Annotated in this window: 50 protein-coding genes and 3 pseudogenes (2 of these 53 only partly in view); 24 read left to right on the top strand and 29 right to left on the bottom strand. The window is 54.0% G+C overall.

Annotation, left to right across the window (positions count from 1 at the left end; translation table 11 throughout):
- Window positions 1-502 carry the 3' portion of a winged helix DNA-binding protein gene (locus QFZ34_RS01270; RefSeq protein ID WP_307275792.1) on the top strand. 86 nt of this gene lie to the left of the window's left edge, so the window shows 502 of its 588 coding nt (coding positions 87-588); its start codon lies off the left edge, out of view; it ends in the stop codon at window positions 500-502.
- On the opposite strand, the gene QFZ34_RS01265 is transcribed toward QFZ34_RS01270, so the two are convergent.
- Entirely contained in the window at window positions 458-766 is a 309-nt protein-coding gene (locus tag QFZ34_RS01265; protein ID WP_307275790.1) for a helix-turn-helix domain-containing protein, read from the bottom strand. The genes QFZ34_RS01270 and QFZ34_RS01265 overlap by 45 nt on opposite strands.
- 379 nt (window positions 767-1,145) lie before the next feature.
- On the opposite strand from QFZ34_RS01265, the gene QFZ34_RS01260 reads away from it, so the two are divergent.
- Window positions 1,146-3,284 (top strand): TonB-dependent siderophore receptor, encoded by a 2,139-nt coding sequence (locus tag QFZ34_RS01260; protein ID WP_370878661.1) that lies wholly within the window; start codon window positions 1,146-1,148, stop codon window positions 3,282-3,284.
- On the top strand, window positions 3,284-4,534 hold the full coding sequence (locus QFZ34_RS01255; protein WP_307275787.1) for an MFS transporter: 1,251 nt from the start codon (window positions 3,284-3,286) through the stop codon (window positions 4,532-4,534). Before QFZ34_RS01260 ends, QFZ34_RS01255 begins: the two co-directional genes overlap by 1 nt.
- On the opposite strand, the gene QFZ34_RS01250 is transcribed toward QFZ34_RS01255, so the two are convergent.
- From QFZ34_RS01250 to QFZ34_RS01225, 6 genes are all read right to left on the bottom strand, one after another.
- Window positions 4,512-5,597, bottom strand: a complete 1,086-nt coding sequence (locus tag QFZ34_RS01250) for an ABC transporter ATP-binding protein (RefSeq protein WP_307275781.1) — start codon at window positions 5,595-5,597, stop codon at window positions 4,512-4,514. The two genes, QFZ34_RS01255 and QFZ34_RS01250, sit on opposite strands and share 23 nt — an antisense overlap.
- Before the next feature lie 11 nt (window positions 5,598-5,608).
- Window positions 5,609-6,421, bottom strand: a complete 813-nt coding sequence (locus QFZ34_RS01245) for a carbohydrate ABC transporter permease (protein ID WP_115053775.1) — start codon at window positions 6,419-6,421, stop codon at window positions 5,609-5,611.
- Between the two features lie 9 nt (window positions 6,422-6,430).
- Window positions 6,431-7,333 (bottom strand): carbohydrate ABC transporter permease, encoded by a 903-nt coding sequence (locus tag QFZ34_RS01240; RefSeq protein ID WP_307275776.1) that lies wholly within the window; start codon window positions 7,331-7,333, stop codon window positions 6,431-6,433.
- A 73-nt stretch (window positions 7,334-7,406) separates the two neighbouring features.
- Window positions 7,407-8,612 (bottom strand): ABC transporter substrate-binding protein, encoded by a 1,206-nt coding sequence (locus QFZ34_RS01235; protein WP_115053777.1) that lies wholly within the window; start codon window positions 8,610-8,612, stop codon window positions 7,407-7,409.
- Between the two features lie 65 nt (window positions 8,613-8,677).
- On the bottom strand, window positions 8,678-9,574 hold the full coding sequence (locus QFZ34_RS01230; protein WP_307275771.1) for a sugar phosphate isomerase/epimerase family protein: 897 nt from the start codon (window positions 9,572-9,574) through the stop codon (window positions 8,678-8,680).
- 13 nt (window positions 9,575-9,587) lie between these two features.
- Window positions 9,588-10,610, bottom strand: coding sequence for a Gfo/Idh/MocA family protein (locus tag QFZ34_RS01225; protein ID WP_307275768.1), 1,023 nt, complete (start codon window positions 10,608-10,610; stop codon window positions 9,588-9,590).
- A 280-nt stretch (window positions 10,611-10,890) separates the two neighbouring features.
- On the opposite strand from QFZ34_RS01225, the gene QFZ34_RS01220 reads away from it, so the two are divergent.
- The gene (locus QFZ34_RS01220) at window positions 10,891-11,922 is read left to right on the top strand and encodes a LacI family DNA-binding transcriptional regulator (RefSeq protein WP_307275766.1); all 1,032 of its coding nucleotides are present in this window, start codon (window positions 10,891-10,893) and stop codon (window positions 11,920-11,922) included.
- Window positions 11,923-11,956: 34 nt separating this feature from the next.
- On the opposite strand, the gene QFZ34_RS01215 is transcribed toward QFZ34_RS01220, so the two are convergent.
- Window positions 11,957-12,394 (bottom strand): helix-turn-helix domain-containing protein, encoded by a 438-nt coding sequence (locus QFZ34_RS01215; RefSeq protein WP_115053780.1) that lies wholly within the window; start codon window positions 12,392-12,394, stop codon window positions 11,957-11,959.
- Between the two features lie 71 nt (window positions 12,395-12,465).
- Here QFZ34_RS01215 and QFZ34_RS01210 point away from each other — a divergent pair, with 71 nt between their 5' ends.
- From QFZ34_RS01210 to QFZ34_RS01165, 10 genes are all read left to right on the top strand, one after another.
- Window positions 12,466-13,674 (top strand): MFS transporter, encoded by a 1,209-nt coding sequence (locus QFZ34_RS01210; RefSeq protein WP_307275761.1) that lies wholly within the window; start codon window positions 12,466-12,468, stop codon window positions 13,672-13,674.
- Between the two features lie 125 nt (window positions 13,675-13,799).
- On the top strand, window positions 13,800-14,387 hold the full coding sequence (locus QFZ34_RS01205; protein ID WP_115053782.1) for an ANTAR domain-containing response regulator: 588 nt from the start codon (window positions 13,800-13,802) through the stop codon (window positions 14,385-14,387).
- Window positions 14,388-14,398: 11 nt separating this feature from the next.
- Window positions 14,399-15,655 carry a CmpA/NrtA family ABC transporter substrate-binding protein gene (locus tag QFZ34_RS01200; RefSeq protein ID WP_307275757.1) on the top strand — a complete coding sequence of 419 codons (1,257 nt, stop codon included), beginning with the start codon at window positions 14,399-14,401 and terminating at the stop codon, window positions 15,653-15,655.
- 345 nt (window positions 15,656-16,000) lie between these two features.
- A complete protein-coding gene (locus tag QFZ34_RS01195; protein WP_307275754.1) occupies window positions 16,001-17,299 on the top strand; it encodes a CmpA/NrtA family ABC transporter substrate-binding protein in 1,299 nt (432 codons plus the stop codon).
- Between the two features lie 39 nt (window positions 17,300-17,338).
- Window positions 17,339-18,202, top strand: coding sequence for a nitrate ABC transporter permease (ntrB, locus tag QFZ34_RS01190; RefSeq protein WP_370878665.1), 864 nt, complete (start codon window positions 17,339-17,341; stop codon window positions 18,200-18,202).
- 10 nt (window positions 18,203-18,212) lie between these two features.
- Window positions 18,213-19,010 (top strand): ABC transporter ATP-binding protein, encoded by a 798-nt coding sequence (locus QFZ34_RS01185; RefSeq protein ID WP_115053785.1) that lies wholly within the window; start codon window positions 18,213-18,215, stop codon window positions 19,008-19,010.
- The gene (gene nirB / locus QFZ34_RS01180; protein ID WP_307275743.1) at window positions 19,010-21,469 is read left to right on the top strand and encodes a nitrite reductase large subunit NirB; all 2,460 of its coding nucleotides are present in this window, start codon (window positions 19,010-19,012) and stop codon (window positions 21,467-21,469) included. The genes QFZ34_RS01185 and nirB overlap by 1 nt, the downstream gene beginning before the upstream one ends.
- A gap of 5 nt (window positions 21,470-21,474) precedes the next feature.
- A complete protein-coding gene (gene nirD, locus QFZ34_RS01175) occupies window positions 21,475-21,807 on the top strand; it encodes a nitrite reductase small subunit NirD (RefSeq protein ID WP_115053787.1) in 333 nt (110 codons plus the stop codon).
- Entirely contained in the window at window positions 21,807-24,467 is a 2,661-nt protein-coding gene (locus tag QFZ34_RS01170) for a nitrate reductase (RefSeq protein ID WP_307275739.1), read from the top strand. Before nirD ends, QFZ34_RS01170 begins: the two co-directional genes overlap by 1 nt.
- A complete protein-coding gene (locus QFZ34_RS01165; RefSeq protein ID WP_307275736.1) occupies window positions 24,388-25,584 on the top strand; it encodes an SAM-dependent methyltransferase in 1,197 nt (398 codons plus the stop codon). The genes QFZ34_RS01170 and QFZ34_RS01165 overlap by 80 nt, the downstream gene beginning before the upstream one ends.
- A 319-nt stretch (window positions 25,585-25,903) precedes the next feature.
- On the opposite strand, the pseudogene QFZ34_RS01160 reads toward QFZ34_RS01165, so the two are convergent.
- Window positions 25,904-26,945, bottom strand: a pseudogene (locus QFZ34_RS01160) (NAD(P)-dependent alcohol dehydrogenase).
- Window positions 26,946-27,121: 176 nt separating this feature from the next.
- On the opposite strand from QFZ34_RS01160, the gene QFZ34_RS01155 reads away from it, so the two are divergent.
- Window positions 27,122-28,039 (top strand): AraC family transcriptional regulator, encoded by a 918-nt coding sequence (locus QFZ34_RS01155; protein WP_307275733.1) that lies wholly within the window; start codon window positions 27,122-27,124, stop codon window positions 28,037-28,039.
- A gap of 27 nt (window positions 28,040-28,066) precedes the next feature.
- Here the strand turns inward: QFZ34_RS01155 and QFZ34_RS01150 are convergent, their stop codons facing one another.
- The 3 genes from QFZ34_RS01150 to QFZ34_RS01140 are packed head-to-tail and all read right to left on the bottom strand — an operon-like array spanning window position 28,067 to window position 29,771.
- Window positions 28,067-28,582 carry a nuclear transport factor 2 family protein gene (locus tag QFZ34_RS01150; protein ID WP_307275729.1) on the bottom strand — a complete coding sequence of 172 codons (516 nt, stop codon included), beginning with the start codon at window positions 28,580-28,582 and terminating at the stop codon, window positions 28,067-28,069.
- 42 nt (window positions 28,583-28,624) lie between these two features.
- On the bottom strand, window positions 28,625-29,359 hold the full coding sequence (locus tag QFZ34_RS01145) for an SDR family oxidoreductase (protein WP_307275726.1): 735 nt from the start codon (window positions 29,357-29,359) through the stop codon (window positions 28,625-28,627).
- A 34-nt stretch (window positions 29,360-29,393) separates the two neighbouring features.
- Entirely contained in the window at window positions 29,394-29,771 is a 378-nt protein-coding gene (locus QFZ34_RS01140; protein ID WP_370878660.1) for an Atu4866 domain-containing protein, read from the bottom strand.
- A 112-nt stretch (window positions 29,772-29,883) separates the two neighbouring features.
- Here QFZ34_RS01140 and QFZ34_RS01135 point away from each other — a divergent pair, with 112 nt between their 5' ends.
- A complete protein-coding gene (locus QFZ34_RS01135) occupies window positions 29,884-30,780 on the top strand; it encodes a LysR family transcriptional regulator (RefSeq protein ID WP_307275723.1) in 897 nt (298 codons plus the stop codon).
- On the opposite strand, the gene QFZ34_RS01130 is transcribed toward QFZ34_RS01135, so the two are convergent.
- The 7 genes from QFZ34_RS01130 to bglB form a co-directional block, all read right to left on the bottom strand.
- Window positions 30,781-31,854 (bottom strand): ABC transporter ATP-binding protein, encoded by a 1,074-nt coding sequence (locus tag QFZ34_RS01130; protein WP_307275721.1) that lies wholly within the window; start codon window positions 31,852-31,854, stop codon window positions 30,781-30,783. It abuts the gene before it with no gap.
- A 10-nt stretch (window positions 31,855-31,864) separates the two neighbouring features.
- On the bottom strand, window positions 31,865-32,917 hold the full coding sequence (locus tag QFZ34_RS01125; RefSeq protein ID WP_115053796.1) for a carbohydrate ABC transporter permease: 1,053 nt from the start codon (window positions 32,915-32,917) through the stop codon (window positions 31,865-31,867).
- The gene (locus tag QFZ34_RS01120; protein WP_115053797.1) at window positions 32,917-33,954 is read right to left on the bottom strand and encodes a carbohydrate ABC transporter permease; all 1,038 of its coding nucleotides are present in this window, start codon (window positions 33,952-33,954) and stop codon (window positions 32,917-32,919) included. Before QFZ34_RS01120 ends, QFZ34_RS01125 begins: the two co-directional genes overlap by 1 nt.
- Before the next feature lie 84 nt (window positions 33,955-34,038).
- The gene (locus tag QFZ34_RS01115; RefSeq protein ID WP_307275718.1) at window positions 34,039-35,304 is read right to left on the bottom strand and encodes an ABC transporter substrate-binding protein; all 1,266 of its coding nucleotides are present in this window, start codon (window positions 35,302-35,304) and stop codon (window positions 34,039-34,041) included.
- A gap of 52 nt (window positions 35,305-35,356) precedes the next feature.
- Complete coding sequence (locus QFZ34_RS01110) at window positions 35,357-37,840, bottom strand: hypothetical protein (RefSeq protein WP_307275716.1); 2,484 nt, start codon at window positions 37,838-37,840, stop codon at window positions 35,357-35,359.
- Window positions 37,837-38,400 (bottom strand): 5-dehydro-4-deoxy-D-glucuronate isomerase, encoded by a 564-nt coding sequence (gene kduI / locus QFZ34_RS01105; protein ID WP_307275709.1) that lies wholly within the window; start codon window positions 38,398-38,400, stop codon window positions 37,837-37,839. Before kduI ends, QFZ34_RS01110 begins: the two co-directional genes overlap by 4 nt.
- A gap of 270 nt (window positions 38,401-38,670) precedes the next feature.
- Window positions 38,671-39,771, bottom strand: a complete 1,101-nt coding sequence (bglB, locus tag QFZ34_RS01100; RefSeq protein ID WP_307275984.1) for a beta-galactosidase BglB — start codon at window positions 39,769-39,771, stop codon at window positions 38,671-38,673.
- 141 nt (window positions 39,772-39,912) lie between these two features.
- Between bglB and QFZ34_RS01095 the strand changes: the two genes are divergently transcribed.
- A complete protein-coding gene (locus QFZ34_RS01095; RefSeq protein WP_115053801.1) occupies window positions 39,913-40,956 on the top strand; it encodes a LacI family DNA-binding transcriptional regulator in 1,044 nt (347 codons plus the stop codon).
- A 54-nt stretch (window positions 40,957-41,010) separates the two neighbouring features.
- On the opposite strand, the gene QFZ34_RS01090 is transcribed toward QFZ34_RS01095, so the two are convergent.
- The 3 genes from QFZ34_RS01090 to QFZ34_RS01080 form a co-directional block, all read right to left on the bottom strand.
- A complete protein-coding gene (locus QFZ34_RS01090; protein ID WP_307275703.1) occupies window positions 41,011-42,111 on the bottom strand; it encodes a porin in 1,101 nt (366 codons plus the stop codon).
- Between the two features lie 565 nt (window positions 42,112-42,676).
- A complete protein-coding gene (locus tag QFZ34_RS01085; RefSeq protein WP_115053803.1) occupies window positions 42,677-43,600 on the bottom strand; it encodes a hypothetical protein in 924 nt (307 codons plus the stop codon).
- A 116-nt stretch (window positions 43,601-43,716) separates the two neighbouring features.
- Window positions 43,717-44,328, bottom strand: a complete 612-nt coding sequence (locus QFZ34_RS01080) for a LysE family translocator (protein ID WP_307275701.1) — start codon at window positions 44,326-44,328, stop codon at window positions 43,717-43,719.
- 110 nt (window positions 44,329-44,438) lie between these two features.
- Between QFZ34_RS01080 and QFZ34_RS01075 the strand changes: the two genes are divergently transcribed.
- Entirely contained in the window at window positions 44,439-44,900 is a 462-nt protein-coding gene (locus tag QFZ34_RS01075; protein WP_115053805.1) for an Lrp/AsnC family transcriptional regulator, read from the top strand.
- Window positions 44,901-45,370: 470 nt separating this feature from the next.
- Here the strand turns inward: QFZ34_RS01075 and QFZ34_RS01070 are convergent.
- Window positions 45,371-46,026: pseudogene (locus QFZ34_RS01070) on the bottom strand (peroxiredoxin).
- Between the two features lie 187 nt (window positions 46,027-46,213).
- Here QFZ34_RS01070 and QFZ34_RS01065 point away from each other — a divergent pair.
- Window positions 46,214-47,095, top strand: a complete 882-nt coding sequence (locus tag QFZ34_RS01065; protein ID WP_115053807.1) for an MBL fold metallo-hydrolase — start codon at window positions 46,214-46,216, stop codon at window positions 47,093-47,095.
- Window positions 47,096-47,123: 28 nt separating this feature from the next.
- Here QFZ34_RS01065 and QFZ34_RS01060 read toward each other — a convergent pair whose 3' ends face one another.
- Window positions 47,124-47,642, bottom strand: a complete 519-nt coding sequence (locus tag QFZ34_RS01060) for a winged helix-turn-helix transcriptional regulator (protein ID WP_307275697.1) — start codon at window positions 47,640-47,642, stop codon at window positions 47,124-47,126.
- Between the two features lie 91 nt (window positions 47,643-47,733).
- Between QFZ34_RS01060 and QFZ34_RS01055 the strand changes: the two are divergent.
- Window positions 47,734-48,380, top strand: a pseudogene (locus tag QFZ34_RS01055) (dihydrofolate reductase family protein).
- Between the two features lie 28 nt (window positions 48,381-48,408).
- The gene (locus QFZ34_RS01050; RefSeq protein ID WP_115053322.1) at window positions 48,409-49,062 is read left to right on the top strand and encodes a glutathione S-transferase family protein; all 654 of its coding nucleotides are present in this window, start codon (window positions 48,409-48,411) and stop codon (window positions 49,060-49,062) included.
- A gap of 28 nt (window positions 49,063-49,090) precedes the next feature.
- Here QFZ34_RS01050 and QFZ34_RS01045 read toward each other — a convergent pair whose 3' ends face one another.
- From QFZ34_RS01045 to QFZ34_RS01025, 5 genes are all read right to left on the bottom strand, one after another.
- Window positions 49,091-50,422, bottom strand: a complete 1,332-nt coding sequence (locus tag QFZ34_RS01045; protein WP_307275693.1) for a sensor histidine kinase — start codon at window positions 50,420-50,422, stop codon at window positions 49,091-49,093.
- Window positions 50,419-51,081 (bottom strand): response regulator, encoded by a 663-nt coding sequence (locus QFZ34_RS01040; RefSeq protein WP_307275691.1) that lies wholly within the window; start codon window positions 51,079-51,081, stop codon window positions 50,419-50,421. Before QFZ34_RS01040 ends, QFZ34_RS01045 begins: the two co-directional genes overlap by 4 nt.
- Window positions 51,082-51,123: 42 nt before the next feature.
- Window positions 51,124-51,510: a diacylglycerol kinase gene (locus QFZ34_RS01035; RefSeq protein WP_307275688.1), complete on the bottom strand. Its 387-nt coding sequence runs from the start codon at window positions 51,508-51,510 to the stop codon at window positions 51,124-51,126.
- Window positions 51,507-53,147, bottom strand: coding sequence for a phosphoethanolamine transferase (locus tag QFZ34_RS01030; RefSeq protein ID WP_307275686.1), 1,641 nt, complete (start codon window positions 53,145-53,147; stop codon window positions 51,507-51,509). The genes QFZ34_RS01035 and QFZ34_RS01030 overlap by 4 nt, the downstream gene beginning before the upstream one ends.
- 332 nt (window positions 53,148-53,479) lie before the next feature.
- Window positions 53,480-55,219, bottom strand: coding sequence for an ABC transporter ATP-binding protein (locus tag QFZ34_RS01025; RefSeq protein WP_307275684.1), 1,740 nt, complete (start codon window positions 55,217-55,219; stop codon window positions 53,480-53,482).
- Between the two features lie 314 nt (window positions 55,220-55,533).
- Here QFZ34_RS01025 and QFZ34_RS01020 point away from each other — a divergent pair, with 314 nt between their 5' ends.
- From QFZ34_RS01020 to QFZ34_RS01010, 3 genes are all read left to right on the top strand, one after another.
- Window positions 55,534-56,676 carry an acyltransferase family protein gene (locus QFZ34_RS01020; protein WP_307275681.1) on the top strand — a complete coding sequence of 381 codons (1,143 nt, stop codon included), beginning with the start codon at window positions 55,534-55,536 and terminating at the stop codon, window positions 56,674-56,676.
- Window positions 56,663-56,995, top strand: a complete 333-nt coding sequence (locus tag QFZ34_RS01015) for a hypothetical protein (RefSeq protein ID WP_307275677.1) — start codon at window positions 56,663-56,665, stop codon at window positions 56,993-56,995. The genes QFZ34_RS01020 and QFZ34_RS01015 overlap by 14 nt, the downstream gene beginning before the upstream one ends.
- A gap of 374 nt (window positions 56,996-57,369) precedes the next feature.
- On the top strand, window positions 57,370-57,671 hold the beginning of the coding sequence (locus QFZ34_RS01010; protein WP_115053330.1) for a BTAD domain-containing putative transcriptional regulator. 1,720 nt of this gene lie beyond the right edge of the window; 302 of the gene's 2,022 nt are visible here — the first part of the coding sequence; its start codon is at window positions 57,370-57,372; the stop codon falls past the right edge of the window.

Raw genomic sequence — 57,671 nt, 5'->3', positions numbered from 1 at the left:
AATCGGCCCCATCGTGTCTTCGGCACATCTTGCCGATGGTGGTTCCCCTGGTCTTTCCGAAGTAGAATATGGTTTGATCCTCGCTTCCCATGCCTTTTCGCGCTGGATGGTTCGATGCATGGCCGCTGCCGGACTGCCGGGGCTTTCAGCAACAGAAATTCTCATACTCCATTCGGTACGCCATCGAGACCGGGAAAAGAAGTTGGCGGACATTTGCCTGGTGCTCGATATTGAAGACACCCATGTCGCCACATACGCCATTCGCAAACTGGAAGCGGCCGGCTTGGTCAGCACCGGTAAAATTGCCAAAGAAAAAACTATCAGGATTACGGAAAAAGGCTCCGACGCCTGCGCGCGTTATGCCCAGATACGGGAACGCTTATTTGTAGCGTCAACGATCAATGCGCGCCCTCCAGAAGAAACCCTTTCGGAGATAGCCGCAGTTCTGCGTTTCCTTTCAGGCGCCTATGATCAGGCATCGCGCGCTGCCACCACGCTGTAAGGCTTCCTGTTTTGCGGCGGGCGAATCTGATCCGGCCGGGTTGATGAAGAAGGTCGTAACCGGTCGCCCGCGTGTTTTGCCCGAATGGATGACCCGGCCCACGACCAACTCCTCATCGATCAATCTGCGAAGAAGCAACCCAATCGATACGGGATGCAATGACAATCGGTCGGCCAGTTGTTGGCGGGTAAGGCCATCGCTGCTTTCCAGAGCCTTCAAGCATTCCAGAAACCGGCCATGATGCAGGGTATTTGCTACTCTCAATAGTCTTCTCGTTACATTGATGAATCACAGGGAAGGGCGGAAAGGAGGCATCAGTGCCTTACCAACGCGTTCCCGCTTTCGGGTCAGGCATCGTTCGGACAAGTTAAACGCTTGTCTGTGAAGTCCATGTGACAGGCCCCCAAATTCGCGGCGCTTCAGACGCGCAAAACACCCTGCCGGACCTTTTAAAAAAGCGGAACCTGTGCCAATCCCCAAAAAGTCTACCGCTACTGTCCACTTATAGTTGCAAACTCAACCGGCTTGTCCTAACGGAAAGATGAGTGGAAGAGTCAAGATTACATTGCGCTTTCAGTGGATGTGGAAAAGGCGAGGCAGTGCCCCGCAAGACGTGAATGATAAAGGGTCCCAGATGACTGATATGAACGATAAGACGGGATGCGGCTGGCTCGCATCAACCGCCCTTGGCAGCGTGCTGCTGCTGGCATCCGGTGGTATGGTGCAGGCACAAACGACGAATGCGGCACCCGGAACGCAACCGGCGGCCAATGGCTCCATCACGCTGGATACGATCGTCATTGATGGCAGCGCCGAAGGCGTCAACGGCATTATCGAATCCGATGGTTATGTGGCTAAGTCTGGCCGAACCGCGACAAAAACCGATACGCCCGTGGCGCAGGCACCGGTTTCACTTTCCACAGTCACCCAGAAGCAGTTGCAGGACATCAAGCCGCAAAATCTCGTCGAAGCGCTGAATTATACGCCCGGTGTACGCGGCGGCCTTTTCGGCGCTGAACCGAGATTCGATGCTTTCAAGATTCGCGGCATGGATCTGACCTATACGGGTGTATTTCGCGATGGTTTGCGCCAGATCAGCAGTCCCAATGGGCTGTTCCGGCTCGAACCCTATGGTTTGGAGGCGATCACGACCTTGAAGGGCCCGGCAGCTTCAATCTATGGAGCGAGCAGTTCGGGCGGGATCGTGGATGTTGTTTCGAAACGACCGACAGAAGAAAGACTCCGCGAGGTCGAGATCCAATATGGTTCCTATGGCCGGGTGCAGGGTGCCTTTGATTTTTCAGGGCCGGTCAATGCGGACAATACGCTTCTCTACCGCCTGACTGGCGTTGCCCGTGACGCGCGAAATGAGATCGATGCGGTCAAGGACGACCGGCTGTTCATAGCGCCTGCTTTGACATGGCAACCGGATGACGGCACGAAACTGACCGTTCTGGGCGAATATATGGATAGCACGACCGGTGGAACGTGGGGCTACATCAATAAATATGGTCCGGGCGGCACTTCCATAGGCGCGACGCCTGAATATGGCGGCGATGCCCGGTTCAATGATTTCAGCCAGAAGCAATGGCGCATAGGCTATGAGCTGGAACAGGCACTCAGCGATTCGGTGACACTTCACCACAAGCTGCGCTACTCGGACCTTTCCATGCGTCAGGAATGGGTCTTCGAGAATTTTCCCGGTCTTGGCTATGAGGACAATAGCGGCCTCGCGACCGACACTTATCTGAAGAGCGATTTCGACACCGGAGCGCTCGAGCATCAACTGGTTACCGGTATTGACTACAGCTATATGAAATATACCGCCCGGCAGGGCAGCGGGCCGGATAACTTCACCGACGATCATACCTATGTTCCGGAAATCACCTATGAGGAGATGCAGCGGCAGCGGTCCGTCGGCATTTATGCCCAGGACCAGATCGCTTATGATGCCTGGCGGCTTACAGCCGGAGTGCGCCATGACTGGGTGGACAGCGAATATACGCCCGGCGGCGACAGCTATGCACGCGACGATAGCGAAACAACCGCACGTATCGCGCTGGCCTATGTCACACCATTCGGGCTGACGCCCTATGTCAGTTATGGCACATCATTCGTGGCCAATCCCGGCGTGATCCAAACCGTCGGAAGCGTTGCACAGCAGGCGCGCCCGACATTGGGCGAGCAGGTGGAAGTCGGCGTAAAATATGCCGTGCCCGACACCAATATCCTGCTGACCGCTGCGGTGTTCAACATCGACCAGAAGAATGCCACGGTTTACGAAACCTCGTCGGGCACCAATCTGCTCAGGCAGCTTGATCTCAAATCCCGCGGCTTCGAGCTTGAGGCGACAGCGTCGATGGATAATGGGCTGAGCTTCATCGCCGCCTATTCCTATAATGATGTCGAGATAACCCGGCTGACGCCGGAGACGGAGGGCAAGACGCTTAATTCCTCCCCCTATCACACAGCCTCGCTTTGGGTGAATTACGACTTCCAGGATGGGCCGCTGGACGGGCTCGGAGTCGGGGCAGGCGTGCGCTATGTCGGTTCGAGTTTCGGCGATAATGTCCATACGCCGGTGCTCGACAACAAGGACCGAACCTTTGTCGATGCCTCCATCCGTTATGATTTCGGCAAGCTGGATTCAGCCCTCGAAAATGTTCGCCTGCAGGTCAATGCGACCAATCTCCTCAATGAGGTCAAGCAAATCTGCACCACCGGTTTCTGCTATTTCGATGAAGGCAGGAAGGTTGTTGCCAGCATGCGGTATCGTTTCTGATGGCGAAATTATCCAATCCTTCTCCGGTACTGGTCTTTGTCGCAGTTGGCGGCCTTTATGTGGCGCAGAGCGTTATTGGCGGGTTGACGATGCTGGGACTCCCGGCGGTGTTGCGGGACCAGGGTCTGCCGCTTGACCAGATAGGACTTTTATATCTGACGGTCCTGCCATGGGCGTTAAAATTCCTCTGGTCACCCTATGTAGAGCGATACAGACTGCCGCCGGTCGGGCGCAACAGATCGCAATTGATCGTGCTCGTCGGAGGACTTCTTTGCGCGGCCGGTCTTGCCGCCATGGGGTTGATCGGACCTTCACCGCTGATGCCGGTATTGTTCTGCCTGACATTCATTGCCTTCATAACCTCAACCGTGGACATAGCCTGCGATGGCTATGCGGTGGAATCGCTGGCAAAGGAACATCATGGCTGGGGAAACGCCGCCCAGGTTGGCGGCGCCTATCTCGGTTCTGCAATCGGAGCAGGGCTGTTTCTCATTCTCGTTGACAGGATGGGCTGGAGCCCAGCGGTATATCTTATGGCGCTTGGGGTGCTTGTTCTCGGCCTGCCTTTCATTTTCGGGCCACCCGCGCGTTCGGTCGTCGAGATTCGCGATCATGCGCCGTCATTGATGGTGGCGCTGCGACGCCCGCAGATCAGAAAGGGCCTTCTGATCGCGGCGATTTACGTTGCCGCACAGAAATGGGGACTATCCATGCTTGGTCCCTTCCTCATCGATTATGGTTTCGATCTTGCGACGATAGGGGTTTTGAATGGCCTTGGGAGCATGCTGGTTGGTTTCGGCGGGGCTCTTCTTGGCGGCGCGCTCGTTCGACTATGGGGAGCAAGCTTTGTGCTGATCCTGACGATCCTCGTGCAGGCCGCTCTCCTTTTCGCCTTCGCTTTCTTCAATTTCGATGGCACCGCATCAAAGCCCGTTATCATTGCGGTTGCCATTGCCAGTTCCTCCGGCGTGATGTCGGTCGGTTTCGTAGCCCTCTATTCGCAGTTCATGGGCTGGTCTGATCCGAAACAGGCTGGCGTCGACTTTACGCTTTTCCAGTGCATGGACGGGATGGTCAGCATGGTAGGAGGCCTCGGTGCCGGTTGGATCGCCGAGCATCTGGGCTATACGGTCTTCTTTTCGATCGCAGCGGGGATTGCCGTCGCTTCTGCTCCGGCCATATTCTGGCTGATGAGCAAAAGCGACGTGGCTATTCCAAGGCTCGCCTTCAAGTCGTCCGGGTCGACGTGATGGCCAATTCTGTCTCGTAGTCAAAGAGGTGGAGATTGTCCGCAGAAATATGCAGGCGGACTTTCTCACCCTTGCCGTTTCCGGGTCTGCCGCTATGGGCCATGATTACCGGCTGGTCAGCAACATCGAGGACGACGAAAGTCATGCTGCCGGTGGATTCGATACCGGTTACAACGGCATCAATTTCCACATCGTTAGAACCGGCCTGAAGCGAGAGATGTTCGGGTCGCATACCGACCCATAACTTCCGGCCCGCCTCGATATGGAAGTTTGACTGGATAGACTGCGTGCTATCCTTGTTGAAGACGATCTTGCCATCAGCCTCTGCCGTCGCCGGCAGGAAATTCATGGCGGGCGAACCGATGAACCCGGCAACAAATTTATTGCCAGGGTGATCGTAAAGATCCAGAGGGCTGCCTTGCTGTTCGACCACGCCGGAGCGCATCACCACAACATGATCGGCCATTGTCATTGCCTCGACCTGATCGTGGGTGACGTAGACAGATGTCGCCTGCAGCCGCTCATGGAGCTTGCGGATTTCCCCGCGCATATGGACCCGCAATGCGGCATCAAGATTGGAAAGCGGTTCGTCGAACAGAAAGACCTTCGGATTGCGAACGATGGCCCGACCCATGGCTACGCGTTGCCGTTGTCCTCCTGACAGCGCCTTGGGCAAACGGTCCAGAAGACCGCCAAGCCCCAAAGTATCGGCGGCAGCGCGTGTCCGCTCCGAAATTTCATCCTTCGGGCGGCGTTTCAGGCGCATCGAATAGTTCATGTTGCGCTCGACATCCATATGCGGATAGAGCGCGTATGACTGGAACACCATGGCGACATCGCGCTCGCGCGGCGGTTTGCCGACAACGCTGGTTCCAGCAATGCGCACATCGCCGGAGCTGATCTTTTCGAGCCCCGCCAGGGTGCGCAGCAATGTCGACTTGCCGCAGCCGGATGGCCCGACCAAGGCTACGAACGAACCCTGCTTTATGGCAATATTGATGTCCTTGAGTGCATGAAACCCGACATAATGCTTGTTCAGGTGGTCGATCTCGATCTGGAGCATGGTGGTTGACCTCACTTGAGCGCGCCGGCGGTGAGACCGCTGACGATACGTCGTTGCAACAGCATGAAGGCGATAAGGATCGGCGTCACATAGATGGCCGCATATGTCATGATGCCGTTCCAGTCATTGGCCTCCGGCCCCATGAAGGTCTGCAAACCCACGGTCGCAGTCTGTAGCTCATTCTTGGCGATCAGCGAGCGCGCATAGACATATTCACCAAAGGATTGCAGGAAGATCAGCACGGAGGTGATCAGGATACCGTTGCGGGCCAATGGCAGCATGATGCGGAAGAAGGCACCGATGCGCGATGACCCGTCGACGAGCGCGGCTTCTTCCAGTTCTCGTGGTACCTGCACGAAGGTTGCGCGGCACAGCACGATATAAAGAGGCAGCATCTTGGCGGTCTGCGCAAGAATGACTGCAAATCTCGGACTGGCGAGAAGCCCGATCTGGTTGAACATCACGAATATGGGCGTCACCATCAAGGATGAGGGCAGGACTTGCATCATCAGGATCGCAAACAGAGCCAGATCCATCCAGATATTGCGCACCCGGGACAGCACATAGGCGCAGCCCGTTCCAAGCATTGTAACGAGAAACGTCACGCCCATGGCGATCAAAAGGGAATTCCAGATATAGCGGCCCATATCCCGGCTCTTCCAGACATTCAGGAAGTTCCATTGCGGATCGCTCGGCCAGAAGGTTGGTGGATAGCGGAAGATCTCCGTACCGCCTTTCAGCGCTGTCAGATACATCCAGTAGAGCGGGAAGAGATAGATCGCCGTTATAAACAGGCCAATGAGGAGGAGAATCGTGCGTTTCATCTTTCCGTCCTAATAGCTGTGTTCGTGACGGGTGGAGCGGACATAGACTGCCGCTACGATGATGACGAAAATGATCATGAGGACGGAGACGGCGCTGCCGAGCGAGATTTCATAGGTCTGGAAGGAAAGCTGCCAGGACCAATATTGCGCGACATTGGAACTGTCTGCGGGGCCGCCCTGCGTTAGTGCCGCGATCAGGTCGAATTGTTGCAATGTGAAAATGACGCCGAGAGAAATGACTGCGCCGAGCTGGGCACGCATCAGCGGCAATGTGATGGATTGGAACCGCTCGAAAGGTCCCGCGCCATCAAGTTCGGCGGCCTCGTAGACATCACGCGGTATGCTTGCAAGCCCAACTGAGAGCAGCAGCATGTTGAACGGGATACCGAGCCAGACATTGGCGATTATCACGGCGTAGAGAGTAACATCCGGGTCGGAAAGCCAGAAGATGCGCTCGTCCGCAAGTCCCAGCGCGGTTAGCGCATAGTTGATGACGCCGAAGTCACCGGCGAAAAGCCATTTCCAGATGGCACCGACGACAAGAGCCGGCATGATCCATCCGGCAAGAAACAAGCCGCGGAGATAGGTGGCGCCGGGAAAATCCTGCTGGAAGAAGAGGGCGAGACCGAACCCGATGGATAATTGGAAAACAATCGACAGCACCACAAATTTCAGAGTGTTCCAGAAGACAGAACCGGCGATGGGCTGTGAGAAAATGTCGTAATAATTTTGCAGGCCGACAAAAGGCCGGTTGAACGAAGTGATCGTGAACATGTCCACAGTCTGCAGGGACATGATAATATTGTAGATGATCGGAAAAGCCGAGAAGGTGATCAGATAAATGAGGGCTAGCCCGAGCAGCAGGATATCAAAACCGCTGCCGTCCCGGATGGTTCTCATAATGCCTTGCATAGCGTCCTCCGCTCGCCGCCGAACAAATAGGCTTCGCTCTTTCGCATGAAGGAAAAAAGCGAAGCGCAATTTATCAGTTCAAAATACTGTCGATCTGGGTTTGCGCGGTATCCAACGCCGTCTTTGCATCGCTTTTCTTGGTCAGCGATGACTGGATTGCAGTGTAGATGGCCTTGGAAATCTTTGGCCATTCAGGGTGCGGTCCGCGATTGCGAGCATATTTCATGCTCTCTTCGAAGACCCCGTAAATCGCAGGCGTATTGGGATTGTTGGACTTGATATTTGCTGCTGGCAGAAAGCCGAAACGGTTCCAGACATCGGGCATTTTGCCATAGAGGAATTCGAGGAGAATGAATGCTTCTTTCGGATGATCGCTATTGGCAAGGATGACATTGTCGCCTTCACCCAATGCAGATGCGCGTGTGGCGCCTTCCTGCGGGACCGGGAGCAATGCCGCCCGATAGTCAAACTTGGCGTCGCGGCTCATGCGCGGCAATTCCCATGGACCAGAGATCGCCATGGCGGCGTTGCCGGAATTGAACGTACCGGTTGAGTCATATTGGCTGCGGATCAGCGTATCCGGCGAGGCAAGTTTTTCATCAAGCAGCTTGCCCCAAAAGTCGAGAACCTTGACGCCGCCTTCAGTATTCACCTTGTTGTAGTCGCCGCCCGCCATTTGCAACCAAGGCAGAAACTGGAACGTGCCTTCCTCGGTGGCCACGGCCGAAAATGCCAGACCGTAGACGTTCTTGGCCGGGTCGCTCAGCTTCTTGGCTGCATCGTAAAGCTCATCCCACGTTTTCGGCGGATTATCGGGATCAAGCCCCTTGGCCTTGAACATGTCGGCATTGTAATAGAGCGCGATTGTATTTGCGCCGCGCGGCACACCATAGATTTTCCCGTCCCAGCTGACCGAGGAAAGCGGCCCGGGGAAAATATCCTCCTTCTTGATGACTTTCGATTCATCAAGCATCGGCGTGAGATCAAGCAGCAGACCGCGGGAGGCAAAGAGAGCAACCTCGGGATTGTCGATATAGGTCACGTCCGGAGACTCGCCCGTTGCCGTTGCCCGCGCCAGATCATTGACCATGTCGCGGAACTGGACTGTCTTGACGTTCAGCTTGATATCGGGATGGGATTTTTCAAACTCATCCTTCACCAGATACATATACTGGTCCGGGCGGTCGATGGTCCATACGTCCAGCGTTACCGGCTCGGCTCCGGCCGCGCCGGTCATAAGCAGGGACGCGGCTGTTATCCATTTTAGAATAGGCTTCATTGCTTCCTCCTCTTGGGGTTGGTCCGGCTTCCCTGCTTCTCAATGGCGGGGTTGGCCAGTCGAATTCAGGGATTGGCGATATATGAACCGCCACGGCTCTGTTTCAGATAATTGAGCGAATGGACCTGGCCGGTCATTTCCAGTGCATCGCGATATACGGGATCATGCCAGCCTTCGATGTCGATGGAACCCGACCAGCCGGCCAGGCGCAATTCGGAAATGACGTCCACCCAATTTGTGTCGCCGAAACCCGGTGAGCGCATGAAGACAAATTTTTCCTTACCGAAAATCCCGTGCTCGCGAATGACTTCCCAGCGGATCGTCGCATCCTTGCCGTGCACGTGAAATATCTTCGATGCCCATTTGCGGATTTGCGGCAATGGGTCGATCAGATAGACCATCTGGTGGCAGGGCTCCCATTCAAGTCCGATATTTTCCGCGGGCACTTCATTGAAAATCATTTCCCACGCATCGGGATTATGGGCGATATTCCAGTCACCACTTGCCCAATTGCCATCCATGGCGCAGTTTTCAAAGGCGATCCTAACGCCTTTATCGGCTGCTCGCCTGGCAAGCTCAGACCAGACCCGCTTATATTGCGGCAGGCTTTCCTCTATCGGCTTTCCACGAATACGACCCGTAAATCCGGCAATGGTCGTTGCGCCGAAATGATGGGCATTATCGATCAACGCCTCCCAGCCCTTGAGCGTTTCCCGGTCTATTTCCGTATCTTCCAGCGGATTGCCAAACATGCCCAGCGTTGAAATGGTAACATCGGCATCACCGATGGCGTCTTTCAATTGCGCCGCCAGCGTTGGCAGGTCCTTGTTCATCACTTGCCAGAAAAACGGTTCGATACTCTCAAAACCATGCGGCAAGATATTTTTCACATAGGCCGCAGGGTCGGGCGCATTGCCCTTGATCATTGTACCGATGCGAATGGCTGTGGCTGGATTACTCAATTCTCATATTCCTTCAGAACGTAATTTCGACGCGCCGCCCGGACTCGGCGCTATCGATAGCGCCGAAGACCATGGCAAGGCTTTTGATATTCTCTTTTCCGGCGGTTTCCGGTCGCGGGCCACCGCGGGTCGCCGCGATGAAATCCTGCATCACTCCGAGGTGACCGCCGACGCGATCAGACGTATCGAGGGGAGGTATCTCGACTGCGGTCACCCCGGAAAACAGGCCGTCTTTGCCGGAGGTGACGGCTTCGGCCCGTATGTCATCATGTCCATCCCAGACAATTGATCCTTTGCTGCCAATGATGCGCCAGCCACTTTCCCAGCTTGTGCGCATGCCATCGGCGCACCAACTGCCGCGATAGGTGAAAATGGCTCCATTGGAGAATTCAAAGATTGCGGCAGCGGATGATCCCTGAGCGTACCAGGAATTGCTGGGTTCCCATTCGCGCGCATAGACCGCATCGGCGGCGTCATCGGCAAGAAAGCGTGCTGCGTCGAAAGTATGGATTGCCATGTCAAGAAACAGGACATGGCGCATTTCCTCGCGGAAGCCGCCAAAATGGGGAGCAAGAAAGAAGTCGCAATGAAGGCTTGTCACTTCGCCAATAGCGCCGGATTGGATCAACCGGCGGATGCGGCGAATTTGCGCGAGATATCGCCTGTTCTGCACGATGGCATGGATGCGTCCGGCGGCCTCGGCACGATGAACGAGATCGCGTGCCTCGTTCATTGTTTCCGCCATGGGTTTTTCGGAAAGCACGTGGCAACCGGCTGCAAGTCCCGCTGCTACGGTGGCATGACGGGCGGCCGGAACAACAATGTCGAAAAGCAAATCGGGTTTGGTGCCCGCAAGCGTGGCTGCCAGATCGCTGGATGCATTTGCCGAGGTCAGGCCAAATTCTGCGATACGTGCTTGCGCACGCTCTGCAGCAAGATCGACCACGCCGACGATCTCAATGTCGCCGATGGTGCGAACCGCCTCGAACCACGCTTTGCTCATGGCTCCGCAACCGACTAAAACGGCACTTTGCATTCCTGCTCCTCCCTACAGAAACTCGCCATAAACCGAGAAAATCGGTTGTAAAACGCTTCCGTAAACGTTTACGATCTAAGAATGGCGAATTATTTTTGTCAATCCCTTATTTCGGTGTTTTATGTGGGAAGGACCCTCACATCGAATCGTTGGTGGAGTGAATTTGACATTTGCATCCGGTGCGTCTGCAGGCACTTGCGCCAATGTCAGGCTCGCAAACTTCACCGAAAAATATATGCCTGCCAGGGGTCTTGTTAATTTCTTTAGCCGGGAGAAAAGCGTGAGCATTCGGGACCTTGCCCGCCATCTGAATATTTCCATCGGGACGGTCTCGCGTGCGCTGAACGGCAAGAGCGATGTCAATCCGGAAACCCGTGAGCGCGTGCTTCAAGCTGCCAAGACGCTTGGCTATGTGCCGAACCAATCCGGACGCAGCCTGCGGCAGGGCACGACGAACACAATCGGATTCATGATCGAATCGACGGTTGAAACAGCGGAAATCGGCGATAGCTTCTTTTTCATGCCGGTATTTGGAGGCGTGCAATCGGTGTTCCGGCGGCATCAGCTCGATCTTGTCGCGCTGTTATGCGGGACAGATGAGGATCCGGGCGTTTATCTCAACCGGGTGGTCGGACGGCGCTTCGTCGATGGCTTGATCATATCGGCAACGATGCGGGAGGACCCGCGCATCCCATTTCTGCTGGAGCGGAAGATTCCATTTGTGGCGCTGGGGCGCAGCGCTGCCGACGGCTCATTTCCGTGGATCGATCTTGATTTTGAGGGCACGGCCATCACCGCAGTTACGCGTTTGGTGGGCTTTGGACACAAGCGCATCGCCGTTGGCGTTCCCAATAGCGATGTCAATCTTGGCCATGTATTTCTGAGCGGCTACAGGCAAGGGCTGGCAAAGGGCGGCATCGAGTTCAATCCGGATCTGGTTCTGGCCGCGCCCAGCAATGAGGAAGGCGGCTATCAGGTTGCCTGCGCTATGCTTGAGCAAAAACCCATGCCGACAGCCGTCGTTCTGGTCAATGAAAACATGGCGATAGGGCTCTACCGGCGCTTTTACGAGATGGGTATTCATCCGGGGCGGGATATTGCTGTCATAGGATTTCGCGAAAGTACGCAAAGCCGCTTTCTATCGCCAACGCTGACCTGTTTCCGCCTGTCGCTTCGCGATCTTGGCATCAAGCTGGCCGAAACATTGCTTTCGACAATGCCTGCTTTTGAAAACAATTATCCTGCGGTCAAATCCGGCATCATATGGCCAATGGAACTGGTGGTTGGAGAAAGCGACCGCCCAGCGCCGTAAGGTTCGTCACGCGATCTGAGAGCCAACCATTTTGTCAGGCAGCTCTAGGTTCCTTGCGCTTCTGCTTGCGTATGCGGGACTGATATTTGGTTCCCACGCGCAGCAGCTTTTGAAATGTGGGGCATTGCAAATGTGACGGGGCGGAGCATTCTGCCACGTGGCGCATGATCCCCGCCAAAGCCTTTATCTCCTGCGCCTTTTTATCCAGAGCATCGGCGCGCGTTCGCAATTCGTCACGCGGGATCGCAAGTTCGCTGTTGCGGCCCAGAATATCAGCCACATCACTAAGCAGAAATCCCGCTGTGCGGGCCATATTGATCAGAGCAAGCCGCTTGAGCACGTCCGGCTCATATTGGCGTCGCAATCCGTGTCTGGCTACGGAAGCGATAAGGCCCTGTTCCTCATAATATCGTAGCGTCGAGGCGGGCAATCCGCTTGCGCTGGCAACCTCTCCAATGTCGAGAAATTTCATGCTTGACCTCAAGTTGACTTGAATTCGTATGATGCGCGTTCCTGATTAAAAAGACAATGGAGACGATAAAAATGCAGCTGACAAATGAACTTGAAGAACGGCCGATCCGCCGCGATCCGCGCGCTGTGGCCTTGATGTTGGTTGCATCGCTTACAGTGATGACCGCCGCTACGATCAGCCCCGCTTTACCCGGTCTTGAAACGCAGTTTGCGGGGGATGAAACTTACAGCTTTTTGATCCGCCTGCTGGTTCCCGCCCCATCCCTGGCGGTCGTGCTCTTCGCGCCGTGGTGCGGTGTAATTGCCGATAGAGCGAGCCGGCGATCAATGCTTCTGGCGGGGTTGATCCTGTTTATCATTTCGGGAAGCGCCGGACTGTTCCTTCCGACACTGCCATTGATCATGGCCAGCAGATTGTGCCTTGGTATTGCACTTGCCATGATCATGACTGCGCAATCGGCATTGCTGGGCGATTATTTCTCCGGCAAAACGTTGCATATTGTTACGAGCGCCCAGGTTTCTGCCCGCAATCTTGGTGGTTTTGTCTTCATCATGATCGCTGGCCTGCTTGCCACAATGGGGCCAAGGTTTCCCTTTGCGGTCTATGCGCTGCCTATACTGGTCATGCCATTCTTCTGGCGGGTCATTGTCGATCCACCGTCCAGCATGCCGGCTGAACAAAACCTTTCTTCGATCAACGCAGGCAAGACCCAGCCGCTTATATATCTGCTTGCTCTTGGTCAAATGGTCGTGACCATGCTGTTCTTCGTCATGCCCACGCAATTGCCCTTCTTTTTATCAGGGCAAGGTTATTCATCGCCCGCCATGACCGGCGCTGCGCTGGGAACGCTCATGCTGGCGGGCGGGGCGGCGGCTCTCTATTATCCGCGTCTTCGCGAGGCGATTGGTTATGCTGGCAATTGGGCCTGCGGCTTTGGTCTGATGACTATGGGTTTTGCGACCCTTGTGACAGTTAAAGCTGGAGTGGCAGTCTTTTTCGGCTGTGCAGCCATTGGCGCGGGCTACGCCCTGGCCATTCCAGGATTCGTGGCGATTTCCTTAAGCGCAACCTCTTCCAATAAACGGGGAAAAACCGGTGCGCTGCTGACGGGATCGGTCTTCCTTGGCCAATTCCTGTCGCCTCTGATCAGCACCCCGGCAATATCGGCATGGGGCTGGCGCGCCAGTGGCATCGGACTTGCCGTAATATTGGGTGCTCTGGCGCTGATTTCAGGGCTGGCATTCCAGCGGTCGCGGCTCGTTGCGCTAAGGAAGAATTGAGGAAATCGCTTGGGATTTCGCAACTTAATGGCATCACGCACCTTCGAGCGCGACTGCCCTTAAACTTTAGTGCTGCGTCCTAATGTCAGACTTGCACAATTTTCAAGCATGCGCAAAATTCAGGCATGATTGCCGCTTTGTCCATAATGATCTTCGACGAGAATCGCATCCGCGCCTCAATTATTGAGGAAGGATTGCGCGAAGCCGGGCATGATAAGGTTGTTGTTTTGCATGATATTGTCGGTCTTGCCCGGCAGATCGAGATTATCGGGCCCGATGTTATTGTTATCGATATCGAGACGCCGAACCGTGACATGCTGGAACATCTTTTCCAGCTGACCCGATCCGTTCGCAAGCCTATTGCCATGTTTGTGGACCGGTCCGATAGCTCCTCCATTGAAGCAGCGGTAGAGGCGGGTGTTTCCGCCTATATTGTCGATGGGCTGAAGAAAGAGCGGGTAAAGCCCATTCTTGATATGGCGGTCAGCAGGTTCAAGGCATTCAGTCGATTGCAGCAGGAATTGGCTGAGGCCAGGAGCGCCCTTGAGGAGCGAAAAATCATTGATCGCGCCAAGGGCATTTTGATGAAATCCCGCTCAATGTCGGAAGATGAAGCCTATTCATTGTTGCGGCAAACCGCGATGAACGAAAAGCGGAAGATTGCTGATATCGCGCAGAGCGTTGTCACAGCGGCCGCTCTGTTAGGATCTTAGGAAGGGTTACAATGAGTTTCATCCGCACCGGTATCGATAATGGCGGCTTGGCAGCGCCGGCTGCTATCGCCAGTCCGGGTTCGAGGCTGGTTCGCGCGGGGTTCATCCCATTGGTTGATGCTGCGATCCTGATCGCGGCGGCCGAATTTGGTTTTGCTGCGCGCGAAGGCATTCAACTCAGCCTGATCAAGGATGTGTCATGGGCCAACATCCGGGACCGTCTGGCCTTTCGGCAGTTCGATGTTGCCCATATGCTGGCACCGATGCCGGTGGCGGCCAGTCTGGGCCTGGGTTCCAATCCATCTCCTGTCATAGCGCCCTTTATTCTTGGGCGCGGAGGAAACGCCATCACGCTTTCGCTTGGCTTGTACAGGCGCATGCAGACTATGGCGGACCTGTCCGGCAAGCAGGACGCTCTGGTCAATGCAAGGGCGTTAAAGCGCGTGATCGAGGTTCGCAGGAATGAGGGGCTCGACCCGATTACGCTGGGCATAACATATCCCTTCTCATCGCATAATTACGAGCTGCGATATTGGCTGGCGGCCGGTGGCATTGATCCTGACCTTGACGTGAAGCTTGTTGTGGTGCCGCCGCCCATGACTTCGGACGCATTGTCGGCGGGCGTTATTGACGGGTTCTGTGTCGGCGCGCCCTGGAACATGGTGGCGGTCTCGCGCGGCGTTGGGTGTATTGTTGCAGTCAAAGAAGACATTTGGGCACCCAGCCCGGAAAAAGTTATCGGCATGCGCCCGGACTGGTTTGAACAAAATTCTGAGACGGGTTCGCGCCTGATTGTTGCGCTGGACCGTGCCGCCCGCTGGTGCGATGACGGGGAAAACCGGCGGGAACTGGCGCAGCTCTTGTCGGGCCCCAATTATCTTGATGTGCCGTTTGATCTTTTGCATCGCGTGCTGCTTGGGCAATTCACAATTGATCCGGATGGCGCCGAACGTACGGTTCCTGACTATTTCAATTTCCATCGGGATGCGGCGAACTTCCCATGGGTTAGCCAAGCGCAATGGATTTACAGTCAAATGGTTCGTTGGTCCCAGGTGGACTATAGCCCATCGCTTGCCGGTCTGGCGGGCGCAGCCTTTCGCCCCGACCTTTATCGCAATGCCATTGGGGTCCGCCCTGATACGCCCGTTAATGATACGCGCGTGGAAGGAGCGGGCACCGCGGATGCATTCCTTGACGGAGCAGTTTTCGACCCTGCAAATATCACGCGCTATCTGCAAAGTTTAGGCTCAACCAAGGGAGATGAATAGATCGGATAGCTGCTTATTTCTTGTGCATCGCACAAAATATCCGCAGAAACTGCACTGACAACGACAATGTTCTTGTATGTGCATGCATTCAGAAGAATAACAGAAATTAAAAAATACATTTAAATTCAATAAGATAATATAATAACTCTCTAATTGGCACGCTTATTGCTTTGATAAATATGTTCCGTCAATGAAGACAGGAACCGCGAGCACCGCATCGGGTGCTTTCAAAAGACACAGACGTCGCTTGGCTCAATTCATTCCAACGGTTCTACCGGGAGTGAATGTGATCCGGCGGCGTTTTTTTTTCGATCAGCCTTTATGGCCAATATTGCAGGGAAGCTTATGGATCAGAAACGTTCGAATGGCATAGCGAGACGCAAATTCCTGAAGGCGGGCGGTGCGCTGACCCTGCTTGCCGCTGCAAAAGCGGCGTTTCCCGGCGGGGCTTTTGCTGCCGCTGCAGGCCCCGAAACGACCAAAGCCGTCCTTGGCTTTATCGCCCTCACAGATTCGGCGCCGCTCATCGTTGCGAAGGAAAAAGGTTTCTTTGACAAACATGGGATGCCGGATGTCGAGGTCGTAAAACAGGCGTCATGGGGAACAACGCGCGACAATCTCGTCTTGGGTTCTCAAGGAAACGGCATAGATGGCGCGCATATTCTGACGCCTATGCCCTATCTGATAAGCACGGGCAAAGTTACCCAAAACAATCTGCCTTTGCCGATGGTTATATTGGCGCGCCTGAATCTCGATGCTCAGGGCATTTCTGTCGGTTCGGCCTATGCGCAGAACAAGGCGGGTGTCGATTCCGGAGTGTTGAAGGAAGCATTCGCCAAAAAGAAGGCTGAGGGAAATGCGGCCAAAGCCGCAATGACATTCCCCGGTGGAACGCACGATCTCTGGTTGCGCTATTGGCTCGCTGCGGGCGGTATCGATCCCGACAAGGACGTTGAAACAATCGTCGTGCCACCGCCCCAGATGGTTGCCAACATGAAAGTTGGAACGATGGACTGCTTCTGCGTGGGCGAACCGTGGAACGCCCAGCTTGTCAATCAGGGCATCGGTTATACTGCCGTCAACACGGCTGAAATCTGGGCGAAACATCCGGAAAAATCTTTCGCCATGCGCGCAGATTGGGTCGAAAAGAACCCGATCGCCACCAAAGCCCTTCTCATGGCGATCATGGAAGCCCAGCAATGGGCCGACGAGATGGCCAATAAGGAAGAGTTGGCCGAAATGGTGGGCAAACGGGCATGGTTCAACGTTCCTTCGAAAGACATAATGGGACGCTTGAAGGGCGATTACGACTATGGCTCCGGACGGCAGGAAACAGCTAGCCCGCACCTCATGAAGTTCTGGAAGGACAATGCTTCCTACCCGTTCCAGAGCCATGAAAAATGGTTCCTTACAGAAAATATCCGGTGGGGGAAATTTGCCCCGGATACGGATATTTCAGCGCTGGTCGGACAGGTGAATCGCGAAGATTTGTGGCGGGCGGCTGCCAGCGAACTTGGTGTCGCGGCGGCGGATATTCCCGCCTCCAAATCGCGCGGTATCGAAACATTCTTCGATGGCAAGGTTTTCGACCCAGACAATCCGCAGACCTATCTCGCCAGCCTCAACATCAAACATTCTGCGTGAGGAAAACGAATGACCGCCAATCCTGTCCGCCTGAAATCCATGGAGCCTGTTAAACCACAGGCCGATATAGTTCCCCTTGCGGTTGCCAGGCGAAATCCTGCGGGCAGGGCACTTCGTAAATGGCTTGCATCGGCGATGTCGCACGTCCTACCGCCGCTCGTGACGCTTCTGTTTCTGCTGATCTTCTGGGAGATCGTCTGTTCTTCCCCCACTGCAAGCGTACCGCCACCCTCGCGTGTCGTTTCAGAAACCTGGGAGCTTATTGTTCACCCGTTTTATGTGGGGCAGGGCGTCGATCAGGGATTGTTCTGGCACATCTTTGCAAGTCTCAAGCGCGTTGCACTTGGCTATTGCCTGGCCGCATTTGCGGGCATCGCGCTTGGAGCACTGGTCGGCCAAAGTGAATGGGCCATGCGCGGTCTCGACCCGATCTTTCAGATTTTGCGAACGGTCCCGCCGCTTGCCTGGCTGCCTCTGTCTCTGGCCGCTTTCAAGGATGGCAATCCATCTGCAATCTTTGTGATTTTCATCACCGCGATCTGGCCGATCATCATCAATACTGCGGTGGGTATCCGCAATATTCCGCAGGATTACCAGAATGTGGCGAAGGTGCTGCGGCTTAATCAGCTGGAGTATTTTGGAAAGATCATGATCCCCGCTGCAGCACCCTATATATTCACGGGCCTTCGCATTGGTATCGGGCTTTCCTGGCTCGCTATTGTTGCCGCTGAAATGCTGATCGGCGGGGTCGGTATCGGGTTCTTCATCTGGGATGCATGGAACTCATCGCGCATCAGCGACATCATTCTCGCGCTCATCTATGTCGGCATCGTCGGATATCTCCTTGATCGCCTCATTGCCTTCATCGCCAAGGCTGTCACCCGCAACACGGCAAGTGCCTGAGGAGCTCATCATGGCAAAACCTTATCTTTCGCTGGAACAGATCGACATGGTGTTCAGCCGTGGCGGCGCCACCACGCAGGTTCTCAATCAAGTATCGCTGACCGTCGAGAAAAACGAGTTCATATCGATCATCGGTCATTCCGGCTGCGGAAAGTCGACACTGCTCAATATTGTTGCGGGGCTGACGCAGGCAACGCGCGGCGTTGTTTTTCTTGAAGGCAATGTGGTCGACAAGCCCGGACCGGACAGGGCCGTGGTCTTTCAAAACCATTCGCTTCTGCCATGGCTGACAACCTATGAGAATGTGAAGCTGGCGGTCGACAAAGTATTCTCGTCAACCAAGAGCCGCGCGGAGCGGCATGAATGGACTATGCGCAATCTTGAACTTGTGCAGATGGTCCACGCCAAGGACAAGCGCCCTTCGGAAATATCGGGCGGCATGAAGCAAAGAGTGGGCATTGCTCGTGCATTGGCCATGGAGCCGAAGGTGCTTTTGCTTGATGAGCCGTTTGGGGCGCTAGATGCGCTGACGCGTGCGCATCTTCAGGATCAGGTGATGCAGATTCATGCGGAACTCGCCAATACAGTTTTGATGATCACCCATGATGTCGATGAGGCAGTTCTCCTTTCAGACCGTATCGTGATGATGACCAACGGACCCTCGGCCAGGATCGGCGAAATTCTCGACGTGCCGCTGGAGAGGCCGCGTCGCCGCATCGAGCTGGCCTCGGATGCAACCTATATCCGCTGCCGCTCGGCAGTGATGAAATTTCTTTACGAACGTCATCGTCTTGTGGAGGCGGCATAATGGCAGCGGTAAAACAAAAACTGGTCGTCATCGGCAATGGCATGGCTCCGGGCCGCGCGCTGGAGCATTTGCTGGAACTGGCGCCGGATGCCTATGAAATTGTTATCTTCAACGCCGAGCCACGGGTAAATTACGACCGCATCATGCTTTCTCCAGTCCTTTCGGGTGAAAAGGATTTTGAAGAAATCATCATCCATGGCGATGGCTGGTACATCAAGCACGGCATTACCCTCTATAAAGGCCACAAGGTTATCAATATTGACCGCGAGGCGAAGACGGTTACCTCCGATGCTGGCACGACGGAAAGCTATGACAAGCTTCTCATCGCCACCGGCTCGGTGCCTTTCATTCTGCCACTTCCGGGCAAAGACCTTCCGGGCGTTTTGACCTATCGTGATCTTGATGATGTCAACGCCATGCTGTTGGCCGCGCAGTCACGGGCAAAGGCAATCGTTATTGGCGGTGGTCTGCTTGGGCTGGAAGCGGCGGCGGGTCTTGCTTCACGCGGCATGGAAGTGACCGTGCTGCACGTCATGCCGACACTGATGGAGCGGCAGCTTGATCCGGCGGCAGGCTACCTGCTTGAAAAGGCTGTAGAGGCACGCGGCATTAAAGTCATCACCAAGGCCAATACCAAGGAAATTATCGGCGACGGCAAGGTTGAAGGCGTTTTATTGGCCGATGGCACCACATTGCCAGCCGATCTCGTTGTCATGGCAGTCGGCATCAGGCCGAACGGAACTTTGGCGAAGGATGCAGGATTGGAAATCAATCGCGGCATCGTCACAAATGCTGGCATGCGGACTTCGGATCCTGACATTTATTCCATAGGCGAATGCGCGGAAGTGGGCGGTCAATGTTACGGGCTTGTCGCGCCATTATATGAAATGGCACGCGTGGTTGCCGCGCAACTTGCAGGCGATACAAGCGCAGCCTTTGTTCACAGCGAAACGCCGACAAAATTGAAGGTCACAGGGATCAATCTGTTCTCCGTGGGCGATCTTGCAGAGGGAGATGACCGGCAGGAAATCGTGCTGCGCGATGCTGCCGCCGGTGTCTATAAGCGCCTTGTGCTGAAAGATGACCGGATCATCGGAACCGTGCTTTACGGTGAAACCTCCGATGGCGCATGGTTCCATGACCTCACCAAGAAACGCACCGACATTTCGGAGATGCGAGAGACCCTGATTTTTGGCCAATCCTATCAGGGAGGGTCCCCGTTGGACCCTATGGCGGCCGTTGCAGCATTACCGGATGATGCGGAAATCTGCGGTTGCAACGGCATATGCAAGGGAAAAATCACCGGCGCGATTACATCCAAGGGTTTGAGCTCTCTTGATGATGTTCGTGCCCACACCAAGGCATCGGCCTCATGCGGCAGTTGCACGGGTCTTGTCGAGCAGCTGCTGACGTTGACGCTCGGCGATAAATACAATCCCTCAGCCGTGACACCCATGTGCGGTTGTACTGATCTAGGCCATGATGATGTGCGCCGCCTGATCAAGGCAAAGGGGTTGAAGTCGATCCCCGCGGTCATGCAGGAGCTTCAATGGAAGACATCCTGCGGCTGCGCCAAATGCCGCCCGGCATTGAACTATTATCTCGTTTCCGATTGGCCGGATGAATATGCCGACGACTATCAGTCGCGTTTCATCAATGAGCGCGTGCACGCCAATATCCAGAAGGACGGCACTTATTCGGTCGTTCCCCGCATGTGGGGCGGCATGACCAACTCATCGGAATTGCGCGCAATCGCCGATGTTGTCGACAAGTTCGAAATCCCTGCGGTCAAGGTCACAGGCGGCCAGCGCATTGACATGCTGGGGGTCAAGAAGGAAGACCTGCCCGCCGTTTGGGCCGATCTCGGCAAGGCCGGTTTTGTATCGGGCCAGGCCTACGCAAAGGGCCTGCGCACGGTCAAAACCTGCGTCGGGTCCGATTGGTGCCGCTTCGGTACGCAGGATTCAACGGGCCTCGGCATCCGCATTGAAAAGTTCATGTGGGGATCCTGGACTCCGGCAAAGCTGAAAATGGGCGTGTCCGGCTGTCCGCGCAATTGTGCGGAGGCTACCTGCAAGGACATCGGAATTATCTGCGTGGATTCCGGCTATGAAATTCACTTCGCCGGTGCAGCGGGTCTGGATATCAAGGGAACGGAAGTGCTTGGTCTCGTCAGGACAGAAGACGAAGCGCTGGAGCACGTTGTTGCTCTGACGCAAATGTACCGCGAGCAGGCGCGCTATCTGGAACGTATATACAAATGGGCCAAACGCGTTGGTCTCGATGAAATACGCCAGCAGATCATGAATGACACGGACAAGCGCAAAGCGTTTTTCGAGAGGTTCGTTTTCAGTCAGAAATTCGCACAGGTCGATCCGTGGTCGGAACGTGTATCAGGCGTGGACAAGCACGAGTTCCGGCCGATGGCGACGATCGGCTATGCGCAGGCAGCGGAGTAAAGGCGATGAGTGATTGGATTGCGATAGGTTCGATACACGATATTCCACGTCGCGGCGCCCGCTGCGTCATGACTCCGCAGGGAAAGATCGCAGTCTTCCGCACCATGGAAGATCAGGTCTTTGCCATTGATGATCACTGCCCGCACAAGGGCGGCCCTTTGAGCCAGGGCATTGTTCATGGCGCATCGGTGACATGCCCTTTGCACAATTGGGTCATTTCGCTGGAAACAGGAAAGGCGCTTGGCGCCGATGAGGGCAGCGTCAGAACCATTCCGCTCAAGCTGGATGGGGACAGCATTCTGGCTCATCTGCAAATCACGGCTGTTGCGGCGGAATAATGCAGACAGCGACAGCAACAACTCGCACCACATGCCCCTATTGCGGGGTGGGGTGCGGCGTTCTCGCCACCAGGGAGGAGAGCGGGGCCATCGGCATCAAGGGTGACCCCTTGCACCCTGCCAATTTCGGGCGTCTTTGCTCGAAAGGTTCCGCTCTTGGCGAGACCGTTGATCTGGAAGGGCGATTGCTCCAGCCCAAAATGTTTGGCGAAGAAGCGGGCTGGGATGAAGCATTGGGGCTGGTGGCGAGCCGCTTTTCCGATGCGGTTCGCCAGCATGGGCCGGACAGTGTTGCATTTTATGTTTCGGGCCAGTTCCTGACAGAAGATTACTACGTCGCCAACAAGCTGATGAAAGGCTTCATCGGCTCGGCCAATATTGATACGAATTCGCGCCTGTGCATGTCCTCTTCGGTGGCTGGCCATGTGCGCGCTTTCGGATCGGATACGGTGCCGGGAACCTATGAAGATCTGGAACTGGCTGATCTTGTCATTTTGACGGGTTCAAACCTGGCATGGTGTCATCCGGTTCTCTATCAGCGGTTGATTGCAGCCAAAACAGAACGACCGGAAATGAAGATCGTCGTTATTGATCCGCGCCGGACAATGACCGCCGATATTGCTGATATGCACCTTGCCATCAGGCCCGATGGCGATGTTGCCCTGTTCCTGGGTCTGCTTGGTTTTCTGGCGGATTCGGCAAATCTGGATCATGATTATATTGAGAGGCACACATCCGGCTTTGCGATGGCTGTCGCTGCCGCGCGTCAATTGAGCATTGATGAGCTGACCCGAAAGACGGGACTGGATGCGCAGCAATTGGAGGCTTTCTACACACTCTTCGTTGCCACGCAAAAAACAGTCACTTGCTATAGTCAGGGTGTAAACCAGTCTTCCTCGGGGACAGACAAGGTAAACGCCATTATCAACTGCCACCTGGCAACGGGCCGTATCGGCAAGCCGGGCATGGGGCCGTTTTCGCTGACAGGCCAGCCAAATGCCATGGGCGGGCGGGAAGTCGGCGGACTTGCCAATATGCTCGCTGCCCATATGTCCATCGCCAGCGATGAAGACAAAGACAGGGTGGCGCGGTTCTGGGGCGCGCCACGCATCGCTTCCAAACCCGGCTTGAAGGCGGTTGACCTGTTTCAGGCCGTTGCCGATGGCCGGATCAAAGCCATCTGGATCATGGCGACCAATCCCGTTGTCTCCATGCCCGATGCGGATGCAGTCAAAGCCGCGATCAAGGCCTGTCCATTCGTGGTCGTGTCTGATGTGACCCAAACCGATACAAGCCGCCATGCGCATGTGTTCCTGCCCTCGCTCGGGTGGGGCGAGAAAAGCGGAACTGTCACCAATTCTGAACGCCGAATTTCACGGCAAAGGTCATTCTTGTCCATTCCCGGCCAAGCGAGGGCGGATTGGTGGCAATTGACCGAAGTGGGCCGGAGAATGGGTTTTGAGGCTGCTTTCCCATATAATTCGCCCGATGAAATCTTTGCAGAACACGCCGCTCTTTCTGCTTTCGAGAATGACGGCACGCGCGATTTTGACATTGGCGCCTTTGCGCAAATTGACGGGCAAGCCTATGACGCGCTTTCTCCCGTGCAGTGGCCACAGCCACAATCAGGGTCAGGTGGGGCAGAGAGGTTCTTTGGCAATGGCGGTTTCTACCATGCCGACCGGAAGGCGCGGTTCATCGCAGTAGAGGCTGGAAATGTGGAACGGCCAGCTAGCGCCTTTCCGCTGGTCCTCAATACGGGCCGTATCCGCGATCAATGGCATACAATGACAAGAACCGGCAAAAGCGCTCGCCTTGCAGCGCATATTGCCGAGCCCTTTGCGGAAATTCATCCCTTTGATGCAAAGGCGATCGGAGTTGAAAGCGCCGATCTGGTGGAGCTGGAAAGCCCCTATGGCAAGGTTATCGTCAGAGCATCGGTGACGGATCGGCAGGCGAAGGGCAATATCTTTGTTCCCATGCACTGGAATGACAATTTCGCCGCCAGAGCCCGTATTGATAGCCTGGTCGCGCCTCTGGTTGACCCATTTTCCGGACAGCCGGCTTTGAAAAGCAGCGCCATTGCAGCGAGAAAATTTGCAGTAGCTCATTACGGTTTCGCCGTTTCCCTTGCAAAGCCGGAAAGCATCGACCTGCCTTATTGGGCGCTGGCGAAGGCGCAAGGTGGCTGGCGCGTTGAGTTTGCCGGAAAGGATGATGCCGACTGGACCGAGTGGGGGCGGGCAAAGTTCGGCATTCCGGCAGGAATAGAACCATTGGGCTATCATGACGGGCAATCGGGCGATTATCGGCTGGCGTTTTTTGACGAGGGCAAATTGTTGGCGGCCTTGTTCATCGCCCGTAAACCCGTAGCAGTTGCGCGCAGTTGGATGATTGAGCAGCTCTCCTGCGATCATGCCGATTTGTCAAAGCGGTTTTCCATCATTGCAGGCCGTCCTGGAGACAGAAGCGCGGATCGGGGTGCCATTGTTTGCTCCTGCTTCAGTGTTGGTTTGAATCAGATTGTTGCAGCTGTTCGCAGCGGCTGCGGCAGTGTCGAAGCTGTGGGAGCGACCACGAATGCGGGAACAAATTGCGGTTCCTGCCGCGCTGAAATCAGAGGGATCATCGATGGATGCAACGCTGTCGCCGCTGAATAAGCGGCAGGAAAAACAAATGAATGCGCGGGTTACCGATTTGGCGAAACTGCCGGTTTTCTGGGATTTGAAAGGAAAGCGTGTCGTTATTGCCGGTGGGTCGGACGCAGCGGCATGGAAGGCCGAGCTTCTGGCGGCATGTGGCGCAATTGTGCATATTTATGCGGAAGAGCTATCAGGCATCTTCTCCAGTTTGGTTGATGTATCCCAGGCTTCGCAGCGCCGCCGCTATATCCACCATGCAAGGCCTTATACAGCCGCCGATATGAAAGGTGCCTCGCTCGCAATTGGCGATTTTGAAAGCGAGGCCGATGCGGATATTTTCTTTAACGCGGGTGTTGCTGTGGGCACCCCTGTCAACGTGATCGATAAGCCGGCTTTCTGCCAGTTTCAATTCGGTTCGATCGTCAATCGCTCACCCGTGATCGTGTCTATATCCACCGACGGCGCTGCACCCGTTCTGGCTCAGGCAATACGGCGCAGGATCGAGGCGATATTACCCGCTTCGTTGCAGCTTTGGGGACAAATGGCGCAAGGTCTTCGCAGCAAAGTAAATGCCCGGCTGGAATCGGGGCAAGCGAGGCGACGTTTCTGGGAGGGTTTCGTCGACCGTGTTTTCACCGGGGTGCCGAATAGCACCGCGCTGGCAGAGCTGCTTGCTGATGCAGCAAAGGGTGACAGCCGCGTCGCCCGCGTCGGCAAGATTACATTTGTTGCTGCTGGGCCTGGAGACCCCGAACTGCTGACGCTGAAAGCAATTCGTGCATTGCAGGCAGCCGATATCGTTCTTTTCGGATCGCTGGTATCAAACGAAATCCTCGAATTCTCAAGACGGGAGGCGCGCCGGATACAAGTTGACCGGTTTGCAGACCAAACGGTCGATAGTATTGCAGCGTTTCTGGATGAGGGAAAAAATATTGTCCGCGTTGATTTGAGCGGCCCTCTGGAAGGCCGCCGGTTTCGCGAGGAAATTACCCGGCTCAAAGCAAGCGGCGCGCGCGTAAGCACGGTTCCTGGCGTAACGGAAAGTGCCGAAGTGCTGCACTATGCGCTTACCGCTGTTCCCTTTGGGGGATACGCCAATGCAGGGCATGGCGAACAGTTTGGGAGCGCAAGATAAGTATGGATCAGTTTGCTCCGTTCCTGCTAAGCATGATCATATGCCTTACCTTACCGGGTGTTCAGGGTATCTTTAACACTGGAACGAATGCGGCATTGCTCACCACTGTTCAAACGACAGTGGCAACCGCTCTGGCCATATCAAGCATTGGCCTGGCTTTGAGCAGCCTCGCTCCGGCGCATGCAAGCATTGTCATATTGCTTGGCATTTTGTCAGCGCCGGTCGCAAGTCAGTATGCGCATAAGCCTTTATTCAGGCTTATGGCATCTTGTTTCATGTTTCTTTTATATCTGCGCCTGGGACTTCCGCAGGCAGGATTTTAGAGCGTGGCCATATCGATGACGAAACGGTAGCGCACGTCGCTTTTCAGAACGCGCTCATAGGCTTCGTTGATGTCCTTGATGTCGATGGTTTCGATCTCGGCAACAATATTGTGCTTGCCGCAGAAATCCAACATTTCCTGGGTTTCCTTGATCGAGCCAATCATGGAGCCGGCAAGGGTTTTGCGCCCGCCAATCAGGGAGAAGGCATGCACGGGAACCGCATGTTCCGGAACGCCCACCAGCACCATTGTGCCATCAAGCTTCAGCAGCGTGAGATAAGCATTCCAGTCAATCGTGGTGCCGACAGTGCAAATGATCAAATCGAACGTGCCTGCCAGACTTGTAAACGTCTCAGCATCGCTGGTTGCATAATAGTGGCTGGCGCCAAGCTTCAACCCGTCTTCTTTTTTCGACAGGGTTTGGCTTAGGACTGTGACCTCGGCACCCATGGCGGTGTGCGATCTTGACGCCCATATGGCCAAGCCCGCCCATGCCGACAATCGCGACTTTTTTGCCGGGGCCAGCTTTCCAATGATGAAGCGGCGAGTAAAGGGTGATGCCCGCGCAGAGCAAGGGCGCAGCTGCATCCAGCGGCAGGTTCTCGGGGAAGGAAAGAACATAGCCTTCTTTTACGACGATCGAGTCAGAATAACCGCCATAAGTCGGGGTGGTACCATCTGCCTCGTAATCATTATAGGTCTGGACGAGACCGGGCATATATTGCTCCAGATCGACGTTCCGTTCGGCGCATTTCGTGCAGGAATTGACAAAACAACCAACGCCGACGCGATCACCAGTCTTGAATTTTGTCACTTTGGAGCCGACCGAAGTGACAATACCTGCCACCTCGTGGCCGGGAACCATGGGGAATATGCCATTACCCCATTCGCTGCGAGCCTGATGGATATCGGAATGGCAAACGCCACAATATTTTACCGATATGACAACATCGTCTTCGTTTGGCTCACGGCGTTCAAAGGTGAAGGGTGTAAGAGGTTGTGACGCATCCGTCGCAGCGTAGCCTTTTGCAATAGCCATGGGTATTTCCTTTTTGGGGATGTAGAGCGCTACTATGCAGTCCATCGGAATTGGAGCGGTAGAGCAATCCTGCAAGCTTATTGCACAATCCTGCAAAAGTGATGGGGCGGCATGATGCGGAGCCGCTCAAGCGTGGTATAAGTTCTGTCTCTTGGCAATCCGGAACCCAACACTATATGACACTACCATTCTCTCCCTATCAGGAAATTGCTGCGATCATTGATCGTTTTACCGGCGCGGACGGTAATTTTTCGACAGCGATCAGCAATCTCAGTTTTTATCGACACAGTGCCCCGACGATGCCCCACCATAGTGCTTATAGACCCGGCTTCGCCATTGTCGTGCAGGGCGCAAAAAGCTTGACCGTAGGGCAGGAGATTTATCGCTATGGCGCGGGTCAATATCTTTTGACCTCGCTTGATCTTCCGGTTGAATCGCATGTGACAGAGGCCACTCCGGAGTCGCCTTATCTGTGCCTTACCTACACGATTGACAGCGCCCGTTTGAGCGACATGATTGCTCGTGTCAGTATTCCGCGTCAGGCGACAGCAGAGGGCATAAGGGGCTGGGCCGTGAATATTGCATCGCCGGAAATCCTTGATGCGTCAGTGCGGCTGCTGCGGCTTCTCGACAGGCCCGACGATATTGAAGCCGTCGCCCCGTTGATAGAACAGGAAATTCTCTACCGCCTTCTTTCTGGGCCCGACGGGCCGCGACTGCTCCAGATTGCCATGTCCGAAAGTCAAAGCAATAAGGTTGTCCGCGCTATTTCATGGATAAGGGACAATTTTGCCGAAACATTACGGATTGAGGATCTGGCGGGACGTGTCAATATGAGCGTTTCTTCGCTGCATCACAATTTCAAGGCTGTCACTGCAATGACGCCTTTGCAGTATCAAAAGCAGCTTCGTTTGCATGAGGCGCGTCGGCTTATTTTGGTGGATCGGCTGGATGTCGGCATGGCTGGACACAAGGTCGGCTATGACAGCCCGTCTCAATTCAGCCGCGAATATAGCCGTCTCTATGGCTCGCCTCCACTGCGCGATGCCGAGCGGATAAGGGGCGCTACCGGCGACGGCAAATCATTGCCTTGATCGCTGGCGGAAGCGCCCCTCATTCTTTTAGTTGGATTTGGCGGGAACTCTGCGGAGCACGTCGTCATAAGGTGCAAGGTCGAGAAAGGCGGTTACTTCGACGGCCTTTCCATCCCGCATATGGAATATCCAGGCATAGCTATTGCTGTAAGGAACGCCATCTGCCGCCACGGCAACACCTTCCCAATTGATTATCACGTGGTCTCCATCGGCCCATATCTTTTTGCTGACCGGTGTGACCGGTTTGGACAGGCGGGATACGAATGGGCGAACTGCCTGCTCAAGGAATGTTTCGCGCCCCCGAAACAGGCCAGCGCTTGGCCCGGACCCTTCGATCCTCCAATTGACTTCCGGTGACAGCACATCGGTAAAGAAGCTTTGTCCACCGGCAGCCCAGGCATCGAATGCCTCGGTTACGATCTGCTTGTTGCGCGAGGTGACATCCTGAGACGCTTGCGCCTGCGTGGTAGGCAGAATAGGGAGCGTCAGCAAAGCCACTGTCAATGCAGCGCTGCGGATCAGGGATAATATTGATTGCATCATTTTACTCCTTCAGATCTGTGATTAAGCGGATTTCAAAGACGATCAGTGGGGGCTGGCTGTCGGGCGGATAATGATTTCGCTCACATCCACCTCTGCTGGCTGGCTGATGGCATAGAGAATGGAGTTCGCGATGGCTTCCGGACTGATCGTGACGGCGCGAAAGCCTTTCATCGCGTCACGGGCAATAGGGTCACTGATTGTGTCCGCAAGTTCCGATGTTGTTGTGCCCGGTGAAATGACGGTAACCCGAATTTTATCGTTCTCTTGCCGCAAGCCATCGGAAATGGCGCGCACAGCAAATTTTGTAGCGCAGTAAACGGCGGCCGTCGGCGACACGGTGTGGCCGCCAATCGAAGAGACATTGATGATCTGGCCGCTTTCCTGCTGCTTCATGATAGGAAGCGCTGCCGCAATGCCGTAAAGTACGCCTTTAATATTGACGTCAACCATCCGGTCCCATTCGTCGACCAAGAGAGCGTCCATTGGTGATAAGGGCATGACACCGGCATTATTGATCATCACGTTGAGACGACCGAATTCCGAGACGGCCAAATTTACAAAACTGCTGACGTCCTTCCTGTCGGTGACATCCAGTTTTTTGGTCAGAACCGAACCGCCATCAAGCGCGATCTCTTCAGCCAATCTGTCGAGCCGGTCGGCACGCCGCGCACCGATGACAATATGCGCGCCAGCCTTGGCAAGAACCCGGGCCGTTGCTTCGCCAATACCGCTACTCGCACCGGTAATGGCAATGACTTTTCCTTGAATATCAAGCATTTCAAACTCCATGGTTTCTTGAGATTATTGGATATTATTTGCGGCGCAGGATCATCCCGCCGTGGTGAAGCGTGTTTTCGTCCACGAAATCGCCATCGGCGGTAAAGCCTGTGTCGTCCCAATATTCGATATGATTGCCGGTCACTTCGTAACGGCCCTGATAGGCACTTTCGCGATTGCCGCGTGCCTCGTCATAGCGGTTATTGGGAAGCAGTTCATGGCGGACCCGGCCATCATCGGTGACCCACATGCCAACATATGCGTGTTGCAACATTTGAACCTCTTTTGTTTTGCCATTTTCTGTGTCGACGGACTTTTGCATCTTTTCCGATGCCCCACTGAAAGAACCAGACATCGATGCAAGAAGAGCAGTCATGACGCCTGCTGCTATTTTGGAGCTGTGCATTGGCATGAGTTATTTCCTTTCGAGCCGGTGTGAATTCTATCTACCGGACGAAAATACGTGGTCGTATTAGGATTATAAAGTTGCCAATAGCGGATGAGCTGGTTAGTAATGCTTACTAATGATGGATGATCTTGAAGGTATCCCGGTATTTCTGGCGGTTGCTGAAGCGAAGAATTTTCGCATCGCAAGCGAGCGGCTCGGCGTTACGCGCTCTGCGGTCAGTCAGGCGCTTCAACGTCTCGAGGATCGTGTCGGCGTGGCGCTGGTACAACGAACGACCCGGAGCGTAAGGCTGACGGAAGCCGGCGAATTATTCTATGACGCAGTGCAGCCTTCTGTTTCGCAAGTCCGACAGGCCGTTGAGGCTGCGCGCGAGATTCAAGGCAAGCCCAGCGGGCTGCTGAGGATTGCTGTTTCGTCAATCGCAGAGAGCTTCCTGTCTGGCCCGCTGCTTGCGGGATTCATAGAGCGCTATCCTGACGTGACGCTCGACATCACTGTTACCGATGAAGAGTTTGATATTGTCAGCACCGGATTTGATGCAGCAGTGCGGCTTGGTGAAGTCATCGAACAGGATATGATCGCTGTTCCTGTATCATCGCAGCAAAGGCAATGTGCTTTCGCCTCGCCGGAATATCTGGAAAAAAACGGCACTCCCTCGCATCCAAGCGATTTGCCGGATCATATTTGTATCGGCTGGCGACCCCGCCCGGACAGTGCGCCCTATCGCTGGGAGTTTACAGAAAATGGCCGCGACTTTGATGTCGCCGTCAATCCCGAAGTGACCACCAACGACATGCAGTTTATGATACGCATGGCCTGCGCCGGTGCCGGGATTACCTTTGGCATGGTCGATACATTTCAACCATGGGTTTCACGCGGCGAACTTGTGCCGCTTTTGGGAGCTTTCGGACCACCGTTCAACGGCTTTTATCTCTATTATCCAAGACGCCACAGGCAGCCCATCAAATTAAGGGCGCTGGTGGATCATATACGTGCCGCACGTCATGGCTGATCAGATGCGATGTCCATCCTTGTCGAAAAGATGGATCGGAGCGCTGGACAGCGAGAGGTCAATATCCGTGCCTGAGGCAAGATCATGCTGTCCGGGGATAACGACCAGGAATTTTTGCCCCGCGACTTCCGTGTGCAGCACCGTTTCGGAGCCAAGCGCTTCAACGAGCTTGATCTTGGCTTGAATGCTCTTGTCACCTGAACCGAGAGTGACATGCTGCGGACGAATGCCCAGGGTGATCCGTGCGCCCTGCTCGAGACTTGTCTCGCGAGCAGGAATCGCAAGCTGATAGCCATCGGCCAGCGCGACCACCAGATTTCCCGATTGGACGGAACTGACAGTTCCTTCCAGAAAGTTCATATGGGGAGCGCCGATGAAGCCCGCGACAAACCGGTTTGCCGGCGTATTGTAGAGTTCAAGCGGTGTGCCAACCTGTTCGATTTTTCCGGCGCGTAGTACGACGATCCGGTCAGCGAGGGTCATCGCCTCCACCTGATCGTGGGTTACGTAAATCATGGTGGATGAAAGGCGGGCATGAAGTGCGGCCAGCTCGGCGCGGGTGGAAACCCGCAGCTCAGCATCCAGATTTGACAAAGGTTCATCCAGCAGAAAGGCGACGGGGCGGCGCACGATAGCCCGGCCGATTGCAACTCTCTGTCGCTGGCCGCCGGAAAGCTGACCGGGCCGCCGGGCCAAATAGGGCTCGATCTCAAGCATGCGGGCGGCTTCCGTTATCCGCTCGTCAATCTCGGCTTTGGGCATCTTGGAGTTCTCAAGGCCAAAGGCAAGATTTTGGCGCACACTCATATGTGGGTAGAGTGCGTAGGACTGGAATACCATGGCGAGGCCGCGATCAGCAGCTGTCACATCGTTGACCGGTTTCCCGTCAATGGCAATCTCGCCGCTGGTGATTTTCTCCAGCCCGGCAATGGCGCGCAGCAAGGTAGATTTTCCACAACCCGACGGGCCGACGAAAACAACAAGTTCACCATCGTTTATGTCGAGGTTGATGCCATGCAGGACATCGATATTTCCGAAGGATTTTTTGACATTGGAGAGTGTGATCTGGCCCATATGAGTTTCCTTATTTTAGGCCCGTGCCGGCGATGCCAGTGGTGATGAAACGCTGCAGGAAGATGAACACAAGCACCACCGGGATCATGGTGACGACGGTCATCGCCAGGATGAAGTGCCATTGCACATTAAGTTCGCCGGAATAGATGCTCAGGCCAACTTGCAGTGTGTAAAGCTCTTTGCGCGATAGAACGATCAGTGGCCAGAGGAAGTCATTCCACCGCCAGACGACCGAGAAGATTGCAAGCACTGCAAGCGCAGGCGCAGTCAGCGGCAGGACGATGCGCCAGTAGATCTGCCACTCGGACGCCTTGTCCATCCGCGCCGCATCGATAAGCTCATCGGGAATGGTCAACATGTACTGGCGCAGTATGAAAACGCCGGTGGGCGTTGCGACTGTCGGTAAAATCACGCCCCAGAGATTGTTGAACAGACCGAGCGCCGAGATAATTGAATAGAGCGGCACCATGATGACCGAAAGCGGAACCATGAGCGTGGCAAGAATGATCAGCATCGCCACCGAGCGGCCTCGAAACTCGTATTTCGACAGGGCGAAGGCGGCCATTGAATTGACGATGAGTGTAATCAGCGTTGCCATGACTGTGACGAACACCGAATTCCACAGATAGCGGAAGAAGTCGAAATGCACGAATGGTCCGGTGTAATTCTCCGTGGCGAAGGACAATTCCTGTACAGGTTTGCGGCTATTGATATTGACGCGAATGGTTTCGTCAGGCTTGGCGGGATCAACCATCTGGCTGAAAAGCCCAATGCGGCGCACTTCGGCAAGCTTCTTCGTCGTGCCATCTGGCAGTGTCACATCATAGAGAGTCAAAGGCTTGTCATGCCCCTCAACACTGACCTGCTGGCTAGTATAGGGCAGGATTGATGGAGGGAATTCCGCCAGTGCCGCCGGTGTCTTGAAAGAAGAGAACATCAGCCACAAGGCGGGGCCGAACATGATGAACAGTCCGCCTATGAGCCAAACCCAAGTGACGATATCGGTCCAATGCCAACCCTTGCCGCCTCGGCGGCGCAGAATGAAAGCTGCGGCTCTTCCCATCAGCGTTTCCCCTTCTTTTCGCCGCGACGGCCAAGGCCAAGCTGCACCAATGTGAGCACGACAAGGACGAGGCCCATGAGTATGGATGCTGCGGCTGCAAGCCCGGGATTGCGTGGCTGCGATACAAAGCCCGTTTCATAAATATACTGGGTGATGAACAAGGTGCTCGTTCCCGGGCCGCCGCCGGTGAGTATGTACACCTCGTCAAAGACCTGCACGGAGCGGATCAGCGCGAGCACAATAACGACGACGAGATTGGGCATAAGAAGCGGCAGGGTGATACGCCAGAAGACTCTCGCCGGTTTAGTGCCGTCCATATCTGCGGCTTCATAAAGATCTTTCGGGATTGCCTGCAGGCCAGCCAACAGGATCAAGGCGTAAAAGCCCATATGCGCCCAAAGCGAAACCCCAACCGCGGCGGCGAAGGACCAGGTGCGGTCTGTCAGCCAGGTATAGGGATCAACGCCAAACGGATAGAGAATGAAATTCAAAAGACCTTGCCGCTGAAGAATCCATCGCCAGATGAGCCCGACAACCACGGGCGAGAGCAAAACTGGGAAGAAGAATACCGCGCGCCAGAAAGAACGGGCCGCAAGGTTGCGGTTCAAGATCAGCGCAGTCACCAATGCTGCGCCGATCATCAGGGTTACCTGCAAAACCACAAACCAGAATGTATTGCTGACGGCGGTCCAGAATGCATCTTCCTGACAGGTGAGAGGGTCAAGATAATTGCTGCAGTCGAAAAGACGCTGATATTGATCTGCGCCGACATATGAGCGCTCCGGCAGAAACAGCGCGGAGCCGCCGGTCGTTGAATAGACGAAGTTGATGAACAGCGGCAACAGCACGAAAATGCCGAAAATCAGCATATTCGGCGCAAGGAAAAAGATTGCCATGCCGCTGAGACCGGTCATTCTCTGCAATGCACGCAAAGGGCGGTCGATCAAGCCCATGACAAGCCGGACCGGGGCAAGCGCAATAGCGCCCAAGTGCTGGACTGCCGATGGTTTTGATGCAGTTTCAAGCGGCGCCGTCATTGCGCATCTCCCGTGCCGAGGTGTCAGGATTATGCGGCTTGTCTTCCATTATGAAGGGGAGAACAAGCCGCATTGCCAGTTCTGTCAAAGGCCGGAGTCCTTGACCTTGGTCGCAACGTCAGAATCGATACGGGTGAAGGCGTCGTCGAGCGGCAGCTCGCCGGCAATCACCTGAGCCACACGGGTAACCAAGGCGCCATAAACCGTGTCAGCCCAACGCCAGCCGGGCATTTTCTGAGCGGCGGGCGCAGTCGTCTTGCTGGCTTTGACGAATACATCAAGCGCTGCTTTGACCTGTGGGTCTTCGGTCTTGAAGTTGAGATCGCCCTTGTCGAGAATTCCCTTATGGGCCGGGATGAAAAGCGTTCGCTCTGAAAATTCTTTGACGACTGCTTCGCTTGCCAGATAGTCCATGACCTTGGCAACGTCTTTCGGGTTCTTTGTATATTTTACCGCAACCAGACCTGCCCCTCCAGGCATGCCGGTGCAAGCAGCCGGGCCACAAGGGCTGCCGGTTGCAACCCAATCAAAGCCATTGCCGATTTTGGTCGCGAAATTAGGGATCTGCCATGAACCGGAATAGTAATAGGCAAGCTGCGCGTTGATAAAGTCGTCGGCGGCAGCGCGGTAGGTCTGGCCAGCAGCGGAAACCCACACATCCTTGCTCATGACCCCGTCATTCGTCCATCCGACAAATTTGGTGATGAAGTCCTTTGCGCCTTTATCCAGCGGCGCGGGTTTGCCATCAGCTCCGATGTAATTTGCACCGAAAGCAATATTGGGCGCCGTGATGCGATGGCCGGAACGGTCCAATGCCATGGCAAAAGGAATTTGCTGACTGTCGGCGACCTTCTTTGAAGCCGCCGCCCAATCGTCCCATGTTGCATCAGGGCCGGGCAGGGGAACGCCTGCCTGTTCGAACAGGGTCTTGTTGGCAAAGCCACCGGTCAAAGTGACCTGCGTCATGAAACCCGAAATCTGGTTGGAGCCATCAGGCCGCATCCAGTCGGCCTGAGCGCCGAAATTGGCGTCCCAATAGGCTGCGTCCGATATAAGGGGGCGCAGATCCAGCCAATGCCGGCTGAGGTCTTTCAGCGCCGTTACACGCGCAATATCCGGACCATGACCTGCTTCGAGTTGAACCGGCAATTGTTCCTTGATGACACCAAAGGCAACATTGTCGATCGTCACTTTGATATCCGGGTTTTGGTCCATGAAGCGCTTCATGAGGTCAGCCAAGACCTCACCTTCAACACCATCGGAATACCACATGATACGTACATCGCCAGCATAGGCCGTCGACGTCAGAAGCGCGAGCGTAGCGCCCGCCAGAAGCGATCTCAATTTCATGCCTGTTTCCTCCTCCAAGGACAAGGCGAGCCTCCACCCGCCGGGTTTATTCTTATGATTGGTCCAGCATTTTCGCTTCGCCCTTTACGCTATAATCGGCTCTTGTAAGAACGCGGCCTTCAGCCTCAATGCTGCCATCGGCACGGAAACGGACAGTCCCATATTCGGGATCGTCAATGATAATGGTCCCGTCACTTTCCTCACGGGCATCAAGGCGACCAAAGCGTTCTTCGACAGATGCCAAATCATTCGAGGTGCAGACGCGCACAATCCAGCGTGTTTTCATGCCATATTGGCGCAATTCCACATTCGCAGACGGGCCCTCCGTAACCTGCAACAGTGGTTGGCTGGCATGCAGCAAAACGGCTCCCGTTCCCGAGCGGGCTACAGCTAGATTGCCCGAGACATGGCTTTCATCAAACTCGGCAATTGGAAACCAGGCATGGGTGAAGTCTGGTTGTTCTTCGTGGATCGAAAAGTCGAGAACAGCCAGACCGCGATATTGCTGGGCGCGGGGAATAGTACCGCATCCGCCCCAGTAAGATGGCCGTCCATAACCGAACTGGATCGTTTCGCCCGGATGATTGATCCAGATCGCCGCCTCGGGCTTTTCTCCCAGGCGCAAATGTAGAATGGTTTCCTGATAACCCCATTCACCCCAGCGATAATGAGCGGCTGATCCCATGGCGAAATCAGCACTCTTATAATGGTAGAGTGCGGCAAAGGCGTTTTCGCCTTGCGCAAAACGCCATTCCTGATGCTGGTCTTCCCTGTAATCGGCGATCGTGGAAAGAGCTGCGGGAATTGCAAGGCCGTGGTCACGCAGGCAGACGGCGAGTTGCGGCAAGGCATGAACGCGGCGGCCATACCAGCCCTTGCCCCAGAGAAGGCGAGCCACACCCGACAATTCAAGCGAACGCCCTGCACAAAGCGTGTGTTCGTAAGAACGGCCCTGCGCCGCCGTCACCATGCCATGATGGGCGGACCGCGCAATGATTTCACAAAGCCGGACAATGCCTGCCTTGGCGCGTGTGGCAATATCATCATCGGGAGCCAGAGCGGCAAGCGCCGTCAGACCCTTCAGATCAATCGGGAAATAGGGCGCGGAGTTGAATTCCGCCATTTCCCAATTTTCAAAATGATCAAGCCATGCGCGTACCCGCTCCGCACCGATCCTGCTTTGCTCGGACCCCATACGGCCGGAGCGGACAAAGGTGCTGTCCGACAGAAGATGGCCGGCAAGATAGGCTGATGTATGAAAAAGCAGCGCGTGGTTTTCCGAGAAATACCACTGAACATCATTGCCCGGCTCATCCATCCAATAGCGGTAATTGAGAATGGCGGCATCAATCCGATCGCGCGTTTTGCTGTTGATGTCCTTGCCCCAGACTGTGCGCGACCAGATGAGTGGAACGAGCGAGAAGTCTGCGCAATCATGGCAATCTTCAATGGAGGGGAGAATCTCCTCAATCATCGCATCGGTTTGCGCACCGGCGCGACCGCTGGCAAGACGGGCAAAGGCCCGAACAGTGTCCCGTTCCGAATGTTCCGAAATTTCATCAAGCGTTTCGGCAATGCGGCTTTCAAGCGTTGCCCCGGCTTTGCCTTGCCGTTCGGCATGACAAATCTCGACACCCAAGGAACGTGAGGCGACAAAACCGCCAGCGTTCAAGGTGATGCGGAAATGGCGGAAATCGGCAGGAGCTTCTTCAGACGGTCCGATCAGCAAGCTGGTTGTGCCAGCCGCAAGCTCGAAATCGAAATCAAACCGTTCGCGTGACATGAAGTCACCTTCGACGGCAACATTGACCTTGACGTCAACCGGTAGCGGCTGTGCGAGCAGGAGAGTAATATCGCCGCCAAAATAATGCGGACGATCAAGAGACATTCCGTCAAGCGCCGCTTCGAGGCTATCGGCAATCGATCCGGCAACCGGCACGGGCAGTGCTATCTTCGCCGCCGGACCAGAGAGATAATCGAACTGGAAGAAATAGCGGGCGTCACGCTCGGCCAGATCATCGAAGAAAAGCGTAATTTCATTTATGCCTTCGATGAGGGGGAGTTCGAATTCCTGTTTTGCTTCGAGATTTCGGCTATAGGGCGCCATCCAGCCAATCTCAGCCCCGTTAAGCCAAAGAACTGCGCCGCCACAGGTTCCCAATTGAATTGTTGCGGTTCCGGCGGTTTCAGCGTCGATATAGGTCCGGGTCCAGGTGGCAAGACGCGTTGGCCGGAACCAGAAGCCGGATAAATCCAGCCGGGGCGAACCGAAAGGCAGCCACCATTTTGCAGCGTCAAATGTGCCGCGGACATCCGGGCGTTTGCCACGATAGGTATCGGCAAAAATCGTGCGGCATGGATATTCATGCGGAATGAAATTCTTGACCTTGGTCAGGAAGAAGAACGGGTCCATCTCACCCTGCATAGGGGCATCAGCCACATCGAAGCGTTCTTCGGAAAGAGCGCTGACCTGCCAGTAGCGCAAGGGTTCTCCCGGCTTGAGGGGCTTGCGCATCCAATGAGTTTCCGCGTTCATTTCAAATCCGCCACGGCAACCGGTGCCACATCATTATATTCCTGATTTTCTCCCGTCATGCCCCAGACAAAGGCATAAGGACCTGTGCCAGCGCCCATATGGATGGACCAGGCCGGAGAGACGAGCGCTTCCAGATCGGCAACCACGAGATGGCGCGTTTCATCGGGACGGCCCATGAGGTGGATAACGCGATCTTCAGGAGCAAGGTCGAAATAGCAATAGGCTTCCATGCGCCGTTCATGCAGGTGGGGTGGCATGGTATTCCAGACACTGCCATCGGCAAGATCGGTAATACCCATCAAAAGCAGGCAGGACGGGGCGACTTCCGGGTGAATATACATGCGCAGCTTGCGCTTGTTGGATCGTTGTTCGGCACCAAGTTCGAGCAATTTGGATTCTGATTTGCGGATCAGGCGATGCGGGATATCGCTGCCTGCGGGAACAGAATTCATGTAGAATCGGGCAGGTGCATCGCCGGACGCGCTTGATAGCGAAATTTCTTTTGCGCCACGCCCAATTATAAAGCACGTCGCGGTTTTCCAGGGTGAAGCTTTGGCCATCAACAGTGATCGTGCCGCTGCCACCCAAATTGGCGACGCCCATTTCGCGGGCGGACAGCAGATAGGGCGTGCCGATATCATCGCCAGTCCCAAATACGAGTTGTTTTGTTACCGGCACTGCACCACCCAAGATCAGGCGATCCACATGGGTGTAGGTAAAGCTGACTGCGTCCGGCTGAAACAGGTCCTCAAGAAGGAACTCAGCGCGCAACCGCCCCGTATCGAAAGTCTTCGTATCCTCGGGGCCTGCCCCGTAAAGAACTTTCATTGTCATGCTGCCTGTTCTCCTGCTTCCACATGCTGCAATGCTTCGGAAAGGCAGAGAATGGAAAGCGCCTGTCCGTAGCCTGTCGGCTGAATGGGAATGTCTTTATAAAATTGCAGATCGTGGCCCATGCGTGTGCCATATGAGACGTTGAGCACGGTACCGGTTTCGTCGATATTATTCAGAACTGCCTTTACGGCTTTCAGCCCAGCCTTTCGCCATTCCGGTGTGCCAAGCCCGATGCGATATCCCTTCAAAAGGCCATAGCCAATACCGGCGGTAGCGGAGATTTCTTCGTAGGAAGACGGATCGTCGAGCAAAGTGCGCCATGCGCCCGATGCGGTCTGCAAGGGTAGCAATGCATTGACCTGCGCAACCAGCATGCCCATGAGAAAGTCCTTCACGGGTTTGGGCATATCTGCGAGATCAAAAAGATCAAGCATTCCGGCAGTTATCCAGGCATTGCCTCGCGCCCAACGAGCCTGCGCGAAATTATGACGTCCTCGGAAAGTCCAGCCATGGAACCAAAGGCCGGATTTTGTGTCAGCAAGATAACGGGAGTGGACAAGGAACTGGCGTGCAGCTTCATCGACCAGCTCTCGGCGGCCGCTTGCCTGCCCGTAAGAAGCAAGGAACAGGGCAACCATATAAAGTGTATCGTCCCAGAGTTCATGATCGTTCACCTTGTCTGAGACATGGTGTTCGAAGGCACCTTCTTCGGTGCGGGACATTTGCGACATGACCTGATCGGCCCAATCATCCAGCGGCTTTTTCCAGCGCGGATCGCGCGTTTCCTTCCAGAGAACAGACAGAGCCAGCATGGGAGCAGTGGTATTGACGTTGAGCGCAGGAAGGCCAGCCGCAATGCGAGCGGTGTACCAATCTTCAATCAAGGTCTTGAGGTCATCACGGCCAGTGAAAAGCCATAGACGGACAAGCCCATAAAGCCCGACCCCTTGCGGCCATTCCCAACTTTCGAATGAGATGTAGTCGCCCGCAGTGCCGTCGAGATTAGGTTCATCGAAGCGGCCATCATTGTGGAGTCCGGTCATGCCGGCCACGATCAGATCCAGCTGGTTGCGGATATTCTGGCCGGTAAGGCCCATCTGCTTTCCTCCAAGTCCCGCCATGCAGATGCATGACTGCAATCTACGCTTCTCCCGAGCGATAAGACTATGGAAGCACCAGAAAATAATTTGCGCAATATGAAAATTTTTTGCAGTGTGGGTTGAGCGGAGAAAAGTTTCATGATCGCAAAACCCGAACCCGGGAAACGGGGAAAACAGAGCAGGCGTGTCAGACTTGAGGATATTGCCGAGAAAGTCGGTGTTTCGTTGAGCACTGTGTCGCGGGCGCTTTCCGGTGAAAAAGGCGTGCGTGCTGATATACGCGAAAGGGTGGTGGAGGCCGCCAAGGCCGCCAATTACACCGTGCCGACGCCGGTTGCAGGCAAGAAAGTTATTGTTGCCGCCTCGAGCGCTGCGATGATTGATTATGTGCGCAACCAGTTCACTCTTTACGTGCTCGAAGGATTGCGGGACCGGGCACAGGTGCTTGGACTGGAGATCATCACGCGCGCCGTGGCCGGGCAGGCGGAAGAAAACGCCATGCTGGAGGAGGCGCTGGCCGATCCGGATGTGGCAGGTCTCCTGTTTCTTACTGTCGACGACGAATCGATCCTTGCGGCGATGCGGGATTTCGGCAAACCGGTTGTGATGATCAATGGCGACGATCCGCTTATGCGGCTTTCAAGCGTAACGCCCTGCAACCGATCCGCTGCGCGTGTGGCGGCGGAACATCTGATCAAGCTTGGCCATGAACGTATTCTCTTCCTTATGCGCCCGGGCCGTCACACAATTGAGAGGCGGCGGGAAGGATGGCGGGATGCGCTGGTGCACCACAATCTTCCCTATACGGATGATCTGGTCGTCCCGGTTGAGGACTGGTTGCCGGAGCTTGCAGCTCAGGCAATCACCAAGCGACTGAGTGAAAAAGGCCTGGATTTTACAGCAGTGCTTGCTGCCGGAGACAGTCTGGCAGTTGGTGCGATGATGGGCGTTCAGCAAGCGGGCTATTCGGTGCCGGGTAACGTCTCGGTCATGGGAATGGATGACCTGCCACAAGCAGCTTTCCTCAATCCGCCATTGACCACGATGCATATTCCCATGCGTGAACTGGGTTATGTGGCGCTGGATCTGTTGCGGGACAGTCTGACAAGTGTTCCGATGCCACCCCGCCGTGTCGAGCTCGCTTGTCATCTTGTGTTGCGGGCTTCCACTGCCAGCAGATAAAAGCGAAGGCGGCGAGTTTTCACCCGCCGCTTTGCAATCTTGTTAGGGCAAGGATTAGAAATTGCGCTGGAAGCGGATGATGCCGCCAAACGCGTCATCGCTGCCGCCATTGGCAATCGAGTCGTCCTTACGTGCGCCGTCAAACTTGGTGTAGTTGATTTCCGGCGTGATCTTCAGGCCTGGAACCAATTCATAAGCCACGTTAACTGCGAAAGCGTAGGTGCCTTCTTCTTCATAGGCTGCCTGTGCATTCAGAACTGCCTTTTCGGAGAGCTTGGCGGCAACGCCACCCCAGACAGCATAGTCACCCTGGAACTGGGCAAACCAGTTAGTATCATGATCGTAGAAGCTTTCGCGTCTGAAATCTGACTGGTATGCACCCATGACCCATGCGGAGATGCGGTCAGTGATGTTCACGTCAAGGCGAAGATTGACTGCAACATCTTCGACTTTGGAGTCGTAGCCGACAGTACCGGCGATCTTACCCCATGCCTGCTCAAACTTCGCACCGGCAAGAACGTGAGGCATGTAATCATCGATCACATTGTCGCCGAATTCATCCGAGCCCTGTTCAGCTGCGATAATTGCAGAGAAGCCATTGCCCGCTGCGAATGTATAGCTGATCTGGTTGGACTTGCCCGACTGATAGTTGATCACATCGTCCTGAATGATATCGCCGGCATAACCGACCCAGGCGCCGAAGATTTCGTCGGCGACACCAACGCGGAAACCGCCAAGTTCGATATAGGCTTCAGGAATGGTGGCGTCGGAATTATCGCCGTCATCATACTGAAAGCGGGTTGCGATGTAGGAGCGCAAGGTTCCGAGTTCTGTCTCGGAACGGGCATCGAAGGTAACCTGCGCACGGGTACGGATATGATAGCTTTCATCATTCCGGCCTGACTCGTTTCTGCGGCCCGAATTCGAACCATCATAGGGATCATCGCCCCCCTGCAGGTCGAAACGCAAATATCCGCCTACCTTGAGGCAGGTTTCTGTGCCTGGCAAATAAAAGAACCCGGCGCCATATGTATCGCAGACGCGAACATATTCGACCGGTTCAGGTTCAGCGACGACGACAGCGTCGGCGGCGCGGGCTCCTGTTACCGCTGTCAGTGCAGCGGCGGAACCAATAAGAATGCTTCTAAAATTCATCTGGAATCTCCAGTAAAGATCATGAGTGAGGGATCACATTCAAGAGAGTGAATGCCTCCACTATGTCTTACTTTCGGGCCGTTCAGGTCAAAGGACAAAACCGGTTGCTTCTTACAAGCGCCATAGTGTTGCTTAATTGGCACGAATGAATATTTGAGTGAGGCCATTCTGTGGATAAATCTGCTTGAAAACATGGATTACGGGCGTCAAGCGCACATATTTATTCACGATTGCGTGAGCGGTCTTGAAATCATAAGTCGGAGTTACGGTGGCTAAAAGCCGTTGAAATAGTATTAACTACTACATACATCGATAAAATTAGAAAAAAATACCGCATGGAAGCAACTGATTATGTCCTTTGACGCCCGGGGCATTTCATAGCAGATTGTCTGCGCGTCCTAGAACCTTTTGATGTTTCATAAGAAATCAGGACGATTGAGTTTACTTGATCTCCAGTCAATGCTCAAAGACCCCGCCCTAACCGGTGGGGTCAAGTCTTTTTATGTATTTGTTGATTGGAGTTCCCAAATAATTCAAAATTTGAAATATAAATGACGATATAAAATCAAGCACAAAGCTCAGCAGGAAGAAGATCGTAGTCTTCATTTGCAAGGTGAATATCGAATTGCACCTTGGCGATATGGGAGGCGACAATATTGTTGAACACCTCTTTCAAGGGCGGCAGCAATTCGATGTGTCGTCCACCAGCATCAATAAGCCGGACCATGCCTTCGGTCTCGGCCTTCTTCATCAAACGCCGGATATGGGTGCGTGACACACCATAAAGATGGCCGATCTCATCAAAGGGCAGGCTAACGACATTCTGGTCGCGTTCGGTCCGTCCTGCCATCAGCTTGCAAAGCAGCATTTCCCCGCTGTCGCTCGTGGCGAACAGGCGTGAACGGCGATCCTCAATGATCAAGGGTTCTATATCAAACAGCGAATGCAGGCTGGTGGCGAAATAGCGCTCAAGAAAACCGGACGAACTGTCGAGCAGAGCGCGATAGCGCCGCAAGGGGAAAAGCCGGTCTGCAGCAGAAAGGCAAACCGCAATAATATCGTGCAGAACTGAAACCAGTTGCCCTGTGGGCTCGATAAGGTGGCTGCGGTGGTCCGCCTCGTCTTTGACCCGTGTTACATGACCGATATTCTCAAGCAGATTAACAGTAGCCGCTGTGGTGCTCTTGCTGCAAAGACCAAGTTCCGTGGTGACGTGCTGAAGATTTGAAATGGACGCACCGTGATGCACCTCATCGCGTCCGTAATGCATGGCGGCAATTGCCATGCAGATAACTTGCCGTGCAGCATTGGCCATGACTTTATTGGCCATGTACTGGCCTTCGAAAACCCCGACAATGCCATGGGCATATTCAAACGAGGCCTGGCAGAAATTCGGATTATTGCGAAGGATTGCAACACGCTGTCGCAGCCAAAGAGAACGGGCCTCATTGCGTCCACACGATGAGATCTGAACTGCGCTGCCGTCCATGCGATTTATCCTGACTGATATGCCCCGCTTTTATATGGGCATGGGCCGACTCAATTTAAACCGGTCGGTTCGATTTCAATAGAATTATTTTTTGCGGCGGTTTTAGGGTCGAGAGCCTAATGTCCTGCCATGAAGGTGGCAGCAATAATCAGAAGCCCTCCCGCGCTGGCTTCAATGGTCCGTCGGCGCCTGTCATTGAAACCGCTACGGTGCCCGGCTTTGCCGATGGCGGTGCTTAAAAGCGTGTAGACCACCGCGCACCAGCACACAAAAACGGCAGAAAGGATGCCAGCTTGTAAGGCGCCATTGCTTCCCTCACGCATGAATTGCGGCAGGATAGCTATGTAGATCATCATGCCCTTCGGGTTGAAAAGTGCCGTCAGAAATCCGCGCTTGAGTTGCCCCGAAGAGGATTTTGCCGCGATGCTTAAAATACCGGGCGTAAGAGAGGAGCGTATCAGCCGGCACGCAAGGTAGATCAAATATGCAATGCCCAGCCAGCGCAGGCCTTCGAACAAAAGAGGTGAAGCAGCTATGATGGCGGCAACACCGCATGCAACAAGTGCGGAATGGATCATGTAGCCGAGGCAAACGCCAGCAGTAGCTCGCAGGCCAGCAATGGTGCCTGCGGACAGAGCCTGCGATGCCACGAAAAGCATGTCCGGCCCCGGAGTGCAGATCAGCGGCAGCACGGTTGCAGTGAAAAGGGCTATCGTTTGAAATTCCATATTGAAATATTAAGATAGTGCTGCCGCAATTGGCTTGCAAAGATTGCTGGAAATTGGAAAAAGTTAGCATCAAATAATGATTGTAAGCACTTACATGGCATGGAACTCCAATGGTACTCGATGAGATCGACAAGCGAATTTTGAAGGCGCTGCAGCGGGATGCGCGCATGCAGAATGTAGAACTAGCGCAGCAGGTTGGTCTGTCGCCCTCCCCATGCCTGCGCCGTGTCCGCTTATTGGAGGAGGCGGGTATAATTGATCGTTATGTTGCCGTTCTTAATCCAGCCAAGCTCAATCTGGCACTTTCCATGTTTGCTCGCGTGTGGCTGACGGCGCAGGACGCGGAAACCATCGAGCATTTCATGGATGCCATGAAGAAGCTTCCCCAAGTGGTCGAGTGTTACATCATGCTGGGTGAAAGCGACGCTCTGTTGAGGGTAGTCGTTGCCAATCTCGATGAGTACCGGCGTTTTCAGTCAACGCACCTGACGAAGATCAATGGCATACAGAACGTTAAAACTGATGTGCCCAGCCAGATCGTTAAACAGACCTATGCCTTGCCGATTGATTAGAGCCGTGTTCTGGCGAGTTTTCGCAGGTCGGAGGAATTGGAGGTGCCATATTCCGAATTGTCTGGCGAACACACTTCTTTCACCGATGACCAGTTGCAGATATAGGCACCACATTCCCGGCAATGCACGGGGGCTTCGTCAAACGATTCTTCCGGAATTTGCAGGAATATGGTTTTGCATTCCACACAGGTAAGTGGCTGCTTGAGCTTAAAGAAATCCGACAAATAACGCGACAATGATCCCGCTCCAATCTCGGAGCATTCACGCTCGATTCAACTAAAGATGAATTGCATCACATTTTAATAAAATTAGAAATGAGTCAATTGTTGTTTTATGGCGCAAATGTTCAATCGGCAGAAAGATCGATTTTCCCGTCGGCATCAAACGAATTCGATCCAATAAGTTGAAAAAATTGCGGTCTCCGCGGGCTGTGCGGAGACCATCTTGACGGTGTGCAATTGTAGCGGTTGCTATGTCGGCTGTTTGGTTTTGCGCAGATAAGGCAAGATGCGTTCAAACCCGCCAAAGCGGGCATTTGCATCCTCATCCGAAACACCGGCGGTGATGATGACGTCCTCGCCCTGTTTCCACTGAGCAGGCGTTGCAACCTGATGCTTTGCCGTCAATTGGATACTGTCTATGGCGCGCAGGATCTCATCAAAATTGCGCCCGGTCGTCATCGGATAGGTAAGAACCAGCTTTATCTTCTTGTCAGGGCCAACAACGAAGACTGAACGAACAGTGGCATTGTCTGCAGGCGTACGGCCATCAGACGAATCTCCAGCCTCTGCTGGCAGCATGTCATAAAGCTTGGCCACTTTAAGGTCGTGATCACCGATCAGAGGATAATCGACCTCATGACCCGTTGCCGTCTTGATATCTGCTTTCCATTTTGCATGGCTTTCGACGGGACAACAGAAATGCCAATGATCTTGGCATTGCGTTTTTCGAATTCAGGCGCAAGCCCGGCCATGTAGCCAAGTTCTGTGGTGCAGACGGGTGTGAAATTCTTCGGATGACTGAACAGAACGGCGTAGCTATCCCTTATCCAATCATGGAATTTGATCTCGCCTTGCGTGGTTTCGGCGGTAAAATCCGGCGCAACATCATTTATTCGTAAGCCCATTTTGCGGTCTCTCTTCGATGGATGTCGGTTCCACAATAGTCGCAAAGGGTAGCTTGCCCTTGGCGGCTGATTTGACCAATATCCTAACCGTGTGAGGCTATCGGAGTCTACTACGCACATAATATTACAGCGAAATGCCAAGCAATTACGAGTTTTCGAGGCCTGATCTTTGGAGAACGCCATGAACATGTCTGCCCGGCCCCATGTCGAAGCTTTTTTCGATAAGAGGACGTTCTCCATACAATACGTCGTGTCAGACCCGGCCACGGGGGCATGTGCCATCATTGATCCTGTGCTCGATTTTGAGGAAAAATCCGGCGCAACCGGCACATTCAATGCCGACCGTATTCTTCAATATGTGACAGCAGAGAACCTGAAAGTTGAATGGATTCTCGATACTCATCCTCATGCGGACCATTTTTCAGCCGCAGACTATTTGCATTCGCAGACCGGCGCGCCTTGCGCGATTGGCAGTCACGTCGTTGAGGTGCAATCCTTGTGGAAGGATCTGTATAATTGGCAAGGATTCGTCCCTGACGGATCGCAGTGGCACAAGCTTTTTCAAACCGGAGAAACGTTCAGGATCGGCAATCTCAACGCATCCGTGATGTTTTCTCCAGGACATACACTCGCATCGGTCACATATGTGGTTGGTGACGCCGCATTCATTCACGACACATTATTCATGCCTGACAGCGGTACGGCCAGAACAGACTTTCCGGGTGGAAGCGCGGACCAGCTCTGGCATTCCATCCAGGATATATTGGCTTTGCCCGGCGAAACCCGGCTTTTCGTTGGGCATGATTACCAGCCCAATGGTCGTGCTCCAATGTGGGAAAGCACAGTGAGCGAACAAAAAGCCAGCAATTCACATTTAAGCCGCTGTCACTCCAAAGATGAGTTTATCGCTTTCAGGCAGGCGCGGGACAAAACCTTGCCTATGCCAAAGCTGATGCTGCCTTCTCTCCAAATCAATCTCAACGCCGGACGTCTTCCTGAACCGGAATCAAATGGCGCGCGCTATCTCAAAATACCGTTAAACGCCCTAGGCAATGCTATTTGGGAATGATCAAGCCCGCCCGGAATGTTCCAGCGGCCTAATCGGTTTCCGCCATTGTTGCACATACCTGTCTGTAGGCCGCTGTCAGATCGATGAGAACTGGTGAAACGACCTTGCCACTCGCGCCACCAATCGGATCCTTGATGTGAATATCGCGCAGTTCACTCATGAACTTTTCCCACATGACCGGGCCGCCATTTTCCAAAAGCTCGGCACGGATGCTTAATTCCGGAGTAACCGGGAGATGTTTGCGTCCCCAACCGCCCATCATGGCAAGCAATGGCACGAGCTGTATGGCTGGCTCCGTCAGGCTATAGATGGCTTTTTGGCTGTGGCTGGGGTCATCCTGTTTGCTGATCAAGCCAACTGACAACAGGTGCTTAAGCCGCGCAGCCAGGATATTGGAGGCAATTTTTTCTTGCGAATGGGTCAGCAGGTCGCGGAAATGCCGCCGATTTCCAAACATCATATCGCGTATGATGATGAGGCTCCATTTATCGCCCATGATCTCCAGCGACAGATTTATCGGGCATCCAGATCGTTTTTCAATGTTCAAATAGGTTTATCTCCACAGCAACCAGTTGCATTATAGGATCAGTTGTGGCATAAAACAACCAGTTGCAAATCGCAATTGGTTGGAGGGTGCGATGACAAAAGTGAAAGTAGGCGGGTTCTCCGTTTCGATTGACGGGTTCGGGGCAGGGCCGGAGCAAACTCTGGCTGATCCGTTGGGCAAGGGGGGAGAAGACCTGCATCAATGGATATTCGGAACACAAAGACTTTCCACGCAATGCTCGGAAAACAGACCGGCGAAACAGGCTCTGACAATGACTATGCCGCCCGCAGCATGGCTGGTTTTGGTGCATTCATTCTGGGTCGCAATATGTTTGGCCCAATCCGGGGCGAATGGCCGGAAGACGACACATGGAAAGGCTGGTGGGGTAACAATCCGCCTTACCACGCTCCGACCTATATTCTCACGCATTACCCGCGCGACCCGATCGTCATGGAGGGTGGCACTACCTTTTACTTTGTAACGGAGGGAATTGAAGCTGCACTTGATCAGGCAAAAGCTGCAGCTGGAAACGCTGACGTGAAGATTGGCGGGGGTGTAAGCACTGTGCGCCAATATTTGAAGGCGGGGTTAATTGATGAGCTGCACTTTGCCGTCTCGCCGGTGATTTTGGGTAAGGGTGAAGCAATTTTCAGTGGAATAAATCTGCCGGAACTTGGGTTCAGCGTCATCGAACGCACCCTGACGGAACATGCGATTCATATCGTGCTTGCGAAGTAACAAAGTCCTCCTGCACAGGAAATGAGCAATGGCGCTTATTATGTACCTTCATCCTCTCTCGTCATATGTACAAAAAGCCAAGACCGGCTTTTACGAGAAAGGCGTGGCCTTCGAGACGCAAATGCTTGACGGTACCGAGCCGGTTGCAAGCGAGTTCGCCGCATTATGGCCAATCAAGAGATTTCCTGTCGTAAAGGACGGTGAGGAACTGATCTTCGAGGCCACCGCTATTATTGAATATCTTGAGGCCCGCTATCCAGACACGCCAAGACTGATACCTGACGATCCGATGAAAGCCGTACAAGTTCGGATGTGGGACCGGTTTTTCGATAATTATGTCAATTATCCGCAGCAGAGACTGGTCTATCTGTCAATCGGCCGCGAACCGGATGATGGTGAAGATGGCGCGAAATGGAAAGCGGCGTTCGACGAAGCCTACGCGCTTCTCGATAGGCGCATGGCAGAGCGTGAATGGGTGGCTGATGAATTCAGTCTGGCCGATTGTGCCGCTGCGCCGTCCTTGCTTTATGCGGATTGGACCTATCCAATACCGAGGAATTACCAAAACCTCTGGGCTTATCGCGATCGCCTTCTTGCGCGCGCCAGCTATGCCCGGGCCCTTGATGAAGCCCGGCCATACCGTCACATGTTTCCTTTGGGAGCGCCGGAGGGTCGTGACTGAAAAGCGCCCTCAACTTGGTGAAAAGGCTTCAACTGAAATGCAGGATGGACTCAAAGCCTGTGCTGGCGTTGGTTGCCGGAGATTTCAGTTCCAGTGTCGCCCCCATTTGAGAGGCCAGCTCAGTGGCAATTGACAAGCCAAGGCCTGAACCTGGAGATGTTGTTTTGCCACGGCTGAAGCGTTGGCGGATTGATACGAGTTCGTCGGCACCCAGCACAGGTCCATCATTTGCAATGCGAACTGTACCGCCAGGCTCAAGGCTGATTTTGACCGGAGCTTGTTGATCGCCATGGATCAGGGCGTTTTCTATAAGATTACGAAGCACAATTGCAAAAGCATCCTCGCTTACCGGGCGAACAAGCGTGGCAGCTTTGGCCCGGCTATATCGAATTCTGCCATCTGTCTCGGACGCCCGATTGAAATCTTCAATCACGAGTTCCAGGACTTTCCCCAAATCGGCGGCTTCATTTGAAGTGCCTATCTTTGCCTCGGCACGCGCCAGTTGCATAAGCTTTTCGACAAGCCTGATGAGCTTTTGCAACGACGCCTCGATAAGCGCCAAGCGCGACTTTGAACCCTCACTGCGCAGCTCAGATTTAAGCATCTGCGTCTGCGCGAGTGCTCCGGCGAGGGGAGTGCGCAGTTCATGCGCGCTGTTGGCGGTGAATTCTCTTTCAGCTTTTAGTGTCGACCTTAGCCGCTCAAGCAGGCGATTGACCGATGTTACGATCGGTTGAAGCTCGCGCGGCAAGGTTGACAGCTCAATTGGAGCAAGATTGCCGCTATCCTTGCCTGCAATCGCCTCGCGTAAATCGTTGACTGGTTCAATCGAGCGTCGGACAATGAGCCATATGCCGATAATGCTAACCGGAATCAATACCAGAACGGGCAGAAGCAGGGCCAGACCTCCTTCAACAGCGGCTTCGGTGCGATGTGCAAGGGAGTCCGCGACCTGCACGAAGATAGTGTTGTTGACGGCGGGAACCGTATAAAATCGTGAGACATCATCCTGGAAGAAGCCGCGCTTTAAAGGAGCAACGAAGGGTGTTGCCGAAACATCGTGCGAGTGAAGGATGACTTTGCCCGTCGCATCCCTGACTTGATAGGTCAGATAACCCTTATGGGTGGATTCGTTCAAACTTTGCTGACGGCGTGCGTCCGATACTTCTGCGCTTTGCAGCACATCGTCGACAACGAGGGGTGTCAGACGCTCGGTTGTTGCCTGCAGTGAGCCATCAAATATTTCCCCGAACTCGTCCTGCATGACAAACATGCCGGCTATTGTAGCCAGCAGCCAAAAAACGATCAGTGTCGCCGTCAAGGAAAAAATCAGCCGGCGGGTCATGCTGCGGTTTTTCATGAGCGGCCTTCAATCTTATATCCGACGCCGCGTATCGTCGTGACATGTTCGCGCCCGAGTTTTTTACGCAGACGGCTGATATAGACCTCAACCGTATTGCTCTCGACCTCCCAGCCGAAAGCATAAAGCGCCTCTTCTATCTGAGACTTGGACACGACGGCGCCCGCGCGGGCCAGGAGTTTATCGAGCACGGCCCATTCCCGTCCGGATAATATGATCTCATGCTTTCCCGAAAAAATGCTTCTGCTGGCAATATTGATACGAAGCGTCCCAACTATAATTTCTGAGCTTGAATTGCCCGAATGGCGCCGTGTGACCGCCAATATGCGTGCGGTTAATTCGTCCAGATTGAACGGCTTGACCAGATAATCATCTGCACCAGCATTCAACCCCTCAATACGATCGGAAATCTGGTCGTGTGCAGTAAGAATAATGACGGGAGTTGCGTTGCCCCTTGACCGGAGTGTTCGCAGGAAATTTATGCCACTCCCATCCGGCAATCTGAGGTCGAGCAGTATCAACCCATACTCAACCACACGGACCGATGCCGTGGCATCGTCGATCGTCTGCATCCAGTCGACCGCATGGTAAGTGCTGGCGACGTGATCACGCACAGCCTCGCCAAGGGTTTGATCGTCTTCAACAAGGAGAACCCGCAAACCTGACCCCGGTCTTGTGTAATGTTAACACTCAATACCTAATTAAGTTGAGGTCAGCAAATCGATTGCAACGTAGGCGATAAAGAGGGCGTTGATAGCGAGAATACAGGACACTGCAAAGGAACCAAGATCCTTGGCATTTCGAGCGAAAACCGAGTAATCACGCGAAAGATGATCAATGATCTCTTCAATCGCTGTGTTCAAAGCCTCGACAGCAAGCAGCAGCAGAAACAAAGCTGTCAGCACCAGATAGTCAAGAAGCGCTGCCCCCAGAACCGAGAACAAAGCAACTCCGCCAAGATAAGCAATGATCTCGTGCCGCGCCGCTGACTCGCGCAGTAGCCGTTCCGCTCCTTTCACAGAGTAGCTTGCAGCGGCAAAAAGGTGACGAAACCCGGTTGTCTTTTTAAAGTAGGGGCTTTCGCTCACGATGACTGCCCCTGCCTGCATGGCGCAAGCGCATCAAGCGCCTTGTCGTGCACTGTTGTCTCGACATGCATCATGCCCAAAACCGTATGAAACAGATTATCATGCGAGTGGGGTTTTACGGCCTCGGCAGCAAGACATTTGGCGTCCACTTCCGTTTTTGCCTCCTGACCGAGCCACAGGACAAAAGGTACATGGGTCTGTTGTGTCGGGGCCATGAAGTAGGGTGCGCCGTGAAGGTAAAGCCCATATTCACCCGTCGACTCGCCATGATCCGACATATAGATCATGGATGGTGATATCCGCGTCTCACGCGCTTTCAGCTTGTCAATCACTGTCGAAATAATGTGGTCGGTATAAAGAATGGTGTTGTCGTAGGCGTTTATTATTTCCTGGCGGCTGCATTTTGCGAATTCGGATGTGCGGCAATCCGGTGTGAAGCGACGGTACTCTTCCGGATAGCGCAGATAATAGGCCGGGCCGTGACTGCCGAGCTGGTGAATGACAAGCACTGAATCGGATTTCACATTGTCGAGCCAATTGTCGATCTGGTCGAGCAAAATGCTGTCCAGACACTCGCCATCCTTGCAATAGGCAGGATTTCCAGACTTGTAGAGCGGCTGGTAGGCGGTGCGATCGGCAATCTTCTTATCGCCCGTATTGTTGTCCCACCACTCCGTCTTGATCCCGGCATGGCCGAGTACATCCAGAAGGTTCTCGGTTTCGAGGCCCTTGCGATGCGTATATTGCTTGCGCGTGTAGACGGAGAACATGCACGGCAATGAAACCTCGGTGATGGTGCCGCAACTGCTCGTCTGGGGGAAATAGGTAATATCCTGCTTGGACAATTCGGGATTGGTAAGCTGGCCATAACCTCCCAGCGAAAAGCTCTCGGCGCGCCCGGTTTCTCCGGCAACGATAATAGTGACACGGGGTTTGCCTGATGGAGCGGCAGAGTAGACGCGTGCATCTGTGCCAAGCGGCTGCACAACAATATGTTGGTTGCTGGTCGTGCGTATCACGAGTTTAACCACATTCACGATAGGCGCGATGGGATTTAAAGTGGCGAACCAGTCACGATGTTCACGCCCGAGCGACAGATAGGTGCTCGCATGAGAAAGAGCAGCGACGAAGAAAAACACCAGCGCAGGTATAATGACAACCATGTTCCATTTGACTTTTTGCAGATAGGTCCGGTGCCTGATCCGCACCCAGCCAACGAGCAGGGCTGGTAGAATCCCAAAGATAAACATGTGCCACATATAGGCAGAGGTCACGAGATGACCGGCTTCCGCATCTGTCGTATCGACGGCGCTTTGAAGCATGTTCACATCAATGATCGTGCCGTAGCTATCCATGAACCAGGATGTCGAGGCGCTGAAAAGAATAAGAACAATCAAGAATGGTTTGATGAGAAATTTCAGGGAAAAAGACACACACAGGGCGATGAAAGCGCATGTCAGCCCGAAGGCCAGATAGATCAGCGCGACGGTCTGCCCTTGCAGCAGCAGGGTGGCTTTCCCCCAGAAAGTATTATTGGCAGTGGCCATCAAAAAGATTGCAACCAGAACGCTCAGCGTCACACTTCCAATTTGCGGGCGAAGCGAGCGACCTTCGGAATAGTTTAATACGATTGACACGTGCGACTTCCTTGCAGGACTCAAAGTCAGGGATGCCGCCATTGGGCGGCACTGATTGGAGCTGCAATCGCCCTTTTTCCTGACAGGAAGCTGAATGGAACATTCCCCGGCTAAGGACGGGAATATGAGGGTTCAGGTCCGTGTCAGCTTTTAGAAGGAAAATGTCCGCACTGTTTCAACGTGGACTGAGATATGAAGTTTAGAATGAATTATGGAATCTGCTTGATTATCGGGCTTATAGCAGCGCTCTCACTGGTTCCGTTAGCTGCAAAATACGATTCAAAGCACCGCACCAGAATAGCACCAATTTCATATCAGCAGTGATTGGCAATTCAGCTTGCCGCGGTAGATAAATTATTCTCGCCAAACTGGGCATCATGAAGCCGCCGATAAAACCGGTCTGACTTGAGCAGTTGCGTGTGTGTTCCCTGTTCAAGGATACGAGCATTTTCTACCACAACGATACGATCGGCATTGCGGATCGTGGCAAGTCGGTGGGCGATAACCAGCGTGGTGCGTCCCTGCGCAAGCTCGGCCAGAGATAGCTGTATTTCCCGCTCTGTCTTGGTATCCAGAGCCGATGTCGCTTCGTCCAAAATCAGAATTGGCGGGTTTTTCAGGAACATTCGCGCAATCGCAAGCCTCTGTTTTTGCCCCCCGGAAAGCTTGACTCCGCGTTCGCCGACAATCGTTTCATAGCCAGCAGGAAGCAATGCAATCATCTCATCAAGCCGGGCACGCCGGGCAGCTTCAGCAATTTGGTCGTCTGTTGCGTTGAGACGGCCATAGGCAATGTTCTCCCGTATGGTCCCGCCGAACAGAAACACATCCTGCTGAACGACGCCGATCTGGCTACGCAGAGAGGCCAATGTCATGTCGCGAATATCGATGCCGTCAATCGTTATGCTACCGGAGTTTACTTCATAAAAGCGCGGCAGCAGCGAGCAAAGCGTGGTTTTTCCGGCACCTGATGAGCCAACAAACGCGACCGTTTCACCGGCCTTGATAGTCAGGTCAATCTCATGCAGCGCATCGCGCTCCGGTGAATATCGGAACGTTACGTTTTTATAAGCGATATTGCCCTTCAGATTGGAAACGGTCAGGGCATTGATGCGGTCGGCTATGTCCGGCTCCGTATCGAGAAGCTCCGTGTAGCGGCGGAACCCTGCAATACCCTTGGGATAGGATTCAATGACCGAGTTTATCTTTTCGATCGGGCGCACAAAAACAGCAACCAGCAGGAGAAAGCTGACAAAACCACCATTTGTCATCTGCCCGGTGATGACAAGGTAGCTTCCGGCGATCATGACAATGACCTGTATCAGCCGCATGCTCATATAATTCAGTGACGTGCTTGCAGCCATAATCCAATAAGCGGCAAGCTTGGTCTCGCGATAGCGTGCATTGTCGCGGGCGAAAAGAGAGCGTTCATGCTCTTCATTGGCGAATGCCTGAACGACGCGCATACCACCGACATTCTCTTCGATACGCACGTTGAAATCACCGACGCGGCTATAGAGATTTTGCCAGTTCCTGGTCATGCGGCCACCATATTGACCAGCGCCCCAAACAACGATGGGCACCACGATCAGTGTCAGAACTGCCAATATAGGATTGACATAGACCATCAGCCAGAAAGCACCGATGAAGGTCATGATCGCAATGAAGAGGTCCTCAGGACCATGATGGGCGACTTCGCCGATTTCCTCTAGATCCTTGGTTACGCGCCCGACGAGATGACCGGTCTTATGGTTGTCGTAGAAGCGGAAGGACAGTTTTTGCAGGTGGTCAAAGCTTTTGCGGCGCATTTCGGTTTCAATATTGATGCCGAGCTTGTGCCCCCAATAAACGACGACCGCGTTCAGGCCCGTGTTAAACAGATAGACCGCCAGCAGACCGAAAGACGCCAGAAGGATAAGTGTCCAGTTCTGGCTGGGCAGCAAAACATCAATGAAGCTGCGCACGGCCATGGGAAAGCCGAGTTCCAGCAAGCCCGATATGATTGCGCAGGAAAAATCCAGCGCAAACAGTCCCTTGTAAGGGGCATAATAGGCAAAGAAACGTTTGATCATTTTATACGCGCGAGCACTGTGGGAGAAGCGATTGTGCCTGGAAAGGCACTGGCAGGAGTTAGCACATGTTTGCCTTTTGCCCAATAGAATCGACGAATACAGCGATAATAATGGTCGGCTTTTACAAGCGCTTGAACAGAACTGCCGCGACTTGAACGGAAATGGTGCGGATAGGCCGGAAAGCTTTGCTTAGACCACTAGTTCAAATTGCTGACACGACAGCGATATGCCGTCAGGCCTATAATTTAAGTGCAGCACCGCCCGGCCTTCCCAGTGCCACCAAAAGGCCGGACGGAGGGGGCTTGGGGAAACCGATGAACGTCCAACGATACGACATGCTTGATGGACTGAGAGGCGTTGCTGCCCTCCTTGTCGTTGGCTTCCATCTGTCGCAATTCGGCATGATTCCGGCTATCGTACCGAGAGGCTATCTTGCCGTGGATTTCTTCTTTGTGCTCAGCGGGTTTGTTGTTGCCCACGCCTATGAAAGGGACCTCCGGACTCATTTGTCACTTGGGTCATTCATCATAAAACGCATGATCAGACTCTATCCGCTGGCGCTGCTTGGTGCTGGCATGGGCCTGGTGGTCCTTTTGCTGAAATGGCTGTTTTTTCCCGGAAAAGTTGAATCTCTGGAGGTCCTGCTGGCGTCCGGAATGCTCAATCTTGCAATGGTTCCGTCTTTCCTCAGTGCAACAGCAACATCTCACGATCTTTTCCCCGGAAATGGTCCGCTTTGGTCGCTTTTTTTCGAGTTGCTCATCAATCTACTATGGGCGGTCTGTGGCATTTGGCTCCGTACCAGCACCCTGATCCTGATCATCGTGGTCAGTCTGGTTTTTCTTGCGGTTTTCGTGAACCGGTATCACACGCTCAATATTGGATATGACACCGCAACCTTCTGGGGCGGTCTGGCCCGGGTATGTTTCGGCTTTCCCTTGGGTGTGGTCATATATCGTGAGCAGCACCGCCTGAGTGCAAATGCGCGGCATTGGAGCATGTTTACCCTTTCGGCCGCACTGGTTTTTGTGCTTGCAATTCCAGTTGCCGTATCAGAGCGAAATTTCCCTTGGCTGGACTTGGTTTTTATCAGCCTGTGTCTGCCTGCCATCGTCATTGGAGGCACCGGGCAAACAAACACCATGCGTTTCGGCTCCCTGCTCGGCAGTTTGTCCTATCCAATTTATGTTTTGCATTTTCCTATTGTCTTGATGATGTCAGGTCTTAGCCAATCATTGCTTTCAGGCTGGAATACGCACATTATCGCCAGCATGAGCTTCGTCATGATCCTGGCTTTTTCCTGGATGGCCTTGCGTCTTTATGATGAACCCATGCGAAGAATGCTCACATCTTTGACGCGCAAGGGCGATGGCAAATTCTACAAACCCTTCCCGACACCGGAACCTGTAAGCGGAGCAACTCAACCAGACGGAGGGCAGATCGATGTTCGGCTTTAACGTCAGAGATCCGGAACGGGATCGCGAGAGTGATACAGCCCGATTCAAACGCATTATTACGACGCTGACGGCTGTCCGAAATGAATTGGAACTGGAGAAGCTCGGCCTCAACAAGCGTTTTGCCGAAGCATCTGCGGATGCGGCACTGACGCTTGAAGCAATGACAGATATTGCCGAACCGGAATCCTATGAAGGTCGCCTGGAAAATCTGACGAGCGTTATGAAAGCCTATGAAAAGCGGGTTGCGTTTCTTGAAAGCCAGTTGACTTTTGTTGAAGGCATTTTGGGAAAAACCTCATCTTTTCACGACGATTTATAGTAACGCAAATAACTATCTGCTTGGCAGAGAAGACACTAACTTTTAGGCACTTGTGTCTATGTAGCAATAGTTTGGCAGATTCTTTGACTTTTCTTTCAAAAATCCATCAACCCTCTTGCACAATGTCATTATTTTGCGGATAGTCGAGACTTAAAACGAATTTATCTTATGAAAAACGAACCCGGAACGGACATTCCGTACTGTCGGTCTCTTTGCAAGTATTTCAGAGGCAGTATTAATACAAATTTATTATAGTTTTACCTTTATATCTATCTATAGATATGGGGTGGACTTGGTTAAAATTGTGACTGATAGCCTATGCAGATCGTATATCGGGAAGAAAACAGTTAGATAAATCCGGGGCTTTATTCGGAATGAAGATTGCAGTTTTTGGAGAGGCAACTGTAAGTCTGGGCGGACAACTTGTTCCCCGTGTCCCTGCCAATTTTCTTCGCATTATTGTTTACCTTCTGCTGGAAAACCCCAACCATTCCGTTTCTCGTGGCAAGCTGTCACAAGTTCTTTGGTCCGAGACGGACCAATCCCACGCTTCCATGAATCTGCGGCAAAGTCTGGCGCGTATCCGCAAATTTCAGGAGCAATATGGCTTAAGTCTTATACAGGGCGATGCTACTTATGTTTACCTGAACCTGTCGCAGGTGAGGGCCGATCTTCT

The organism is Phyllobacterium ifriqiyense (assembly GCF_030817885.1).
GTDB classification, from domain to species: Bacteria; Pseudomonadota; Alphaproteobacteria; order Rhizobiales; family Rhizobiaceae; genus Phyllobacterium; species Phyllobacterium ifriqiyense.
This window is presented reverse-complemented; position numbering and strand designations above follow the sequence as displayed.

What these genes read in the sequence shown, in the direction of transcription:
- QFZ34_RS01260 (WP_370878661.1), top strand. Translation starts at nt 1,146, where the DNA reads ATGAACGATAAGACGGGATGCGGCTGGCTCGCATCAACCGCCCTTGGC.
- QFZ34_RS01255 (WP_307275787.1), top strand. Translation starts at nt 3,284, where the DNA reads ATGGCGAAATTATCCAATCCTTCTCCGGTACTGGTCTTTGTCGCAGTT.
- QFZ34_RS01250 (WP_307275781.1), bottom strand. Translation starts at nt 5,597, where the DNA reads ATGCTCCAGATCGAGATCGACCACCTGAACAAGCATTATGTCGGGTTT.
- QFZ34_RS01245 (WP_115053775.1), bottom strand. Translation starts at nt 6,421, where the DNA reads ATGAAACGCACGATTCTCCTCCTCATTGGCCTGTTTATAACGGCGATC.
- QFZ34_RS01240 (WP_307275776.1), bottom strand. Translation starts at nt 7,333, where the DNA reads ATGCAAGGCATTATGAGAACCATCCGGGACGGCAGCGGTTTTGATATC.
- QFZ34_RS01235 (WP_115053777.1), bottom strand. Translation starts at nt 8,612, where the DNA reads ATGAAGCCTATTCTAAAATGGATAACAGCCGCGTCCCTGCTTATGACC.
- QFZ34_RS01225 (WP_307275768.1), bottom strand. Translation starts at nt 10,610, where the DNA reads ATGCAAAGTGCCGTTTTAGTCGGTTGCGGAGCCATGAGCAAAGCGTGG.
- QFZ34_RS01215 (WP_115053780.1), bottom strand. Translation starts at nt 12,394, where the DNA reads ATGAAATTTCTCGACATTGGAGAGGTTGCCAGCGCAAGCGGATTGCCC.
- QFZ34_RS01210 (WP_307275761.1), top strand. Translation starts at nt 12,466, where the DNA reads ATGCAGCTGACAAATGAACTTGAAGAACGGCCGATCCGCCGCGATCCG.
- QFZ34_RS01205 (WP_115053782.1), top strand. Translation starts at nt 13,800, where the DNA reads ATGATTGCCGCTTTGTCCATAATGATCTTCGACGAGAATCGCATCCGC.
- QFZ34_RS01200 (WP_307275757.1), top strand. Translation starts at nt 14,399, where the DNA reads ATGAGTTTCATCCGCACCGGTATCGATAATGGCGGCTTGGCAGCGCCG.
- QFZ34_RS01195 (WP_307275754.1), top strand. Translation starts at nt 16,001, where the DNA reads ATGGATCAGAAACGTTCGAATGGCATAGCGAGACGCAAATTCCTGAAG.
- ntrB (WP_370878665.1), top strand. Translation starts at nt 17,339, where the DNA reads ATGGAGCCTGTTAAACCACAGGCCGATATAGTTCCCCTTGCGGTTGCC.
- QFZ34_RS01185 (WP_115053785.1), top strand. Translation starts at nt 18,213, where the DNA reads ATGGCAAAACCTTATCTTTCGCTGGAACAGATCGACATGGTGTTCAGC.
- nirB (WP_307275743.1), top strand. Translation starts at nt 19,010, where the DNA reads ATGGCAGCGGTAAAACAAAAACTGGTCGTCATCGGCAATGGCATGGCT.
- nirD (WP_115053787.1), top strand. Translation starts at nt 21,475, where the DNA reads ATGAGTGATTGGATTGCGATAGGTTCGATACACGATATTCCACGTCGC.
- QFZ34_RS01170 (WP_307275739.1), top strand. Translation starts at nt 21,807, where the DNA reads ATGCAGACAGCGACAGCAACAACTCGCACCACATGCCCCTATTGCGGG.
- QFZ34_RS01165 (WP_307275736.1), top strand. Translation starts at nt 24,388, where the DNA reads ATGCGGGAACAAATTGCGGTTCCTGCCGCGCTGAAATCAGAGGGATCA.
- QFZ34_RS01155 (WP_307275733.1), top strand. Translation starts at nt 27,122, where the DNA reads ATGACACTACCATTCTCTCCCTATCAGGAAATTGCTGCGATCATTGAT.
- QFZ34_RS01150 (WP_307275729.1), bottom strand. Translation starts at nt 28,582, where the DNA reads ATGATGCAATCAATATTATCCCTGATCCGCAGCGCTGCATTGACAGTG.
- QFZ34_RS01145 (WP_307275726.1), bottom strand. Translation starts at nt 29,359, where the DNA reads ATGCTTGATATTCAAGGAAAAGTCATTGCCATTACCGGTGCGAGTAGC.
- QFZ34_RS01140 (WP_370878660.1), bottom strand. Translation starts at nt 29,771, where the DNA reads ATGCCAATGCACAGCTCCAAAATAGCAGCAGGCGTCATGACTGCTCTT.
- QFZ34_RS01135 (WP_307275723.1), top strand. Translation starts at nt 29,884, where the DNA reads ATGATGGATGATCTTGAAGGTATCCCGGTATTTCTGGCGGTTGCTGAA.
- QFZ34_RS01130 (WP_307275721.1), bottom strand. Translation starts at nt 31,854, where the DNA reads ATGGGCCAGATCACACTCTCCAATGTCAAAAAATCCTTCGGAAATATC.
- QFZ34_RS01125 (WP_115053796.1), bottom strand. Translation starts at nt 32,917, where the DNA reads ATGGGAAGAGCCGCAGCTTTCATTCTGCGCCGCCGAGGCGGCAAGGGT.
- QFZ34_RS01120 (WP_115053797.1), bottom strand. Translation starts at nt 33,954, where the DNA reads ATGACGGCGCCGCTTGAAACTGCATCAAAACCATCGGCAGTCCAGCAC.
- QFZ34_RS01115 (WP_307275718.1), bottom strand. Translation starts at nt 35,304, where the DNA reads ATGAAATTGAGATCGCTTCTGGCGGGCGCTACGCTCGCGCTTCTGACG.
- QFZ34_RS01110 (WP_307275716.1), bottom strand. Translation starts at nt 37,840, where the DNA reads ATGAACGCGGAAACTCATTGGATGCGCAAGCCCCTCAAGCCGGGAGAA.
- kduI (WP_307275709.1), bottom strand. Translation starts at nt 38,400, where the DNA reads ATGGCCAAAGCTTCACCCTGGAAAACCGCGACGTGCTTTATAATTGGG.
- bglB (WP_307275984.1), bottom strand. Translation starts at nt 39,771, where the DNA reads ATGGGCCTTACCGGCCAGAATATCCGCAACCAGCTGGATCTGATCGTG.
- QFZ34_RS01095 (WP_115053801.1), top strand. Translation starts at nt 39,913, where the DNA reads ATGATCGCAAAACCCGAACCCGGGAAACGGGGAAAACAGAGCAGGCGT.
- QFZ34_RS01090 (WP_307275703.1), bottom strand. Translation starts at nt 42,111, where the DNA reads ATGAATTTTAGAAGCATTCTTATTGGTTCCGCCGCTGCACTGACAGCG.
- QFZ34_RS01085 (WP_115053803.1), bottom strand. Translation starts at nt 43,600, where the DNA reads ATGGACGGCAGCGCAGTTCAGATCTCATCGTGTGGACGCAATGAGGCC.
- QFZ34_RS01080 (WP_307275701.1), bottom strand. Translation starts at nt 44,328, where the DNA reads ATGGAATTTCAAACGATAGCCCTTTTCACTGCAACCGTGCTGCCGCTG.
- QFZ34_RS01075 (WP_115053805.1), top strand. Translation starts at nt 44,439, where the DNA reads ATGGTACTCGATGAGATCGACAAGCGAATTTTGAAGGCGCTGCAGCGG.
- QFZ34_RS01065 (WP_115053807.1), top strand. Translation starts at nt 46,214, where the DNA reads ATGTCTGCCCGGCCCCATGTCGAAGCTTTTTTCGATAAGAGGACGTTC.
- QFZ34_RS01050 (WP_115053322.1), top strand. Translation starts at nt 48,409, where the DNA reads ATGGCGCTTATTATGTACCTTCATCCTCTCTCGTCATATGTACAAAAA.
- QFZ34_RS01045 (WP_307275693.1), bottom strand. Translation starts at nt 50,422, where the DNA reads ATGAAAAACCGCAGCATGACCCGCCGGCTGATTTTTTCCTTGACGGCG.
- QFZ34_RS01025 (WP_307275684.1), bottom strand. Translation starts at nt 55,219, where the DNA reads ATGATCAAACGTTTCTTTGCCTATTATGCCCCTTACAAGGGACTGTTT.
- QFZ34_RS01020 (WP_307275681.1), top strand. Translation starts at nt 55,534, where the DNA reads ATGAACGTCCAACGATACGACATGCTTGATGGACTGAGAGGCGTTGCT.
- QFZ34_RS01015 (WP_307275677.1), top strand. Translation starts at nt 56,663, where the DNA reads ATGTTCGGCTTTAACGTCAGAGATCCGGAACGGGATCGCGAGAGTGAT.